This window comes from Enterobacter sp. BNK-22 (genome assembly GCF_048684805.1).
In the GTDB taxonomy this organism is placed as follows: domain Bacteria; phylum Pseudomonadota; class Gammaproteobacteria; order Enterobacterales; family Enterobacteriaceae; genus Enterobacter; species Enterobacter quasiroggenkampii.
Genome location: NZ_JBLQTT010000001.1, coordinates 2,748,157 through 2,805,203, shown reverse-complemented (window position 1 = coordinate 2,805,203; position 57,047 = coordinate 2,748,157). Strand labels below are relative to the sequence as shown.

At 56.4% G+C, this 57,047-nt stretch carries 53 protein-coding genes and 1 riboswitch (2 of these 54 only partly in view); of the genes, 31 read left to right on the top strand and 22 right to left on the bottom strand.

Translation table 11 applies throughout. The annotated features are described in order from the left end of the window. The 4 genes from polB to araB form a co-directional block, all read right to left on the bottom strand. A protein-coding gene (polB, locus tag ACMGGE_RS13260; protein WP_248222939.1) for a DNA polymerase II crosses the window boundary here: on the bottom strand, positions 1-898 show its beginning. It extends 1,460 nt beyond the left edge of the window; 898 of the gene's 2,358 nt are visible here — the first part of the coding sequence; the start codon lies at positions 896-898; the stop codon falls past the left edge of the window. A gap of 156 nt (positions 899-1,054) precedes the next feature. Further along, positions 1,055-1,750, bottom strand: a complete 696-nt coding sequence (gene araD / locus ACMGGE_RS13255; RefSeq protein ID WP_008502011.1) for an L-ribulose-5-phosphate 4-epimerase — start codon at positions 1,748-1,750, stop codon at positions 1,055-1,057. Positions 1,751-1,839: 89 nt separating this feature from the next. Continuing rightward, complete coding sequence (gene araA / locus ACMGGE_RS13250) at positions 1,840-3,342, bottom strand: L-arabinose isomerase (RefSeq protein WP_196347010.1); 1,503 nt, start codon at positions 3,340-3,342, stop codon at positions 1,840-1,842. Between the two features lie 10 nt (positions 3,343-3,352). Further along, positions 3,353-5,062: a ribulokinase gene (gene araB, locus ACMGGE_RS13245; RefSeq protein WP_277718372.1), complete on the bottom strand. Its 1,710-nt coding sequence runs from the start codon at positions 5,060-5,062 to the stop codon at positions 3,353-3,355. 337 nt (positions 5,063-5,399) lie between these two features. Here araB and araC point away from each other — a divergent pair, with 337 nt between their 5' ends. Further along, positions 5,400-6,245 carry an arabinose operon transcriptional regulator AraC gene (araC, locus tag ACMGGE_RS13240; RefSeq protein WP_023293301.1) on the top strand — a complete coding sequence of 282 codons (846 nt, stop codon included), beginning with the start codon at positions 5,400-5,402 and terminating at the stop codon, positions 6,243-6,245. A gap of 128 nt (positions 6,246-6,373) precedes the next feature. Continuing rightward, positions 6,374-7,141, top strand: coding sequence for a DedA family protein (locus ACMGGE_RS13235; protein WP_045907783.1), 768 nt, complete (start codon positions 6,374-6,376; stop codon positions 7,139-7,141). Positions 7,142-7,169: 28 nt separating this feature from the next. On the opposite strand, the gene thiQ is transcribed toward ACMGGE_RS13235, so the two are convergent. The 4 genes from thiQ to sgrR all read right to left on the bottom strand — a co-directional run bounded on the left by thiQ (position 7,170) and on the right by sgrR (position 12,245). Next, complete coding sequence (gene thiQ / locus ACMGGE_RS13230) at positions 7,170-7,868, bottom strand: thiamine ABC transporter ATP-binding protein ThiQ (RefSeq protein ID WP_126534270.1); 699 nt, start codon at positions 7,866-7,868, stop codon at positions 7,170-7,172. Continuing rightward, positions 7,852-9,462: a thiamine/thiamine pyrophosphate ABC transporter permease ThiP gene (thiP, locus tag ACMGGE_RS13225; protein ID WP_420293848.1), complete on the bottom strand. Its 1,611-nt coding sequence runs from the start codon at positions 9,460-9,462 to the stop codon at positions 7,852-7,854. Before thiP ends, thiQ begins: the two co-directional genes overlap by 17 nt. Then, positions 9,438-10,421, bottom strand: a complete 984-nt coding sequence (gene thiB, locus ACMGGE_RS13220) for a thiamine ABC transporter substrate binding subunit (RefSeq protein ID WP_023345430.1) — start codon at positions 10,419-10,421, stop codon at positions 9,438-9,440. The genes thiP and thiB overlap by 25 nt, the downstream gene beginning before the upstream one ends. Positions 10,422-10,452: 31 nt before the next feature. Further along, positions 10,453-10,553, bottom strand: a riboswitch (TPP riboswitch). Positions 10,554-10,589: 36 nt separating this feature from the next. Further along, entirely contained in the window at positions 10,590-12,245 is a 1,656-nt protein-coding gene (gene sgrR, locus ACMGGE_RS13215; RefSeq protein ID WP_420293847.1) for an HTH-type transcriptional regulator SgrR, read from the bottom strand. Positions 12,246-12,333: 88 nt separating this feature from the next. On the opposite strand from sgrR, the gene sgrT reads away from it, so the two are divergent. The 3 genes from sgrT (at position 12,334) to ACMGGE_RS13200 (ending at position 14,155) form a co-directional block, all read left to right on the top strand. Next, the gene (gene sgrT, locus ACMGGE_RS13210) at positions 12,334-12,486 is read left to right on the top strand and encodes a glucose uptake inhibitor SgrT (RefSeq protein WP_045907787.1); all 153 of its coding nucleotides are present in this window, start codon (positions 12,334-12,336) and stop codon (positions 12,484-12,486) included. Positions 12,487-12,607: 121 nt separating this feature from the next. After that, entirely contained in the window at positions 12,608-13,786 is a 1,179-nt protein-coding gene (locus ACMGGE_RS13205) for a sugar efflux transporter (protein WP_420293846.1), read from the top strand. Between the two features lie 216 nt (positions 13,787-14,002). Beyond that, a complete protein-coding gene (locus tag ACMGGE_RS13200) occupies positions 14,003-14,155 on the top strand; it encodes a Hok/Gef family protein (protein WP_045907789.1) in 153 nt (50 codons plus the stop codon). A 91-nt stretch (positions 14,156-14,246) separates the two neighbouring features. Here ACMGGE_RS13200 and leuD read toward each other — a convergent pair whose 3' ends face one another. From leuD to leuL, 5 genes are all read right to left on the bottom strand, one after another. Next, positions 14,247-14,852 (bottom strand): 3-isopropylmalate dehydratase small subunit, encoded by a 606-nt coding sequence (gene leuD / locus ACMGGE_RS13195; RefSeq protein ID WP_023616037.1) that lies wholly within the window; start codon positions 14,850-14,852, stop codon positions 14,247-14,249. 10 nt (positions 14,853-14,862) lie between these two features. Continuing rightward, positions 14,863-16,263: a 3-isopropylmalate dehydratase large subunit gene (gene leuC / locus ACMGGE_RS13190; protein WP_420293845.1), complete on the bottom strand. Its 1,401-nt coding sequence runs from the start codon at positions 16,261-16,263 to the stop codon at positions 14,863-14,865. Between the two features lie 2 nt (positions 16,264-16,265). Then, a complete protein-coding gene (gene leuB / locus ACMGGE_RS13185) occupies positions 16,266-17,357 on the bottom strand; it encodes a 3-isopropylmalate dehydrogenase (RefSeq protein ID WP_420293844.1) in 1,092 nt (363 codons plus the stop codon). Continuing rightward, the gene (leuA, locus tag ACMGGE_RS13180) at positions 17,357-18,928 is read right to left on the bottom strand and encodes a 2-isopropylmalate synthase (RefSeq protein ID WP_008501997.1); all 1,572 of its coding nucleotides are present in this window, start codon (positions 18,926-18,928) and stop codon (positions 17,357-17,359) included. Before leuA ends, leuB begins: the two co-directional genes overlap by 1 nt. Positions 18,929-19,019: 91 nt before the next feature. Further along, positions 19,020-19,106, bottom strand: coding sequence for a leu operon leader peptide (gene leuL, locus ACMGGE_RS13175; protein WP_071530973.1), 87 nt, complete (start codon positions 19,104-19,106; stop codon positions 19,020-19,022). A 587-nt stretch (positions 19,107-19,693) separates the two neighbouring features. Here leuL and leuO point away from each other — a divergent pair. From leuO to mutT, 23 genes are all read left to right on the top strand, one after another. After that, a complete protein-coding gene (gene leuO / locus ACMGGE_RS13170; RefSeq protein WP_275430302.1) occupies positions 19,694-20,656 on the top strand; it encodes a transcriptional regulator LeuO in 963 nt (320 codons plus the stop codon). 380 nt (positions 20,657-21,036) lie between these two features. Beyond that, positions 21,037-22,761 (top strand): acetolactate synthase 3 large subunit, encoded by a 1,725-nt coding sequence (gene ilvI / locus ACMGGE_RS13165; protein WP_420293843.1) that lies wholly within the window; start codon positions 21,037-21,039, stop codon positions 22,759-22,761. Position 22,762: 1 nt separating this feature from the next. Beyond that, positions 22,763-23,254, top strand: coding sequence for an acetolactate synthase small subunit (gene ilvN / locus ACMGGE_RS13160; protein WP_063620771.1), 492 nt, complete (start codon positions 22,763-22,765; stop codon positions 23,252-23,254). Positions 23,255-23,433: 179 nt separating this feature from the next. After that, entirely contained in the window at positions 23,434-24,441 is a 1,008-nt protein-coding gene (cra, locus tag ACMGGE_RS13155; protein ID WP_008501993.1) for a catabolite repressor/activator, read from the top strand. A gap of 600 nt (positions 24,442-25,041) precedes the next feature. Next, positions 25,042-25,500 carry a division/cell wall cluster transcriptional repressor MraZ gene (gene mraZ, locus ACMGGE_RS13150; RefSeq protein ID WP_021240528.1) on the top strand — a complete coding sequence of 153 codons (459 nt, stop codon included), beginning with the start codon at positions 25,042-25,044 and terminating at the stop codon, positions 25,498-25,500. A 2-nt stretch (positions 25,501-25,502) separates the two neighbouring features. Further along, positions 25,503-26,444: a 16S rRNA (cytosine(1402)-N(4))-methyltransferase RsmH gene (gene rsmH, locus ACMGGE_RS13145; protein WP_021240527.1), complete on the top strand. Its 942-nt coding sequence runs from the start codon at positions 25,503-25,505 to the stop codon at positions 26,442-26,444. After that, a complete protein-coding gene (gene ftsL, locus ACMGGE_RS13140) occupies positions 26,441-26,806 on the top strand; it encodes a cell division protein FtsL (protein WP_008501989.1) in 366 nt (121 codons plus the stop codon). Before rsmH ends, ftsL begins: the two co-directional genes overlap by 4 nt. Positions 26,807-26,821: 15 nt before the next feature. After that, positions 26,822-28,588: a peptidoglycan glycosyltransferase FtsI gene (locus ACMGGE_RS13135; protein ID WP_045907793.1), complete on the top strand. Its 1,767-nt coding sequence runs from the start codon at positions 26,822-26,824 to the stop codon at positions 28,586-28,588. Then, the gene (gene murE, locus ACMGGE_RS13130) at positions 28,575-30,062 is read left to right on the top strand and encodes a UDP-N-acetylmuramoyl-L-alanyl-D-glutamate--2,6-diaminopimelate ligase (protein ID WP_039265669.1); all 1,488 of its coding nucleotides are present in this window, start codon (positions 28,575-28,577) and stop codon (positions 30,060-30,062) included. The genes ACMGGE_RS13135 and murE overlap by 14 nt, the downstream gene beginning before the upstream one ends. Next, on the top strand, positions 30,059-31,417 hold the full coding sequence (murF, locus tag ACMGGE_RS13125; protein ID WP_420293842.1) for a UDP-N-acetylmuramoyl-tripeptide--D-alanyl-D-alanine ligase: 1,359 nt from the start codon (positions 30,059-30,061) through the stop codon (positions 31,415-31,417). The genes murE and murF overlap by 4 nt, the downstream gene beginning before the upstream one ends. Continuing rightward, positions 31,411-32,493, top strand: a complete 1,083-nt coding sequence (gene mraY / locus ACMGGE_RS13120; protein ID WP_008501985.1) for a phospho-N-acetylmuramoyl-pentapeptide-transferase — start codon at positions 31,411-31,413, stop codon at positions 32,491-32,493. Before murF ends, mraY begins: the two co-directional genes overlap by 7 nt. 2 nt (positions 32,494-32,495) lie before the next feature. Continuing rightward, positions 32,496-33,812: a UDP-N-acetylmuramoyl-L-alanine--D-glutamate ligase gene (gene murD / locus ACMGGE_RS13115; protein ID WP_045907796.1), complete on the top strand. Its 1,317-nt coding sequence runs from the start codon at positions 32,496-32,498 to the stop codon at positions 33,810-33,812. After that, entirely contained in the window at positions 33,812-35,056 is a 1,245-nt protein-coding gene (gene ftsW, locus ACMGGE_RS13110; protein ID WP_008501983.1) for a cell division protein FtsW, read from the top strand. The genes murD and ftsW overlap by 1 nt, the downstream gene beginning before the upstream one ends. Then, positions 35,053-36,117: an undecaprenyldiphospho-muramoylpentapeptide beta-N-acetylglucosaminyltransferase gene (gene murG / locus ACMGGE_RS13105; protein WP_021240525.1), complete on the top strand. Its 1,065-nt coding sequence runs from the start codon at positions 35,053-35,055 to the stop codon at positions 36,115-36,117. The genes ftsW and murG overlap by 4 nt, the downstream gene beginning before the upstream one ends. Before the next feature lie 56 nt (positions 36,118-36,173). Beyond that, on the top strand, positions 36,174-37,649 hold the full coding sequence (gene murC, locus ACMGGE_RS13100) for a UDP-N-acetylmuramate--L-alanine ligase (protein WP_023293287.1): 1,476 nt from the start codon (positions 36,174-36,176) through the stop codon (positions 37,647-37,649). Then, entirely contained in the window at positions 37,642-38,562 is a 921-nt protein-coding gene (locus ACMGGE_RS13095) for a D-alanine--D-alanine ligase (RefSeq protein ID WP_048028506.1), read from the top strand. The genes murC and ACMGGE_RS13095 overlap by 8 nt, the downstream gene beginning before the upstream one ends. 1 nt (position 38,563) lies before the next feature. Continuing rightward, the gene (gene ftsQ / locus ACMGGE_RS13090; RefSeq protein ID WP_023293285.1) at positions 38,564-39,406 is read left to right on the top strand and encodes a cell division protein FtsQ; all 843 of its coding nucleotides are present in this window, start codon (positions 38,564-38,566) and stop codon (positions 39,404-39,406) included. Then, a complete protein-coding gene (gene ftsA / locus ACMGGE_RS13085; protein ID WP_006173845.1) occupies positions 39,403-40,659 on the top strand; it encodes a cell division protein FtsA in 1,257 nt (418 codons plus the stop codon). The genes ftsQ and ftsA overlap by 4 nt, the downstream gene beginning before the upstream one ends. A 63-nt stretch (positions 40,660-40,722) precedes the next feature. Then, positions 40,723-41,874, top strand: a complete 1,152-nt coding sequence (gene ftsZ / locus ACMGGE_RS13080; RefSeq protein ID WP_008501978.1) for a cell division protein FtsZ — start codon at positions 40,723-40,725, stop codon at positions 41,872-41,874. Between the two features lie 101 nt (positions 41,875-41,975). Further along, entirely contained in the window at positions 41,976-42,893 is a 918-nt protein-coding gene (gene lpxC / locus ACMGGE_RS13075) for a UDP-3-O-acyl-N-acetylglucosamine deacetylase (RefSeq protein WP_010426966.1), read from the top strand. A gap of 279 nt (positions 42,894-43,172) precedes the next feature. Then, positions 43,173-43,676, top strand: coding sequence for a secA translation cis-regulator SecM (secM, locus tag ACMGGE_RS13070; RefSeq protein ID WP_167213990.1), 504 nt, complete (start codon positions 43,173-43,175; stop codon positions 43,674-43,676). A 58-nt stretch (positions 43,677-43,734) separates the two neighbouring features. After that, positions 43,735-46,440, top strand: coding sequence for a preprotein translocase subunit SecA (secA, locus tag ACMGGE_RS13065; RefSeq protein WP_021240521.1), 2,706 nt, complete (start codon positions 43,735-43,737; stop codon positions 46,438-46,440). 56 nt (positions 46,441-46,496) lie between these two features. Then, positions 46,497-46,898 carry an 8-oxo-dGTP diphosphatase MutT gene (gene mutT, locus ACMGGE_RS13060; RefSeq protein ID WP_167213987.1) on the top strand — a complete coding sequence of 134 codons (402 nt, stop codon included), beginning with the start codon at positions 46,497-46,499 and terminating at the stop codon, positions 46,896-46,898. Between the two features lie 25 nt (positions 46,899-46,923). Here the strand turns inward: mutT and yacG are convergent, their stop codons facing one another. From yacG to coaE, 3 genes are read right to left on the bottom strand one after another with little or no spacing between them, the layout of a single operon-like run. Beyond that, positions 46,924-47,118: a DNA gyrase inhibitor YacG gene (yacG, locus tag ACMGGE_RS13055; RefSeq protein ID WP_023615920.1), complete on the bottom strand. Its 195-nt coding sequence runs from the start codon at positions 47,116-47,118 to the stop codon at positions 46,924-46,926. Between the two features lie 9 nt (positions 47,119-47,127). Further along, a complete protein-coding gene (zapD, locus tag ACMGGE_RS13050) occupies positions 47,128-47,871 on the bottom strand; it encodes a cell division protein ZapD (protein WP_008501972.1) in 744 nt (247 codons plus the stop codon). Continuing rightward, positions 47,871-48,491: a dephospho-CoA kinase gene (gene coaE, locus ACMGGE_RS13045; protein WP_420293841.1), complete on the bottom strand. Its 621-nt coding sequence runs from the start codon at positions 48,489-48,491 to the stop codon at positions 47,871-47,873. The genes zapD and coaE overlap by 1 nt, the downstream gene beginning before the upstream one ends. A 228-nt stretch (positions 48,492-48,719) precedes the next feature. Between coaE and ACMGGE_RS13040 the strand changes: the two genes are divergently transcribed. Beyond that, entirely contained in the window at positions 48,720-49,763 is a 1,044-nt protein-coding gene (locus ACMGGE_RS13040; RefSeq protein ID WP_023293282.1) for a GMP reductase, read from the top strand. A 41-nt stretch (positions 49,764-49,804) separates the two neighbouring features. On the opposite strand, the gene hofC is transcribed toward ACMGGE_RS13040, so the two are convergent. The 4 genes from hofC to nadC form a co-directional block, all read right to left on the bottom strand. Continuing rightward, positions 49,805-50,989 carry a protein transport protein HofC gene (gene hofC / locus ACMGGE_RS13035; protein WP_414747219.1) on the bottom strand — a complete coding sequence of 395 codons (1,185 nt, stop codon included), beginning with the start codon at positions 50,987-50,989 and terminating at the stop codon, positions 49,805-49,807. Next, positions 50,979-52,361 carry a type II secretion system protein GspE gene (gspE, locus tag ACMGGE_RS13030; RefSeq protein WP_045907803.1) on the bottom strand — a complete coding sequence of 461 codons (1,383 nt, stop codon included), beginning with the start codon at positions 52,359-52,361 and terminating at the stop codon, positions 50,979-50,981. The genes hofC and gspE overlap by 11 nt, the downstream gene beginning before the upstream one ends. Positions 52,362-52,371: 10 nt before the next feature. Then, on the bottom strand, positions 52,372-52,809 hold the full coding sequence (gene ppdD / locus ACMGGE_RS13025; RefSeq protein ID WP_126534281.1) for a prepilin peptidase-dependent pilin: 438 nt from the start codon (positions 52,807-52,809) through the stop codon (positions 52,372-52,374). A 176-nt stretch (positions 52,810-52,985) separates the two neighbouring features. Then, positions 52,986-53,879, bottom strand: coding sequence for a carboxylating nicotinate-nucleotide diphosphorylase (nadC, locus tag ACMGGE_RS13020; protein WP_021240514.1), 894 nt, complete (start codon positions 53,877-53,879; stop codon positions 52,986-52,988). Between the two features lie 87 nt (positions 53,880-53,966). Here nadC and ampD point away from each other — a divergent pair, with 87 nt between their 5' ends. Together ampD and ampE are read left to right on the top strand one after the other, a co-directional pair. Beyond that, positions 53,967-54,518, top strand: a complete 552-nt coding sequence (ampD, locus tag ACMGGE_RS13015) for a 1,6-anhydro-N-acetylmuramyl-L-alanine amidase AmpD (protein ID WP_223540022.1) — start codon at positions 53,967-53,969, stop codon at positions 54,516-54,518. Positions 54,519-54,527: 9 nt separating this feature from the next. Continuing rightward, on the top strand, positions 54,528-55,382 hold the full coding sequence (gene ampE, locus ACMGGE_RS13010; RefSeq protein WP_045907806.1) for a beta-lactamase regulator AmpE: 855 nt from the start codon (positions 54,528-54,530) through the stop codon (positions 55,380-55,382). An 18-nt stretch (positions 55,383-55,400) separates the two neighbouring features. Here the strand turns inward: ampE and ACMGGE_RS13005 are convergent, their stop codons facing one another. After that, complete coding sequence (locus tag ACMGGE_RS13005) at positions 55,401-56,351, bottom strand: family 43 glycosylhydrolase (protein WP_420293840.1); 951 nt, start codon at positions 56,349-56,351, stop codon at positions 55,401-55,403. Between the two features lie 10 nt (positions 56,352-56,361). Beyond that, on the bottom strand, positions 56,362-57,047 hold the 3' end of the coding sequence (locus ACMGGE_RS13000) for a glycoside-pentoside-hexuronide (GPH):cation symporter (RefSeq protein WP_045907808.1). It continues 712 nt past the right edge of the window; the window shows 686 of its 1,398 coding nt (coding positions 713-1,398); its start codon lies off the right edge, out of view; it ends in the stop codon at positions 56,362-56,364.

Below are 57,047 nucleotides of genomic sequence, written 5' to 3'. Positions count from 1 at the left end.
GCGCCACCGCTTCGAGAGAGAAGGAAGAGAAGTTCCAGAAGGCGGACTTGAGCGCCTCGATGCCGTCGATAATCAGGCGACCGTTCGCCTGGGCGAAGAAAACGCCGTTCTTAAAACCGTGCTCGCGCCATTCCAGCTCGCTGTTGCCGCGCCCGAGCATCAGCGGGATGCGGTAACGCTCGGCGTGTTTTTGCAGCACGCGCAGGTCGAACTGCACCACGTTCCAGCCGATCAGAACGTCGGGATCGTAGTCGGCAAACCACTGGTTAAGCTTCTCCAGCAGCTGCGGGCGGCTGTTGACGTACTCAAGCCGGAAATCCAGCGCAGAGGCATCACCATTTGGCGGCCCGAGCATATAGACAACCCGATCGCCGCAGCCTTCTAGTCCTATGCAGTACAGTTCGCCGTGGCGGGTGGTTTCGATATCCAGGGAGACCCACTTCAGCGGAGGGCGGTAGTGCGGGTTCGGCTTCAGCCGCGCGTTAACGAGACTGCCGTTGTGCGCGGTGCCGTCGACCCAGACGGGCGCGGTAATAAACCGCTCCATCAGAAAGCGCTCCGGTGGGCGGATGTCGGCTTCGTAGAGCGTCACGCCCGCTTCGCGGAGCAGTTTTTCATAGCGCATCAGCTGACGATGGGCGCGACAGTAAAGGCCATAAACCGGTTGACGGTGGAAATCTTTCAGCTCAAGCGGGGTAATGCGCCAGCCGTTTTCACCGCGCAGCAGCTGTTTCACTTTTTCGACGTGCGCTTCTGGAATAAACGCCACGGATTCCTGCGGCGGCAGCGTCACCTGCAGCGGGCCGTTGTCCGTTGCCAGCCAGAATTCAACCTCGGTGCCCTGAGGCGTATCCCGCCAGTGTCGGGTCAGTAAAAAGCCTTCTTGCGCCTGCGCCACGCCGTTATCCCAGAAAACAAAACCAGGCCTGATTATAGCCTGGTTGAGGTAGGTTTGCTGGGGTTTTATACAGTGCCTGTTTCGCCGGATGGCGCTGCGCTTATCCGGCCTGCAGGTTCCGTAGGCCCGATAAGCGCAGCGCCACCGGGCAAGGGGTTACTGCCCGTAGTAGGCCTTCGCACCGTGCTTGCGCAGGTAATGTTTATCCAGCAGGGTTTGCTGCATATCCGGCAGCTGCGGCGCCAGCTGGCGACAGAAGATCCCCATATAGGCGATCTCTTCGAGCACGATGGCATTATGCACCGCGTCCTCCGCGTTTTTCCCCCAGGCAAACGGACCGTGGGAGTGCACCAGCACGCCGGGCATTTGCGCCGCGTCGATTCCCTGTTTTTCAAAGGTCTCGACGATCACGTTACCGGTTTCCCACTCGTACTCGCCGTTGATCTCCGCATCGGTCATCAAACGCGTGCAGGGAATGGTGCCGTAAAAGTAGTCCGCGTGGGTGGTGCCGGTCGCCGGGATGGACTGACCCGCCTGCGCCCAGATGGTGGCATGGCGCGAATGGGTATGCACGATACCGCCGATGGTCGGGAAAGATCGATAGAGCAGGCGGTGAGTGGGCGTATCGGATGACGGCTTTTTGTTGCCTTCCACCACTTCACCTGTTTCGATGCTGACAACGACCATATCGTCCGCCGTCATCACCGCGTAATCGACGCCGGAAGGCTTGATCACGAACACGCCTTTATCGCGGTCAACGGCGCTCACGTTGCCCCAGGTCAGGGTGACCAGATTATGTTTCGGCAGCGCCAGGTTGGCTTCAAGTACCTGCCGTTTGAGCTCTTCTAACATTGTTGTCTCCAGTGCCGGATGGCGCTTCGCTTATCCGGCCTACAGGATCGTAGGCCCTGTAAACGCGGCGCCACCGGGCATTCCGTGCTTTAGCGTTTTGAACCGTAATAGACTTCGTTCCAGCGCAGCGCGTCCTTGAAGGCGGGCAGGCGGGTATCGTTATCGATGACGGTCAGTTCGATATCGTGCAGCTCGGCGAACTGACGCATGTCGTTCAGATCCAGCGCGTGGCTGAAGACGGTATGGTGCGCGCCACCGGCCAGGATCCAGGCTTCTGACGCGGTTGGCAGATCCGGCTGTGCTTTCCACAGGGCGTTGGCGACCGGCAGTTTCGGCAGAGAATGTGGCGTTTCAACCGCATCGACGCAGTTCACCAGCAAGCGGAAACGATCGCCCAGATCGATCAGGCTGGCGTTGATGGCCGGGCCCGTGCGGGTGTTGAAGATCAGACGCGCCGGATCGGCTTTACCGCCGATGCCGAGGTACTGCACGTCGAGGATCGGTTTTTCCTCTACCGCGATGGAAGGACACACTTCCAGCATGTGCGAGCCGAGCACCAGGTCATTGCCGTTCTCGAAGTGGTAGGTGTAGTCCTCCATAAAGGAGGTGCCGCCCTGCAGACCGGTCGACATCACCTTCATGATGCGAAGCAGAGCGGCAGTTTTCCAGTCGCCTTCGCCGGCAAAGCCGTAGCCCTGCTGCATCAGACGTTGTACTGCCAGACCCGGCAGCTGTTTCAGACCGTGGAGATCTTCAAAAGTGGTGGTAAAGGCGTGGAAACCGCCCTGCTGCAGGAAGCGCTTCATGCCCAGTTCGATGCGCGCCGCATCCAGCACGTTCTGACGCTTGTCGCCGTTGATCTGTGCCGCAGGCGTCAGGCGGTAACTGCTTTCGTACTCATCCACCAGCGCGCTTACGTCGCCATCGCTGATGTCATTCACCACCTGCACCAGGTCGCCCACGGCCCAGGTATTCACGGAAAAGCCGAACTTGATCTGCGCGGCCACTTTGTCACCGTCGGTGACCGCCACTTCACGCATGTTGTCGCCGAAACGCACCACTTTCAGGTGGCGGGTATCCTGCTTCGAAACCGCCTGGCGCATCCAGGATCCGATACGCTGTTGCGCCTTACCATCCTGCCAGTGGCCGGTGACCACCGCGTGCTGCTGACGCATACGCGCGCCGATGAAGCCGAACTCGCGGCCGCCGTGTGCGGTCTGGTTCAGGTTCATAAAGTCCATGTCGATGCTGTCCCACGGCAGGGAGGCATTGAACTGGGTATGGAACTGCAGCAGCGGTTTGTTGAGGATAGACAGGCCGTTGATCCACATTTTTGCCGGTGAGAAGGTGTGCAGCCACACCACCAGACCGGCGCATTTATCGTCGTAGTTCGCGTCGCGGCAGATATGGGTAATCTCATCCGGCGTTGTGCCCAGCGGTTTCAGCACCAGCTTGCACGGCAGTTTGGCTTCCGCGTTCAGCGCGTTAACGACGTGTTCCGCGTGTTTCGTTACCTGCTGCAGCGCTTCCGGTCCGTACAGATGCTGGCTGCCAATCACAAACCACACTTCATAGTTATTAAAAATGGTCATCATCGTGTCCTTAATGGGTCAGGGTTGCCGTAGTGTCCGCGGTGCTTTTGGCCGGGGCGGCGACAGGGAGATAGTGAAGTTCGGCGCTTTTTGCCCACTGCTGGTAGCGCTGATAAAGCTGTTCAAAGCGTTGTGCCTGCTGAGCACGCGGCTGAAGGGTGTTTTCGACGGCGCTCGCCATGTGCTGCTGCGCGGTGGGGATATCCGCATGGACACCCGCGGCGACGGCGGCGAAAATCGCCGCGCCCAGCGCGCAGCACTGATCGGACGCCACAATCTGCAGCGGACGGTTCAGCACGTCGCAGCAGGCCTGCATGATCACCGGGTTTTTACGGGCGATGCCGCCCAGTGCCATCACGTTATTCACGTCGATGCCCTGCTCGGTGAAGCACTCCATAATGGCGCGGGCACCGAAGGCCGTTGCGGCAATCAGGCCGCCGAACAGCGCAGGCGCGTCGGTCGCGAGGTTGAGATCGGTAATCACCCCTTTCAGGCGCTGGTTGGCAAACGGTGTGCGACGACCGTTAAACCAGTCCAGCACCACCGGGAGGTGATCGAGAGACGGATTTTTGGCCCAGGCGTCGGTGAGCTGCGGCAGAAGCTGCTTTTTGCTCTCAGCGATCTGGGTTTTCAGTTCAGGATGCGCCGCCGCCAGCCTATCCAACGGCCAGCCCAGCACGCGGCCAAACCAGGCGTAGATATCGCCAAACGCGGACTGACCGGCCTCCAGACCGATGAAGTCCGGCACCACGCTGCCGTCAACCTGGCCGCAGATGCCTTTTACCGCGCGGTCGCCGACGGTGGCTTTATCCGCCGTCAGGATGTCGCAGGTGGAGGTACCGATAACTTTGACCAGCGTGTTTGGCTGTGCGCCCGCGCCCACGGCGCCCATATGGCAGTCAAACGCGCCGCCGGAGATCGCCACGTTTTGCGGCAGGCCGAGGCGCGTCGCCCACTCCTCACAGAGGGTGCCGACGGGAATATCGGCGGTAAAGGTGTCGGTAAACAGCGGGTATGTCAGGCTCTTGTTGATGATCGGGTCGAGTTCATCGAAGAAGGCTGCCGGAGGCAGGCCGCCCCAGCTTTCATGCCACAGGGATTTATGCCCGGCGCTGCAGCGACCGCGGCGGATATCCTGTGGACGCGTGGTGCCGGAGAGCAGAGCAGGCACCCAGTCGCACAACTCAACCCATGACGCTGCAGCCTGCGCAACGGTTGCGTCGGCACGGGTGACGTGCAGGATCTTGGCCCAGAACCATTCGCTGGAGTAAATCCCGCCGATGTAGCGCGAGTAGTCCGTTTTGCCCGGCTGATGGCACAGGCGGGTGATGGCTTCGGCCTCTTCCACGGCGGTATGGTCTTTCCACAGCACGAACATGGCGTTCGGGTTGTCGGCAAACTCAGGACGCAGCGCCAGCACGCGGCCATCGGCATCCACAGGGGCAGGCGTGGAGCCGGTACTGTCGACGCCAATCCCAACAATATCCGCCCGCTGGGCGTCGGTCAGTTCGACCAGAACGGTTTTAATGGCCGCTTCCATCGACTCAATGTAGTCACGCGGGTGATGCCGAAACTGGTTGTTCGGCGCATCGCAGTAGCGCCCCTCTTGCCAGCGCGGGTACCACTCAACGCTGGTTGCTATCTCCTGGCCGGACGTACAGTCCACTGCCAGCGCGCGAACCGAATCGCTGCCAAAATCGAGGCCAATCGCAATTGCCATGGTGTTGCTCCATCGAAAAAAGAGGTATGGAAGAACATTAGAGACTGGGGACAAAAGTCGTCAGGCAGGATCCGCTAATCTTATGGACTAAATTGCTGTTACAACGGAAAGTGTGACGCCGTGCAAATATTCAATGTGGACATTTCTGCCGCACTTATAGACACTTTTGTTACTGCTTATCTGCCTGCTCAGGTGGAGAAATCAGGGGGAAAGGCTGAAACATGGCGGGCGTAAAAGCGGCGTGATGCTTTTTGGATCTTTTCGCGGGCCATTTTTAAGCTGCTTTTAATGATATGGACAATTGGTTTCCTTGAGGACCCTTGGGAGAACTGAATCTATGGCCGAAACGCAAAACGATCCTCTGCTGCCGGGATACTCGTTTAACGCGCACCTTGTGGCGGGACTGACTCCTATCGAGGCTGAAGGATATCTCGACTTTTACGTCGACCGACCGCTTGGGATGAAAGGATATATCCTCAACCTGACCGTGCGAGGGGAAGGGATCATCAAAAACGGCGACCAGCAGTTTGTCTGCCGCCCGGGGGATATCCTGCTGTTCCCGCCGGGGGAGATCCACCACTACGGCCGTCATCCGGATGCCAAAGAGTGGTATCACCAGTGGGTCTATTTCCGTCCGCGGGCCTACTGGCAGGAGTGGCTTTCCTGGCCGGCGATTTTTGCGCACACCGGTTTTTATCGCCCGGATGAGGTGCATCTGGCGCAGTTTCGCGAACTTTTTGCGCAGATTATCGAGGCGGGACAGGCCGGTGGGCGCTACGCTGAACTGCTGGCGATTAACCTGCTTGAGCAACTGCTACTGCGACGGATGGAGGCGATTAACGCGTCGCTTAACCCGCCACTGGATAACCGCGTGCGCGACGCCTGCCAGTACATCAGCGACCACCTGGCCGATAGCCAGTTTGATATCGCCAGCGTTGCCCAGCACGTCTGCCTGTCGCCGTCGCGTCTGTCGCATCTGTTCCGCCAGCAGCTGGGCGTCAGCGTGTTGAGCTGGCGTGAGGATCAGCGGATCAGCCAGGCGAAGCTGCTGCTCAGCACCACCCGGATGCCCATCGCCACCGTGGGGCGCAATGTGGGCTTTGAGGATCAGCTCTATTTCTCCCGCGTATTTAAAAAATGCACCGGTGCCAGCCCCAGTGAATTCCGCGCAGGATGTGAATAAACGGTAAAAAAAGATAAACAAACAGGTGAATGCGGGAAGCAACCTGTAAACTATTCAGACAATTGTTGCCTTGACGCGGTGCGGGGCGCTAAGCAGAATCGCTGATTCGTTTTCTGACCGGAATAGTTATGCAGGCATTGCTGGAACACTTTATTACCCAGTCCGTTATGTACTCGCTCATCGCCGTGGCGCTGGTGGCGTTTCTGGAGTCGCTGGCGCTCGTCGGGTTAATCCTGCCCGGCACCGTGATGATGGCGGGGCTTGGGGCGCTTATCGGCAGCGGTGAGGTCAATTTCTGGCAGGCGTGGCTGGCGGGAATTATCGGCTGCCTGCTCGGCGACTGGATCTCCTTCTGGCTGGGCTGGCGCTTTAAGAAGCCGCTGCACCGCTGGTCGTTCATGAAAAAGAACAAAGCCTTGCTGGATAAGACCGAGCATGCGCTGCACCAGCACAGCATGTTTACCATCCTCGTCGGCCGCTTCGTTGGGCCAACGCGTCCGCTGGTGCCGATGGTGGCCGGGATGCTGGATCTGCCCGTTGCGAAATTCGTGGTGCCAAACATTATCGGCTGCGTCTTCTGGCCGCCGTTCTACTTCCTGCCGGGGATCCTTGCAGGGGCCGCCATCGATATTCCTGACGGTATGCAAAGCGGTGAGTTTAAGTGGCTGCTGCTGGGCACGGCGCTGCTGCTGTGGCTGGCGGCATGGCTCTGCTGGCGACTGTGGCGCAGCGCGAAGGCAAATATCGATCGCCTGACACGCTACCTCCCGCGTACTCGCCTGCTCTGGCTGGCCCCGCTGACGCTGGGTGTGGCGGTGGTGGCGCTGGTGGCGCTGATTCGTCACCCGCTGATGCCGGTGTACGGTGAGATTCTGTTGAAGGTGGTGAGCCGTTAAGCGCCGGGCGGCACTGCGTTTGCCCGGCCTACGGTTTTATACCCAATAATCCAGAAGCGCTTTCTTTTCCGCTCATTAATGCTTCTGTTGCTCCATCCCACAAAATGCGTCCCTCCGCGATCACCACCGATCGCGGGGCAATCCGTGCGGCATCCTCGATGCTGTGCGACACCATCAGCATCGTCAGCTGCTGACGCTGACAGACCTCCTGCACCAGGGCCAGCATCTCCTGACGCAGCGCGGGATCGAGCGCCGAGAACGGCTCATCCAGCAGCAGTATCGGCTGCTCGCGCACCAGACAACGTGCCAGCGCCACGCGCTGACGCTGCCCACCGGAAAGCTCGCCCGGCAGCCTGTCGATAAACCCGGCGATCCCCATCTGCGCGGCAATGACCTCCAGCTTATGGCGCTGATCATCGTTCAGCCTGAGTCCCGGGTGCATTCCCAGCGCGATGTTTTGCCGCACCGTCAGGTGGGTGAACAGGTTGTTTTCCTGAAACAGCATTGAGACAGGACGTTTAGCCGGAGGGGCGTTGGTGAAATCACGATTATCGATGGCTATCGACCCGCTGGCAGGTTGCAGAAAACCGGCGATCAAATTGAGCAAGGTGCTTTTCCCGGCACCGCTTGGGCCAAGCACGGCGATCATCTCTCCCTGGCGCACGGAGAGCGTGAAGCGCATCGGCAGATGCTGATAAAGCCAGGTTACATCAGTCAGTTTTAACATCACGCCCCGGAAGTTTTTCGATAACGGTAAATAAGGCAAAGCACAGCAGCAGCAGTAACAGCGCGGTGACCGCGCCGTCCTGACTGCGGTAAGAGCCGATTTGCTGATAGAGCCAGTATGGCAGCGTGCGGAAATCGTCATTGCCGAACAGCGCCACGACCCCAAAGTCTCCAATAGAGAGCACGCAGGCAAACGCCAGCGCCTGAGCAAGCGGACGTTTTAGCGCGCGCAGTTCAACCACCTTCAGCCGCTGCCAGCCCTGCATGCCCAACGACTGGCACAACAAACTGTAGCGGCTGTTGACGTCGCGCATCGGGTTTTCCAGCACCTTGAGCGCGTAAGGGATGGCCATTAAGGCGTTGGTAAAGATCACAATGCCGTCTGCCCTTTCCGGCAGGCCGAGGGTGCTGTTGAACAGTAAAAAGAAGCCCGTTGCCAGCACGATCCCCGGCATCGCCAGAATCAGCATGCCCGTCAGCTCCAGCATTTGTCCGGCTTTTTGCGCCTGGCGGGCGTAAAGCTCACGGCTGCTCCACAACAGCATCATGGTCAGGATGACGCACAGTAATCCGGCAGCCAGCGCGATACGCAGCGAGGTCCAGGTGGCCTGCCAGAGGAGGGGCTGTTGCAGGACGGACATGAGATTGAGGTTCAGTCCGTCAACGATAACGGCTAGCAGCGGCGGCAACAGCAGCAGAAGCGCCAGCCCGATCAGGATAACATCACTGACGCGGCTGTGCAGGCTGTCCTGCGGATCGCGCCAGCCGGTTATTTGATGACTGCCAGCGGGAATGGCTTTACTCAGCCGCTGGCTCAACAGCACCAGTGCAAGGCAGCACGCCATCTGGACTATCGCCAACAGTGCGGCGCGACCGGGATCGTAGTCGTAACTCAGCGCCTGGTAAATCGCCAGCTCAATGGTGGTGGCCTGCGGCCCGCCGCCAAGTGACAGCACGGTGGCAAAGCTGGCAAAGCAGAGCATGAAGATTAATGCTGCCACGGGCGGGAGCTGGCGGCGCAGCCACGGCCATTCGACAAAGCGGAAGAACGACGCGCCGCGCATGCCGAGCTGGGCGGCAATCTGGCGCTGTTCGCCTGGAATATTCTCCAGCGCCTGCAAAAAGAGGCGCGTTGCCATCGGCATATTGAAAAAGACGTGTGCCAGCAGGATGCCCTGCAGTCCGTAAGGCGAGAATGACCATTCCAGACCAAGCTGGCCGAACAGCGAAGCCAGCCACCCCTGGCGACCGTAAACGCTCAGAATGCCAAATACCGCCACCAGCACGGGCAGGATCAGCGTCATGGCGCACAGGCGCAGCAGAGCCTGCCTGCCGGGGAAACGCCGCCGATACAGCGCGCGTGCAAGAAAAATAGCCGGGAGCACCGACATCAGGGCAGAAAGAGACGCCTGCCAGAAAGAGAACCGAATGACGTGCCAGAGGTAGCTGTCGCGCCAGAGAGCGAGCAGGTCGCTCTCTGGCGCGTTAAACCACAGCGCAAGAAAAGCTCCCAGACTGACTGCCACCATTACGACGGCGGCGAGCAGTCCGGGAAGCAACCAGCCGGGAATTAGCGGCTGACGGCGCGTTGCCATTCACTTACCCATGCGGCACGCTGCGCGGCGACCTGCTGCGGCGTAAACTCCAGCGAGGTTTTCGGTTTGGTCAACTGTTCAAAACCTGCAGGCAGCGCAACGCTGGTGACCGGATACATCCAGTTGCCTGCGGGAATGGCATTCTGGAATGCCGGCGAAACCATAAACTTCAGGAACTTCTCGGCCAGCTCAGGCTGCTTGCTGGCAGCGGTACGCGCGGCCACTTCCACCTGCAGATAGTGCCCTTCCGCAAAATCTGCGGCAGCATAGTTATCTTTCTTCTCGGCGATAATGTGGTAAGCCGGGGAGGTGGTGTAGCTCAGCACCAGGTCGCTTTCGCCTTTCAGGAACAGGCCATAGGCTTCGCTCCAGCCTTTGGTCACGGTCACGGTTTTGGCAGCCAGCTTCTGCCACGCTTCCGGCGCCTTATCGCCGTAGACTTTCTGCATCCACAGCAGCAGACCCAGGCCCGGCGTGCTGGTCCGCGGATCTTCATAAATCACGCGCCACTTCTGGTCGCTTTCCACCAGCTCTTTCAGGCTCTTCGGCGGGTTTTTCAGCTTGTTTTTGTCGTAAACAAAAGCAAAGTATCCGTAGTCGAACGGCACAAAGGTGTCGTTCTTCCAGCCGCCAGGCACGTTAACGGCCTCTGCTGCGACGCCGCTTTTGGCAAACAGTTTGGTCTGCGAGGCGGCTTCCAGCAGGTTGTTATCCAGACCGAGCACTACGTCAGCCTTGCTGTTTTTCCCTTCCATGCGCAGACGGTTGAGCAGTGAAACGCCATCTTCCAGCGCCACGAACTTCAGCTCGCAGTTGCAGTCAGCTTCAAAAGCTTTTTTGACAACCGGGCCAGGGCCCCAGTCGGCAGAGAAAGAGTCGTAGGTGTAGACCGTCAGGACGGGTTTAGCTAAAGCGGGCAGCGCGAACAGCGCCAGCAGGGGGAGAACTTTTTTTAACACTTTGCACCTCAGGGTTGAGTGGCAAAGGATTTTGAGCGACAGCCTCAAATCCCTTCGCCGGCGTTATCCGGATCAGGTTCGACGGGTATTATCTCAGCGCACATCTGTGATGCAGCACCCCGTTGAGAACGGCGCTATTGTAATGATTTGGTGAATATTACGAAAGCGTTATGGCTCCGGGGGCGCAAACCAGGCGGATTTGAAATCAAACCAGCCCAGGGTGTTCATCCGCAGGCCGCGCATGCTGCGCTGGCCCTGAATCATCAGCCAGTGGTGGATTAACGGGACGATGGCCTGCTCGGCCAGCAGCTGCTGGCACCACACGGCTAGATTCATCTCGCCCGCACGCCACAGGGCGGCATCCTGCTGCCAGTCACGGTCGATGCAGTGCTGGATCAGCGGGACTTCATACAAATGCGAGAAAAGGGAAAAATCGAGCGGCAGGGTAAAGTTGGCGCTGTTGAGCCAGATATCGCTGGCGATCTCCCCCTGATGCCATTCGTCATAGTCCACTTCCCTGATGTCCAGCCTGACTCCCTCCGCTGCCAGCAGGCGGGTCATGATCCTCGCGATAAAACGATGCTCAACATGCTCGCGGTAGTAGGTCAGGGTGATGGACTCCAGCCCTGCGGGTTTGTCGCGGTGCGACGGGCGGGCGTGGTGCCAGCGCGGAAGCAGGCCGTACGCCGGGAACCAGTATGTCTGGTACTGCGCTTCCGCATGGTAGATCAGATTGGAAGGGGACAACACGTGGCTAATCCACTTCCGGACGTCCTGGTTTGCCCCGCGGTGGGTGCGGCGGTCAAAGAGGAGATAGTAGCATCCCTCCTCCAGGCGGCTCTCCACGGCCTTTTCTCCCGTGGTGGGGCCTTCCAGCGTCAGCCCGCAGCTCAGGTCTTCATTGAGATCCGGCAATACCCACACGTTCACTTCGTCGATCAGCGCCCGATAGCCAAAGTAGTCATCGAACGCGCGGATTTTCAGCTGATTGCTGTTATTGCGGGACACGGCGTAGGGGCCGGTGCCAATTGGCAGGCTGGCAAAATTGTTCATCGATTCCCACTCGCCGGGCAAAATCATCGACGGTACATAGCCCAGCAGCCAGGGAAGCCACTTGTCCTGCTGCGACAGTTCAATATCCAGCGTCCAGGCCGTGGGGGAGTGGATGCGCGAAATATGCGAGTAGAGCGGCAGCCTGCGGGCGCGTTCCAGAGAGGCGATGACGTCGTGCATCTCCAGCTCGCGACCGTGGTGAAAGTGGATGCCAGGGCGTAAGAAAAAGCGCCAGTGGCGCGGGGAAAGCTGCTGCCAGTGGTGCGCGATATCCGCCTCCAGTTCCCCGTTTTCCTCATTTATTCGCGTCAGGCCGCTGAAGATTTGCCGGGCCATATGGGTTTCTGAGCGCCGTAACGCCGTGCCGGGCAACAGATTTTTCATTGGCCGATAGTAGAGCACCCGCAGAATGTGTCGGCCCTGACGAAAACTGCGTCCGAGATGGGAAACCAGCATCTGGCGCACGGCGGCTTTGTCGCCCACCAACTGGACCAGCTGATCGATGCGGTCCTGCTCGAGCAGGTCTTCTGCACGCTGCTGCTGCAATGCCAGCCCGGTGTAGAGAAAGGTCAGTCGCGAGCGTTTCCCGCGTCCCGCTTCCGCTTCCCAGCTTAACCAGCCCTGCTGCTGCATGGTGTTGAGCAACGTGCGCATATGACGGCGGGAACAGCTAAGCAGGTCAGCCAGCTCGTTGAGCGTCGTTTCCTGCGATTGCCCCTCGCAGCACTGCCAGAGGCGGATAAATTGTTGCTGCAGACGACCGGAAGGCATAAAAGGGGAACTCCTGACAAAAAACCAGCAATTTATTAATCCCTATATTAGGCCAATAATGCTTCCCGATGAAGCGAGGAGGTAAATGATGAAGAGGTCTACCGCACGCCAGTTTTATCAGCAGTACTTTTCAGCGACAAAAGGATCGTCCTGGCTGGCCCGCCAGTGTGCCGAGCAACGGCTGAAAATGTTAGAAGAACTGATGCAGTGGGACGTTACGAAACCGGCCTCTTCTCGCTGACTCGCCTCGATCATGTGTGACTGAGTATTGGTGCTTATCACCCGCCAGCAAAAATGTTTTTGCTGGCTTTTTTCGTTTATTCTTTCACCCAATTTCGATTCGCTTTCACAAGGACTTGCGCATGCTGTGGTTGATGACGATGGGGCGACGCCTGAACGGCGTGTATGCCGCTTTTATGCTGGTGGCCTTTATGATGGGCGTGGCGGGGGCGCTGCAGGCGCCGACGCTGAGCCTGTTTCTCAGCCGCGAGGTGGGGGCGCAGCCGTTTTGGGTGGGGCTGTTTTATACCGTCAACGCGATTGCCGGGATCCTGGTCAGCCTCGCGCTGGCGAAACGATCGGACAGCCAGGGCGATCGCCGCAGGCTGATCCTCTTTTGCTGCGCCATGGCCGTGGGTAACGCGCTGCTCTTTGCTTTTAACCGTCATTACCTGACGCTCATTACCTGCGGCGTGCTGCTCGCCTCTCTTGCGAACACTGCCATGCCGCAACTGTTCGCCCTGGCGCGGGAATATGCGGATAGCTCGGCGAGGGAAGTGGTGATGTTCAGCTCGGTGATGCGTGCCCAGCTCTCGCTGGCGTGGGTCATTGGTCCGCCGCTGGCCTTCATGCTGGCGTTGAACTACGGCTTTACCACCATGTTCACCATCGCGGCCGGGATTTTTGTCATCAGCCTGGCGCTGATAGCCTTTGCGCTGCCGTCCGTGGCGCGCGTCGAACAGACAGCGGATAAACCGCTCACCCAGGTGAGCGGCTGGCAGGACAAAAACGTCCGTATGCTGTTTATTGCCTCCACGCTGATGTGGACCTGCAATACCATGTACATCATCGACATGCCGCTGTGGATCAGCAGCGATCTGGGCTTACCGGACAAGCTTGCGGGGATCTTAATGGGGACCGCTGCCGGGCTGGAAATTCCGGCAATGATTCTGGCGGGATATTACGTAAAGCGTTTCGGTAAACGCAAAATGATGGTGGTTGCGGTTGCTGCCGGGGTGTTGTTTTATCTTGGGCTGATCTTATTCCACTCGCGCGAAGCGCTGCTGGCGCTGCAGCTGTTTAATGCCGTGTTCATTGGGATCGTCGCCGGAATCGGCATGCTCTGGTTTCAGGATCTGATGCCCGGACGCGCGGGATCGGCCACGACGCTCTTTACGAACAGTATTTCAACCGGGGTGATTCTGGCCGGTGTGATCCAGGGCGCGCTGGCGCAAAGCTATGGTCATACGTCGGTTTACTGGATGATTGCGGCGCTATCCGTTGTGACGCTCCTGCTGACCTGCCGGGTAAAAGACGTCTGATTCTGGAAGACGGCTTCACAAAATGGAACGACATTCTGACAGAGATCACGAAGGGGAATAGAGTGCGTGGCGGGTGCTTGAGGCTGTTTGCCTCAGGCTTTCGCAAGAGGCAAACAGTGGAGAGTCCCACATCAAAAGATTGATGGGGAGACCAACTTCACAACCAACATTGCGAGGTTAGTCTCTTCATTGCCGAAAAGCAATAAGGAGGCTGGAATGCCAAAACGTACTCTGCTGTTAGGTTTATTTCTGATCTGTACGACGTTGTTGATCTTCACCTGGATGGTCCGTGATTCGTTGTGTGAATTGCATTTCAGACAGGAGAAAACAGAAATGGCGGCAGTGTTGGCTTACGAAGCAAAACGTTAGCGGTATGGGCGGGGAAGTTTCCCCGCCTCTCCAGAGTGGTTGAGCCTCAACGCACCCTTATCAATGGCCCGCATTTCGCGGGCCATTGCCTTTAGCCCATAAACGCAGGCTGTTTTTTCTCGTACGCTGAGATGGCGTCTTCGTGCTGCAGCGTCAAACCAATGCTGTCCAGACCGTTCAGCATGCAGTGACGGCGGAACGCATCAATGCTGAAGCTGTAGGTCTTATCCCCGGCTTTCACCACTTCCGCTTCCAGATCCACTTCAAACGACATGCCCGGATTGGCCTTAACCAGCGCAAACAATTCATCGACCTGCTCATCGCTCAGCGTCACCGGCAGCAGCTGGTTGTTGAAGCTGTTGCCGTAGAAGATATCCGCGAAGCTGGGAGCAATAACCACCTTAAAGCCGTAGTCGGTCAACGCCCAGGGCGCATGCTCACGCGACGAGCCGCAGCCAAAGTTTTCCCGCGCCAGCAAAATGGAGGCACCTTTGTATTCCGGGAAGTTCAGAACGAACTCCGGATTAGGCACTTCGCCTTTGTCGTCCAGGAAACGCCAGTCGTTGAACAGGTGCGCGCCAAAGCCGGTACGCGTCACCTTCTGCAAAAACTGCTTAGGAATAATGGCGTCAGTATCGACGTTCGCGGCGTCCAGGGGGACAACCCGGCCTGTATGTTGGGTAAATTTCTCTGCCATGATTGTCTCCTTATTTCAGGCTGCGAATGTCGGCGAAATGGCCGGTGACTGCCGCAGCGGCGGCCATTGCCGGGCTGACCAGATGGGTGCGCCCACCGCGGCCCTGACGGCCTTCAAAGTTACGGTTGCTGGTGGAGGCACAGCGCTCACCCGGATTCAGGCGATCGTTGTTCATGGCCAGACACATGGAACAGCCTGGCAGGCGCCACTCGAAGCCTGCTTCGATAAAGATCTTATCCAGACCTTCGGCTTCCGCCTGGGCTTTCACCGGACCAGAACCTGGAACGACCAGCGCCTGCACGCCCGGTGCGACTTTACGGCCTTTGGCGATCTCTGCCGCCGCACGCAAATCTTCGATACGAGAGTTGGTGCAGGAGCCGATAAACACCTTATCAATGGTCACGTCGGTCAACGGCACGCCGGGCTTCAGCCCCATATAGGCCAGCGCTTTTTCCGCACTGGCGCGCTCGACCGGATCGGCGAAGGAAGCCGGATCGGGAATGGCGTCGTTGACGGAAATCACCTGACCCGGGTTGGTACCCCAGGTCACCTGAGGGGCAATCTCTTCTGCCTGCAGCGTGACAACGGTATCAAACATTGCCCCGTCGTCGGTTTTCAGGGTTTTCCAGTACGCTACCGCGTCGTCAAAATCCTGCCCTTTCGGCGCGTGCAGACGGCCCTTCACATAGTTGAAGGTCGTTTCATCTGGCGCGACCAGCCCGGCTTTGGCACCCATCTCAATGGCCATGTTGCACAGGGTCATGCGACCCTCCATGCTCAGCGCCTGAATAGCGTCGCCGCAGAACTCAACGACGTGGCCGGTACCGCCTGCGCTGCCGGTTTTACCGATAATCGCCAGCACGATATCTTTCGCGGTAATGCCTGGTGCCGCTTTGCCCTTCACTTCAATCTTCATCGTTTTGGCGCGACCCTGCTTCAGGGTCTGCGTCGCCAGCACGTGTTCTACCTCGGAAGTGCCAATCCCGAACGCCAGGGCGCCAAACGCGCCGTGGGTTGCGGTATGGGAGTCACCGCAGACGATGGTCATGCCCGGCAGGGTAATCCCCTGCTCAGGGCCCATCACGTGGACGATGCCCTGATACGGATGGTTCAGGTCGTACAGCTCAACGCCAAATTCATTGCAGTTCTTAATCAGCTCCTGCATCTGGATACGCGCCATCTCACCCGAGGCGTTAATGTCTTTAGTCTGGGTGGAAACGTTGTGATCCATCGTCGCGAAGGTTTTACCCGGCTGGCGCACTGGACGCTTGTGCGCGCGCAGGCCGTCGAATGCCTGGGGAGAGGTCACCTCGTGTACCAGATGTCTGTCGATATACAGCAGTGGGGCTTCGTTTGGTGCTTCGTAGACAACGTGCGCATCAAACAATTTTTCATATAACGTCTTAGCCATGATTACACCCCTTCAGCGACATAGCGGGCAATAATGTCGCCCATTTCATCGGTACTGACTGCCGCCGTGCCGCGTGCTAAATCACCGGTACGAACGCCTTCTTCTAACGCCCGGTTAATGGCGTTTTCAATTGCGGTTGCTGCATCGCCTGCATCCAGGCTGTAGCGCAGCAGCAGAGCCAGAGAGAGGATTTGCGCAATCGGGTTAGCGATGTTTTTGCCGGCGATATCCGGTGCGGAGCCGCCCGCAGGCTCGTACAGGCCGAAGCCTTCTTCATTCAGGCTGGCGGATGGCAGCATGCCCATCGAGCCGGTGATCATCGCGCACTCGTCAGAGAGAATATCGCCGAACAGGTTGGAGCACAGCAGCACGTCAAACTGGGACGGATCTTTAATCAGCTGCATGGTCGCGTTGTCGATGTACATGTGCGACAGCGCAACGTCCGGGTACTGTTTAGCGATTTCATTGACGATCTCGCGCCACAGAATGGAAGACTGCAGCACGTTCGCTTTATCAATCGAGGTCACCTTATGGCGGCGTTTGCGCGCCGACTCAAACGCGATATGGGCGATACGTTCAATTTCGAAGCGGTGATACACCTCGGTATCGAACGCTTTTTCATGCTGACCGCTGCCTTCGCGCCCCTTGGGCTGACCGAAATAGATCCCACCGGTCAGTTCACGTACGCACAGAATGTCGAAACCGTTGGCGGCGATATCGGCGCGCAGCGGGCAAAACTCTTCCAGACCCTGGTACAGCTTCGCCGGACGCAGGTTACTGAACAGTTTGAAATGTTTACGCAGCGGCAGCAGCGCGCCGCGCTCTGGCTGCTCTGCTGGCGGCAGATGTTCCCATTTTGGACCACCGACGGAACCAAACAGCACGGCATCGGCATTTTCACAGCCTTCCACGGTCGCTTTTGGCAGTGGCGTACCGTGGTTATCAATCGCAATACCGCCCACATCGTAGTGGCTGGTGGTGATTTTCATCGCAAAACGCGCGCGAACGGCTTCCAGTACTTTCAGCGCCTGTGCCATCACTTCCGGGCCAATACCGTCGCCCGGTAACACAGCAATATGGTAATTCTTCGACATTACACGGTTTCCTTGTTGTTCTCTTTATTCTGAGCTTTGCGTTGCAACTCTTTTTCGACTTCGGCGGCGCGCCAGATGTTATTCAGCACATGCACCATCGCTTTCGCGGAGGATTCAACGATATCGGTCGCCAGACCCACGCCATGGAAGCGGCGGCCATTGTGGGTCACAACAATGTCGACCTGGCCCAGTGCATCTTTGCCGTGGCCCTTGGCCGTCAGGTCATATTTGACCAGCTCAACGTCGTACTCGGTAACGCGGTTGATGGCCTGGTAAATCGCATCGACAGGTCCATTACCGTTAGCTGCCTCTGCTTTAATTTCATCTCCGCAGGCCAGCTTGACCGAGGCGGTGGCGATGTCGCTGGATCCGGACTGCACGTTGAAGTAATCCAGACGGAAGTGCTCTGGTTCTTCCTGCTGTTTGTTAATAAAGGCCAGCGCTTCCAGGTCATAGTCGAACACCTGCCCTTTTTTGTCGGCCAGCTTCAGGAACGCGTCATACAGCTGATCCATGTTGTAATCGCTGTCCTTATAACCCATCTCTTCCATGCGGTGCTTCACTGCCGCGCGACCGGAACGGGAGGTCAGGTTCAACTGGACCTGGTTCAGGCCGATGGATTCCGGGGTCATAATTTCGTAGTTTTCACGGTTCTTCAGCACGCCATCCTGATGAATACCGGAGGAGTGCGCGAAGGCGCCAGTGCCGACAATCGCTTTGTTGGCCGGAATAGGCATGTTGCAAATCTGGCTGACGGTCTGGCTGGTGCGCCAGATCTCGTTGTGATTGATGCGGGTGTGCACGTCCATGATGTCCTTGCGCACTTTGATCGCCATGATCACTTCTTCCAGCGAACAGTTGCCCGCACGTTCACCGATGCCGTTCATCGCGCCTTCTACCTGACGCGCGCCAGCGTGGACGGCGGCGATAGCATTGCCCACGGCCAGACCCAAATCATCGTGGGTGTGGACGGAGATAATCGCTTTATCAATGTTTGGAACGCGGTCATACAGGCCGGTGATGATGTTGGCGAACTCAAACGGCATGGTGTAGCCGACGGTGTCCGGGATGTTGATGGTTTTGGCGCCCGCGTTAATGGCAGCTTCCACGACGCGCGCCAAATCGTCGATTGGCGTACGGCCTGCATCTTCACAGGAGAATTCAACGTCATCGGTGTAGTTGCGTGCGCGTTTCACCATGTACACCGCGCGCTCAATCACCTCATCCAGCGTGCTGCGCAGCTTGGTGGCGATGTGCATGGGCGAGGTGGCGATAAAGGTGTGGATACGGAACGCTTCGGCCACTTTCAGTGACTCGGCTGCAACGTCGATATCTTTTTCTACACAGCGCGCCAGACCACATACGCGGCTGTTTTTAATGGTGCGGGCGATGGTCTGGACGGATTCGAAATCACCCGGAGACGAGACCGGGAAACCCACCTCCATCACGTCGACACCCATACGTTCGAGAGCCAGCGCGATCTGCAGTTTCTCTTTTACACTCAGGCTTGCCTGTAATGCCTGTTCACCGTCACGTAAAGTAGTATCGAAAATAATGACTTGCTGGCTCATGGGTTAGGTCCTTGTCAGTCTTAGGGCGCCTTGCTACGAGCATAAAAAAACCCGCGCAGTGGCGCGGGTTTTTAGTCTTACTGGTGACGATTCAACGCTGAATTTCGCCCGCCAGTCTACCGCGCACAGTGGATGCGTTTAGTAGTAGTAGACCGGTGAAACGAATGGTGCGAATCATGAATCGTGCTCCGTTAAATTCAATATGCTTTTAGTGGTACTGGATACGGCAGTTGATGTCAACCCCTGACGATAAAAACGGACCCGACGGGCGGAACTGGCAGGATTTTACTTTAGCTAATTGTGCTGGTTTTGGCTTTTGCGAACCGACTAATTGTCTAATTTTGGACTGAAGAAAACAGTTGCAGAAATAAATAAATATAATTGTTTAAAATGAGTGACGTGCGTTACAGAGAGTATTCTGTACATAAAGGGGTTTACTATCATTAAGTTATAATTACGGTGAATCTATTACGCGTCGCTAAAAAATGAACAGAGGTAACATGTTATTAACTAACTAATGAGCGGTGGCGATAACAGTTTAATAATACTTAAGTCATCATTAATCTGGCGGTCATTGTGTATTTACTTGGTTTATGGTTTCATTTAAATCCTAAAGTCAAACATATCATTTGCGCTATTTTCTTTTCGTTTGTATAGCGTCTTTATATATTCTGAATTTTAAATAATTCTCTTTCGCTGATCGTATTGGCATGATAAATCATATTTTTCGAGATTATTACCGTACGTGAGCAAAGGGAGTGTAGCGTGACAGTGGAGTCAGAAGTGTCAGAAAATAATATTAAACAACCTCAAGCTACTGATGGGATTAAACCGCAGTTACGCACGGTGGATCTTAATCTTCTGACGGTGTTTGATGCTGTCATGCAGGAACAGAATATCACCCGCGCGGCCCAGGCGTTGGGGATGTCACAACCTGCTGTGAGTAACGCCGTTGCCAGGCTTAAGGTCATGTTTAACGACGAATTGTTTGTTCGTTACGGAAGAGGGATCCAGCCTACTGCGCGCGCATTCCAGCTGTTCGGCTCAATCCGTCAGGCGTTGCAGCTGGTACAAAACGAGCTGCCGGGATCGGGCTTTGAACCTTTAAGCAGCGAGCGCACATTTCATCTGTGTGTCTGCAGTCCATTAGATAATTATTTAACCTCAATTATCTATAATAAAGTCGAAGAGATCGCGCCAAATATCCATCTGGTTTTTAAATCATCCCTGAACCAAAGTACAGAGCATCAGTTACGCTATCAGGAGATTGAATTCGTCCTTGGGTATGAAGAGTTCCGTCGTCCTGAATTTTCCTGCGTACCGCTGTTTAAAGATGAAATGGTTCTGGTGGCCAGTAAAAATCATCCCCGGCTGAAATATCCGCTACGCGAAAATGATGTCTATAACGAGCAGCATGCCGTTGTTGCCCTCGACAGATATGCTTCCTTTAGCCTGCCATGGTATGACTCTGCGGATAAGCAGGCGAGCGTGGCTTATCAGGGGATGGCTATGGTCAGCGTATTAAACGTTGTCTCCCAAACACATCTGGTGGCGATTGCACCGCGCTGGCTGGCAGAAGAGTTTTCTGACCCGTTAAATCTGCAAATTTTGCCTCTGCCGCTTAAGTTAAATAGCCGAACCTGCTATCTCTCCTGGCATGAAGCGGCCGGAAGGGATAAGGGACACCAGTGGATGGAAGAGTTGCTGGTCGGTATCTGCCGCCGGTAAACGCATCAGGATAAATCGCATCGGATTTTGTGATTTATCCTGAATTTTTATAGATAATTACTATTTTGTTCTGTGATGCATTTTTTCGGGCCGCTCTTCGGTACGCAAAAATAGATGATTTCCTGCATTGCCCCGCTTTTCAGCGATGATTTATCACACCGTCCTCTATTCCCAGAGGAATTAACCATATCTTCAGTTAACGGCTGCTTTTTCTGCTTTACGCACCGTTTATCTCCCCGGGTTTGCTAATTGCCTGCCTCATAACGAGCGGTTAAGGTAAAGAACACTCTGCAAAATATAAGATTGGTTCATCCCGATCGTAAGACGGTGCGGAAATGAATTCGGCAGTCCGTCTATAACAAAATGCCTGGAGGCAAAGCATGGAGATGTTGTCTGGCGCGGAAATGGTCGTGCGGTCGCTGATCGATCAGGGCGTAAAGCAAGTGTTCGGCTACCCTGGCGGCGCGGTCCTGGATATTTATGATGCGCTGCATACGGTAGGGGGCATTGACCATGTTCTGGTACGTCACGAGCAGGCGGCTGTACACATGGCCGACGGTCTGGCGCGTGCGACGGGTGAAGTAGGCGTGGTCTTAGTCACGTCCGGCCCCGGCGCGACAAACGCCATTACCGGTATTGCGACGGCGTATATGGACTCTATCCCGCTGGTGATCCTCTCCGGGCAGGTAGCAACCTCGCTGATTGGCTACGATGCTTTTCAGGAGTGTGACATGGTCGGGATTTCCCGTCCCGTTGTGAAGCACAGCTTTCTGGTCAAGCAAACCGAAGACATTCCCGGCGTACTGAAAAAAGCCTTCTGGCTGGCAGCAAGCGGACGCCCGGGACCGGTGGTGGTCGATCTGCCTAAAGACATTCTGAACCCGGCAAACAAGCTGCCGTACGTCTGGCCTGACTCGGTGAGCATGCGTTCTTACAATCCGACAACGCAGGGGCATAAAGGACAGATCAAGCGGGCGTTGCAAACGCTTCTGGCAGCCAAAAAACCGGTCGTCTATGTCGGCGGCGGGGCGATCAACGCTGCCTGTGAAACCCAGCTTCGTGAGCTGGTCGAAAAACTCAACCTTCCTGTGGCGTCGTCGCTGATGGGGCTGGGGGCGTTTCCCGCCACTCACCGCCAGGCGCTGGGCATGCTGGGTATGCACGGTACCTATGAAGCCAACATGACGATGCATCACTCCGATGTGATCTTTGCCGTCGGCGTGCGTTTTGACGATCGCACCACCAACAATCTGGCGAAGTATTGCCCGAACGCCACCGTGCTGCACATTGATATCGATCCGACGTCCATTTCAAAAACGGTGTCGGCTGATGTGCCGATCGTCGGTGATGCTCGTCAGGTTCTGGAACAGATGCTGGATCTGCTGACTCAGGAGAACGCGACCCAGCCGCTGGATGATATCCGCGACTGGTGGCAGCAGATTGAACAGTGGCGAGCGCGTCAGTGCCTGAAATATGACACGCAAAGCGAAAACATTAAGCCGCAGGCGGTCATCGAAGCGGTGTGGCGACTGACGAAAGGTGAGGCGTATGTGACCTCAGACGTGGGCCAACACCAGATGTTTGCCGCCCTGTATTACCCGTTTGATAAACCGCGTCACTGGATCAACTCGGGTGGCTTAGGCACCATGGGCTTCGGTCTGCCTGCCGCGCTGGGCGTGAAGCTGGCCCTGCCGAATGAAACCGTCGTCTGCGTGACCGGAGACGGCAGTATTCAGATGAACATTCAGGAGCTGTCTACCGCACTGCAGTATGAGTTGCCGATTCTTGTGCTGAACCTGAATAACGGCTACCTCGGCATGGTGAAGCAGTGGCAGGATATGATTTACTCTGGCCGTCATTCGCAGTCCTATATGCAATCGCTGCCGGATTTTGTTCGTCTTGCTGAAGCTTATGGCCATGTTGGGATGCGAGTGACCGATCCGGCCGAGCTGGAAACGAAGCTCGCACAAGCGCTTGAGCACGTTAAAAACAACCGCCTTGTCTTTATGGATGTGATTGTTGATGGAACCGAACACGTTTATCCGATGCATATTCGGGGGGGCGGTATGGATGAAATGTGGTTAAGCAAAACGGAGAGAACCTGATATGCGCCGGATATTATCGGTTTTACTGGAAAACGAGTCTGGCGCACTGTCGCGCGTCATTGGTCTTTTTGCGCAGCGCGGTTATAACATTGAAAGCCTGACCGTCGCGCCGACGGAGGATCCCACGCTGTCGCGCATGACGATTCAAACCGTTGGCGACGCCAAAGTGCTTGAACAGATTGAAAAACAGCTGCATAAGCTGGTTGATGTGCTGCGCGTGAGCGAGCTGGGGCAGGGGGCCTACGTTGAACGTGAGGTCATGCTGGTGAAAATCCAGGCCACCGGCTACGGGCGTGAAGAAGTTAAACGCAATGCGGATATTTTCCGCGGACAGATTATCGACGTCACGCCTTCTCTTTATACGGTTCAGCTGGTTGGGACAAGTGACAAGCTGGATGCTTTCCTGACGTCCGTGCGGGATGTGGCAAAAATTGTTGAAGTCGCAAGATCGGGTGTCGTGGGTCTGTCACGCGGCGAGAAAATCATGCGTTAGTTGTCAAAAAGGTTCGCCTCTTTCTGCCCGGTCACCAAAGCCGGGCTTTTTTTTGCGTAATCAGCCGACAACGCAGATAAAAGCGGTTGCCGCGAAGGCTTTTCTGCGTTTAGATGTTAAAAGATTTAACCATAACCTTGACAGGGCCATGGACTCTTTTCTTTTTTTAAGGGGCAATTGTGAAACTGGATGAAATCGCCCGGCTAGCCGGCGTGTCACGAACAACGGCCAGCTATGTGATTAACGGTAAAGCAAAGCAGTACCGTGTCAGCGACAAGACCGTTGAAAAAGTTATGGCGGTGGTTCGTGAACATAACTACCATCCGAATGCTGTCGCAGCCGGTCTGCGCGCCGGGCGCACCCGCTCTATTGGTCTGGTGATCCCGGACCTGGAAAACACCAGCTATACCCGTATCGCCAACTATCTTGAACGTCAGGCGCGCCAGCGTGGCTATCAGCTGCTGATTGCCTGCTCGGAAGATCAGCCTGATAACGAGATGCGCTGCATTGAGCACCTGCTCCAGCGCCAGGTGGATGCCATTATTGTTTCGACCTCCTTACCGCCAGAACATCCGTTCTACCAGCGTTGGGCGAACGACCCGTTCCCAATCGTGGCGCTGGATCGCGCGCTCGATCGTGAACATTTCACCAGCGTAGTGGGTGCGGATCAGGATGATGCCGAAATGCTGGCCGCAGAGCTGCGGACGTTCCCGGCGGAAACGGTGCTGTATCTTGGTGCGTTGCCCGAGCTTTCGGTGAGCTTCCTGCGCGAGCAGGGATTCAGAACCGCCTGGAAAGACGATCCGCGCGAGGTTCACTACCTCTATGCCAACAGCTACGAACGTGAAGCCGCCGCGCAGCTGTTCGAGAAATGGCTGGAAACCCACCCGATGCCTCAGGCGCTGTTCACGACCTCGTTTGCGCTCTTGCAGGGCGTCATGGATGTCACCTTACGCCGTGAAGGTAAACTCCCCTCCGACCTGGCGATTGCCACGTTCGGGGATAACGAGCTGCTCGACTTCCTTCAGTGCCCGGTGCTGGCGGTTGCACAGCGTCACCGCGACGTGGCTGAACGCGTGCTGGAGATTGTGCTGGCGAGTCTGGATGAACCCCGCAAACCAAAGCCGGGCCTGACGCGTATCAAACGTAATCTCTACCATCGCGGAATTTTAAGCCGCCAAAAATGAAATGACTGGGGCGGCGAAATCTGCCCCATTTTGCTACGATAATTCGTGCGGATAATTCCCGGAGAGAAATTAGGATAATTCTTGTGAGATCATAATCGCCTATTTTTCTTAATTCATTTTGGCTTTTAAATTGTTCTTTAAAGAACATCTCAGCGATTTTAAACGGTATTCTTTGTATTATTTTGTTACAAACCCTCTTCGGTCGATGAATATTCAGACGTTTTTTCCTCTTCCTTTGCCAGCTTACGTGCTAACCACTGCGCTTACCGTGTGCCTGGGTGAATCTGGCGCTGTCATCCCCTGAGAATCTGTCATAAAATGCTGCCCGCGTCGCAAACTGACACTTTATATTTATCTGCGATGATATTGAGTGAGCCTTAACGCTAGTGTGCATATTCGGTTTTTTTCTTACAAATATTCATAACGTTAATTTTGCCTCGCCAGTTGTGCAGTTATTAACCAGGACTGTTTAACTCTGTAAATAGAGGGCTTTCGAGTCCTTATACGGAGAGTCCTGGCTTGACAAGCTTTTCCCTCGCTCCGTAAACTCCTTTAGGTGGGAATTTGTGGGTTAAAGTGGTGAGGAGGGGTGAGACTGGCATGTTCCGTGGAGCAACGTTAGTCAATCTCGACAGCAAAGGGCGTTTATCGGTACCAACCCGATACCGCGACCAGCTGATTGAGAACGCTGCGGGTCAAATGGTTTGCACCATTGACATTAACTCCCCCTGCCTGCTGCTTTACCCCTTACCTGAATGGGAAATTATTGAGCAAAAGCTGTCGCGACTGTCGAGCATGAACCCGCAGGAACGCCGCGTGCAGCGGCTGTTATTGGGACATGCCAGTGAATGTCAGATGGATAACGCAGGGCGATTACTGATTGCCCCTGTGTTGCGGCAACATGCCGGTCTGACAAAAGAAGTGATGCTGGTCGGGCAGTTCAACAAGTTTGAACTGTGGGATGAAACGACCTGGTATCAACAGGTCAAGGAAGATATCGACGCTGAGCAGTCTGATTCCGCGACATTATCGGAACGACTGCAGGACTTGTCTCTATAAATATGATGGAAAATTATAAACATAAAACGGTGTTACTGGACGAGGCCGTTAACGGCCTGAATATTCGTCCGGATGGCATCTACATTGATGGCACATTTGGTCGCGGTGGCCACTCGCGTTTGATCCTCTCCCAACTGGGTGAGGAGGGACGTCTGCTGGCAATCGATCGCGATCCGCAGGCAATTGCCGTTGCACAGACCATCAATGACCCACGCTTTTCCATCGTGCATGGACCTTTCTCTGCGCTCGCGGACTATGTGGCTGAGCGCGGCCTGACGGGCAAGATCGACGGGATTCTTCTCGATCTTGGCGTCTCTTCACCCCAACTTGACGACGCTGAACGCGGTTTCTCCTTTATGCGTGATGGTCCGCTGGACATGCGGATGGACCCGACGCGCGGACAATCCGCCGCCGAGTGGCTACAGACCGCTGACGAAGCCGATATTGCATGGGTCATTAAAACGTTTGGCGAAGAGCGTTTTGGCAAACGTATTGCGCGCGCCATTGTTGAGCGCAACCGCATTGAGCCAATGACCCGCACCAAAGAGTTGGCCGAGGTGATCGCGGCAGCGACCCCGGTGAAGGATAAGCACAAACATCCCGCGACCCGTACCTTCCAGGCGGTTCGCATCTGGGTAAACAGTGAACTGGAGGAAATAGAGCTGGCGCTAAAAAGCTCGCTCGACGTGCTTGCCCCGGGTGGGCGGTTATCCATCATCAGCTTCCATTCGCTGGAAGACCGTATTGTGAAACGCTTCATGCGTGAACAAAGCCGCGGTCCACAGGTGCCAGCGGGGCTGCCGATGACGGAAGAACAACTCAGGAAGCTGGGTGGCCGTCAGTTGCGAGCATTAGGCAAGTTGATGCCGGGCGAAGAAGAAGTGGCAGAGAATCCACGCGCCCGTAGTTCAGTGCTGCGTGTTGCAGAGAGGACGAACGCATGATCGGCAGAGTGACAGAGACCCTAAGCAAAGTTAAGGATTCGTTAGGAAGCAACGAGCGCCATGCCTTGCCTGGCGTGATCGGCGACGATCTTTTGCGGTTTGGGAAACTGCCACTCTGTCTGTTCATTTGCATCATTGTCACGGCAGTAACGGTGGTGACGACAGCCCACCATACACGTTTATTGACTGCGCAACGCGAGCAGATGGTACTGGAACGCGATGCGCTGGATATTGAATGGCGAAATCTGATCCTTGAAGAAAATGCGCTCGGCGATCACAGCCGGGTTGAACGGATCGCAACGGAAAAGCTGCAGCTGCAGCATGTTGATCCTTCACAGGAAAATATCGTAGTACAAAAATAAGGGAAAACGCGACGCATGAAAGCAGCGGCAAAAACGCTAAAACCAAAACGTCAGGAAGAACAGGCCAACTTTATCAGTTGGCGTTTTGCGTTGCTTTGCGGCTGCATTTTACTGGCGCTGGGTTTTCTGCTGGGCCGCGTGGCCTGGCTGCAAATCGTCGCGCCTGACATGCTGGTACGCCAGGGCGATATGCGCTCTCTGCGCGTTCAGGAGGTCTCCACGTCCCGCGGGATGATCACCGACCGCTCCGGTCGTCCGCTGGCGGTGAGCGTGCCGGTGAAGGCTATCTGGGCCGATCCGAAAGAGCTGCACGACGCCGGTGGCATTACCCTTGATAACCGCTGGAAAGCGCTGGCTGATGCGCTGAAAATGCCGCTGGATCAGCTGGCCTCCCGCGTTAACGCGAACCCGAAAGGGCGTTTTATCTATCTGGCGCGTCAGGTTAACCCTGACATGGCGGACTACATTCGCAAACTGAAGCTACCGGGCATTCATCTGCGTGAAGAATCCCGTCGTTACTATCCATCCGGCGAAGTAACCGCTCACCTCATTGGCTTCACCAACGTCGACAGCCAGGGGATTGAGGGCGTTGAAAAAAGCTTCGATAAGTGGCTCACCGGTCAGCCGGGCGAGCGAATCGTGCGTAAGGACCGCTACGGGCGCGTCATCGAAGATATCTCCTCTACGGACAGTCAGGCAGCGCATAACCTGGCCCTGAGTATCGACGAGCGCCTGCAGGCGCTGGTCTACCGCGAGCTGAACAACGCCGTGGCGTTCAACAAGGCGGAGTCAGGCAGCGCCGTGCTGGTGGATGTCAGCACCGGTGAAGTGCTGGCGATGGCCAACAGTCCGTCCTACAACCCGAACAACTTTACCGGCACCGCAAAAGATGCCATGCGTAACCGGGCGATTACCGACGTGTTCGAACCTGGATCCACGGTGAAGCCGATGGTGGTGATGACCGCGCTCCAGCGCGGCATCGTCAATGAAAACACGGTTCTGAACACCATCCCATACCGTATTAACGGCCACGAGATAAAAGACGTGGCGCGCTACAGCGAATTGACCCTGACCGGGGTGTTACAGAAGTCGAGTAACGTCGGTGTTTCAAAGCTGGCGTTAGCGATGCCGTCCTCAGCGTTAGTAGAGACTTACTCACGTTTTGGACTGGGAAAGGCGACCAATTTGGGGTTGGTCGGAGAACGCAGTGGCTTATATCCTCAAAAACAACGGTGGTCTGACATAGAGAGGGCCACCTTCTCTTTCGGCTACGGGCTAATGGTAACCCCGTTACAGTTAGCGCGAGTCTACGCAACGATTGGCAGCTATGGCGTTTATCGCCCGCTGTCGATTACCAAAGTTGATCCACCGGTGCCGGGCGAGCGTATCTTCCCGGAATCCATCGTTCGTACCGTAGTGCACATGATGGAAAGCGTGGCGCTGCCGGGCGGCGGCGGCGTGAAGGCGGCGATTAAAGGCTATCGTATCGCCATTAAAACCGGTACAGCGAAAAAAGTGGGGCCAGACGGCCGTTACATCAACAAATACATTGCCTATACCGCAGGCGTTGCGCCTGCAAGCAATCCGCGTTTTGCGCTGGTGGTCGTGATAAACGATCCACAGGCGGGTAAATACTACGGCGGCGCCGTCTCCGCGCCTGTGTTCGGGGCCATCATGGGCGGCGTGTTACGCACCATGAACATTGAACCGGATGCGCTGGCGACGGGCGAAAAAAGTGAATTTGTAATTAATCAAGGCGAGGGTACAGGTGGCAGATCGTAATTTGCGCGACCTTCTCGCTCCGTGGGTGCCAAATGCACCGGAGCGAGCACTGCGAGAGATGGTACTGGACAGCCGCGTGGCTGCGTCTGGCGATCTTTTTGTGGCGGTGGTCGGTCATCAGGCGGACGGGCGTCGTTATATCCCGCAGGCGATTGCGCAAGGTGTGGCTGCCATTATTGCTGAGGCTAAAGATGAGGCAACCGACGGTGAGATCCGTGAAATGCACGGCGTGCCGGTCATCTATCTCAGCCAGTTAAACGAACGTCTTTCCGCACTGGCGGGGCGTTTTTATCACGAACCTTCCGACCAGCTGCGCCTGGTTGGCGTAACGGGTACGAACGGAAAAACCACCACCACGCAGCTGATGGCGCAGTGGGCTCAGCTGCTGGGTGAAACCGGCGCGGTGATGGGGACCGTGGGTAACGGTCTGCTGGGCAAAGTGAGCCCGACGGAAAACACCACCGGCTCCGCGGTTGACGTACAGCACGTGCTTGCCGGACTGGCAGGGCAGGGCGCAACCTTTGCCGCGATGGAGGTCTCTTCGCACGGTCTGGTACAGCACCGTGTCGCGGCGCTGAAATTTGCCGCGTCCGTGTTTACCAACCTGAGCCGCGATCATCTTGATTATCATGGTGATATGGAGCACTACGAAGCCGCGAAATGGCTGCTCTATTCCACTCACCACTGTGGTCAGGCGATCATTAATGCCGACGATGAAGTCGGCCGCCGCTGGCTGGCGAAGCTGCCGGATGCGGTTGCCGTATCGATGGAAGACCATATCAATCCGAACTGCCACGGCCGCTGGCTGAAGGCGGTTGAGGTGAATTATCACGATAGCGGAGCGACCATCCGCTTTGCCTCTTCCTGGGGTGAAGGCGAAATTGAAAGCCGCCTGATGGGGGCGTTTAACGTCAGCAACCTGCTGCTGGCGCTGGCAACGCTGCTGGCGCTGGGTTACCCGATGGCTGAACTGCTGAAAACCGCCGCGCGTCTGCAGCCAGTTTGTGGCCGTATGGAAGTGTTTAGCGCGCCGGGCAAACCGACCGTTGTGGTTGATTATGCCCACACGCCGGATGCGCTGGAAAAAGCGCTGGAAGCGGCGCGCCTGCACTGTACCGGTAAGCTCTGGTGCGTGTTTGGCTGCGGCGGCGATCGTGACAAAGGCAAACGCCCGCTGATGGGTGCTATTGCGGAACAGTTCGCAGATATTCCGGTTGTCACCGATGACAACCCACGTACGGAAGAGCCGCGCGCCATCATTAACGACATTCTGGCGGGCATGCTGGATGCGGGCCGCGCGCGCGTCGTGGAAGGCCGGGCGGAAGCCGTGACGAACGCCATCATGCAGGCCCAGGAGAATGATGTTGTTCTGCTGGCGGGTAAAGGCCATGAAGATTATCAGATCGTGGGCAACCGCCGTCTGGATTACTCGGATCGCGTAACGGCAGCTCGCCTGCTGGGAGTCGTCGCATGATTAGCCTCTCGTTAAGCCAGGCCGCTGCGGTGCTGCACGGCGACCTGCACGGGCAAGACCTGACCATTGATGCCGTGACGACGGACACCCGCAAAGTCACCGCTGGCTGTCTGTTCGTGGCGCTGAAAGGCGAGCGTTTTGACGCGCATGATTTTGCTGAACAGGCCAAAGAGAACGGCGCCGGTGCGCTGCTGGTCAGCCGCAAGCTTGATATCGATCTGCCGCAGGTTGTGGTGAAAGATACGCGTCTCGCGTTCGGCGAGCTGGCGGCCTGGGTTCGTCAGCAGGTGCCGGCTCGCGTCGTCGCCCTGACCGGATCCTCAGGCAAAACGTCAGTGAAAGAGATGACGGCGGCCATCCTCAGCCAGTGCGGCAATACGCTTTATACCGCGGGCAACCTCAATAATGACATCGGCGTGCCGATGACATTGCTTCGCCTGACCAAAGAGCATGACTATGCGGTGATCGAGTTAGGTGCAAACCACCAGGGTGAAATCGCCTGGACCGTGAGCCTGACGCGCCCGGAAGCGGCGCTGGTGAATAACCTCGCGGCTGCGCACCTGGAAGGCTTTGGCTCGCTGGAAGGCGTGGCAAAAGCGAAAGGCGAGATTTACACCGGCCTGCCGGAAAACGGTATCGCCATTCTGAACGCCGATAACAACGACTGGCTGAACTGGCAGAGCATCATTGGTGCGCGTAAAACCTGGCGCTTCTCGCCAAATGCGGCCAACAGTGATTTTACGGCGACCAATATCCATGTGACGTCGCACGGCACCGAGTTCACCCTCACCACCCCAACGGGTGGCGTGGAGGTGCTGCTGCCGCTGCCGGGTCGCCATAACATCGCCAATGCCCTTGCGGCGGCGGCGCTGGCAACGGCGGTAGGCGCTTCACATGAGGCGATCAAAGCCGGGCTGGCGAACCTGAAAGCCGTGCCGGGACGCCTGTTCCCAATCCAACTGGCGGAAAACAAGCTGCTGCTGGATGACTCCTACAACGCGAACGTTGGCTCGATGACGGCGGCGGTGCAGGTGTTATCTGAAATGCCGGGCTACCGCATCATGGTGGTTGGCGACATGGCAGAGCTGGGCGACGAAAGCGAAGCCTGTCATACCCAGGTCGGTGAAGCGGCGAAAGCGGCGGGGCTGGACTGTGTACTGAGCGCAGGAAAACTGAGCCAGGCGATTAGCCAGGCCTGCGGCGTTGGCGAGCATTTTGCCGAAAAAGCCGCGTTGATTGAGCGCCTTAAGGCATTAATGACAGAAAAACAAATTGTGACAGTGTTAGTGAAAGGTTCACGTAGTGCCGCCATGGAAGAGGTTGTGCACGCATTACAGGAGAACGGGACATGTTAGTTTGGCTGGCCGAACATTTGGTCAAATATTACTCAGGCTTTAACGTCTTTTCCTATCTGACGTTTCGCGCCATCGTCAGCCTGCTGACTGCGCTGTTCATCTCGTTGTGGATGGGCCCGCGCATGATTGCCCGTCTGCAAAAGCTTTCTTTCGGCCAGGTTGTGCGTAACGACGGCCCGGAATCGCACTTCAGCAAGCGCGGTACCCCGACCATGGGCGGGATAATGATCCTGACTGCCATCGTCGTTTCCGTACTGCTGTGGGCGTACCCGTCCAACCCGTACGTCTGGTGTGTGCTGACGGTTCTGGTGGGTTACGGGATCATTGGTTTCGTCGATGATTACCGCAAAGTCGTCCGTAAAGACACCAAAGGCCTGATTGCCCGCTGGAAGTACTTCTGGATGTCGGTGATCGCGCTGGGCGTGGCCTTCGCGCTGTATCTGGCAGGGAAAGACACGCCAGCGACCGAGCTGGTCGTGCCGTTCTTTAAAGACGTGATGCCGCAGCTGGGTCTGTTCTACATTCTGCTGGCGTACTTTGTGATTGTCGGCACTGGTAACGCCGTTAACCTGACCGACGGTCTAGATGGCCTGGCAATCATGCCTACCGTCTTCGTGGCGGCCGGTTTTGCGCTGGTGGCCTGGGCGACCGGTAACATGAATTTCGCGAACTACCTGCACATCCCTTATCTGCGCCACGCGGGTGAACTGGTGATCGTCTGTACGGCGATTGTCGGCGCGGGGCTGGGCTTCCTGTGGTTCAACACCTATCCGGCTCAGGTCTTTATGGGTGACGTCGGTTCACTGGCGTTAGGCGGCGCGCTGGGCATTATTGCCGTGCTGCTGCGTCAGGAATTCCTGCTGGTGATCATGGGCGGCGTGTTTGTGGTTGAGACGCTGTCGGTAATTTTGCAGGTCGGCTCCTTCAAGCTGCGCGGCCAGCGCATCTTCCGTATGGCGCCGATTCACCACCACTATGAACTAAAAGGCTGGCCGGAGCCGCGCGTCATTGTGCGCTTCTGGATTATTTCGCTGATGCTGGTGCTGATTGGCCTGGCAACGCTGAAGGTACGTTAATCATGGCAGATTACCAGGGTAAAAAAGTCGTTATCATCGGGTTAGGCCTCACGGGCCTTTCCTGCGTGGACTTTTTCCTCGCACGTGGCGTGACGCCGCGCGTGATGGATACGCGTGTCTCTCCGCCGGGTCTGGATAAACTGCCGGAACAGGTTGAACGCCACCTTGGTGGTCTGAATGATGACTGGCTGCTGGCAGCCGATCTGATTGTCGCCAGCCCGGGTATGGCGCTGGCGCATCCTTCCCTGAGCGCTGCCGCAGATGCAGGCGTTGAGATTGTCGGCGATATCGAGCTGTTCTGCCGCGAAGCGCAGGCGCCCGTTATCGCGATTACCGGTTCTAACGGTAAAAGCACCGTCACCACCCTGGTGGGGGAAATGGCAAAAGCGGCGGGCATGAACGTCGGCGTTGGCGGTAACATTGGTTTGCCTGCTCTGATGCTGCTGGACAAAGGCTGTGAACTGTATGTTCTCGAGCTTTCCAGCTTCCAGCTGGAAACGACCTCCAGCCTGCATGCTGCCGCTGCGACGATCCTCAACGTGACTGAAGATCACATGGACCGATATCCATTTGGTCTGCAGCAGTACCGTGCTGCCAAGCTGCGCGTTTATGAGAATGCCAAAGTCTGCGTAGTGAACGCCGATGATGCGCTGACCATGCCGGTGCGTGGCGCAGACGACCGCTGCATTAGTTTTGGCATCACCATGGGTGATTATCATCTGAACCGCCAGCTGGGTGAAACCTGGCTGCGCGTGAAAGGTGAGAAAGTGCTGAACGTGAAAGAGATGAAGCTCTCTGGTCAGCACAACTATACCAATGCGCTGGCGGCGCTGGCGCTGGCGGACGCAGTGGGGCTGCCGCGCTCCTCAAGCCTGAAAGCATTAACCACGTTTTCCGGCCTGGCACACCGTTTCCAGCTGGCGCTGGAGCACAACGGCGTGCGCTGGATCAACGACTCCAAAGCCACCAACGTGGGCAGCACGGAGGCCGCGCTGAACGGCCTGCACGTTGACGGTACCCTGCATCTGCTGCTGGGCGGCGACGGTAAATCAGCGGATTTCTCGTCCCTGAAGCCATATCTCTCCGGTGATAACGTCCGTCTATACTGCTTCGGCCGTGACGGCAGCGAGCTGGCTGCACTGCGCCCTGAGGTCGCCGAGCAAACCGAAACCATGGAACAGGCGATGCGGCTGATTGCCCCTCGCGTGAAGCCGGGTGATATGGTGCTGCTCTCTCCGGCCTGTGCCAGCCTCGATCAATTCAAGAATTTCGAACAGCGTGGTGATGTCTTTACCCGCCTGGCGAAGGAGTTAGGCTGATGCGTTTATCTCTCCCTCGCCTGAAAATGCCGCGCCTGCCAGGATTTGGGATCCTGGTGTGGTTGTTTGCGGCACTCAAAGGCTGGGTGATGGGCTCTCGTCAAAAAGATAACGACAGCCTGATCATGTACGACCGCACGCTGTTCTGGCTCACGATGGGGCTCGCGGCGGTCGGCTTTATTATGGTGACGTCAGCGTCAATGCCCGTCGGGCAGCGTCTGGCGAACGATCCTTTCCTGTTTGCCAAGCGTGATGGTCTGTACATTATCCTGGCATTCTGCCTGGCGCTGGTGACCTTGCGTCTGCCGATGGAGTTCTGGCAGCGGCACAGTACGGCGATGTTGATCGCGTCGATCATTATGCTGCTGATCGTTCTGGTGGTGGGGAGTTCCGTAAACGGGGCATCACGCTGGATCGCCTTTGGCCCGCTGCGTATTCAGCCTGCGGAATTTACCAAGCTCTCCCTGTTCTGCTACCTGGCGAACTACCTGGTGCGTAAGGTAGATGAAGTGCGTAATAACCTGCGCGGCTTCTTAAAACCGATGGGCGTGATTCTGGTGCTGGCGGTATTACTGCTGGCGCAGCCTGACCTCGGTACCGTGGTGGTACTGTTTGTCACCACGCTGGCCATGCTATTCCTGGCGGGCGCAAAGCTGTGGCAGTTCATCGCCATTATCGGGATGGGGATTTCAGCGGTTGTGCTGCTGATCCTCGCCGAGCCTTACCGTATTCGCCGCGTGACCTCGTTCTGGAACCCGTGGGAAGACCCGTTCGGCAGCGGCTATCAGCTGACGCAGTCACTCATGGCCTTTGGGCGCGGTGAGCTCTGGGGGCAGGGGCTGGGTAACTCGGTACAGAAACTGGAGTATTTACCGGAAGCGCATACTGACTTCATCTTCTCCATTATTGCGGAAGAACTGGGTTATATCGGTGTGGTATTAGCGCTATTAATGGTATTCTTCGTCGCTTTCCGCGCCATGTCCATCGGCCGGAAAGCGCTGGAGATCGATCACCGTTTCTCAGGCTTCCTGGCCTGCTCAATTGGTATCTGGTTTAGCTTCCAGGCATTGGTTAACGTCGGGGCCGCAGCAGGTATGCTGCCGACCAAAGGTCTGACGTTGCCGTTGATCAGTTATGGTGGTTCCAGTCTGTTGATTATGTCGACGGCCATCATGCTGTTGTTACGCATAGATTATGAGACGCGTCTGGAAAAAGCCCAGGCGTTTACACGAGGTTCACGATGAATCAACCGAAGCGGTTAATGGTGATGGCAGGCGGTACCGGCGGACATGTGTTCCCGGGACTGGCGGTTGCGCACCATTTAATGGATCAGGGCTGGCAGGTACGCTGGCTGGGAACCGCAGACCGCATGGAGGCCGACCTGGTACCGAAACACGGTATTGAGATCGACTTTATTCGTATTTCCGGCCTTCGGGGCAAAGGCCTCAAGGCAATGCTGCTGGCACCGGTGCGCATTTTTAACGCCTGGCGTCAGGCGCGCACCATCATGAAGCGCTTTAAGCCCGATGTGGTGCTGGGCATGGGCGGCTATGTCTCGGGTCCAGGTGGGTTAGCCGCGTGGTCGTTAGGTATTCCCGTTGTGCTGCATGAGCAGAACGGTATTGCGGGTCTGACCAACAAATGGCTGGCGAAAATCGCCACCAAAGTCATGCAGGCATTTCCCGGCGCGTTCCCGAAAGCGGATGTGGTGGGAAACCCGGTGCGCGTAGACGTACTGGCACTGCCGCTGCCGGATGCTCGCCTGGCGGGTCGTGAAGGGCCGGTGCGTGTGCTGGTCGTCGGCGGCTCTCAGGGCGCACGTATTTTAAACCAGACGATGCCGCAGGTTGCCGCAAAGCTGGGTGATGCCGTCACCATCTGGCACCAGAGTGGAAAAGGCGCTCAGCAGACCGTTGAGCAGGCTTATGCCGAGGCGGGGCAGCCGCAGCATAACGTGACGGAATTTATCGACGACATGGCGGCAGCCTATGCCTGGGCCGATGTCGTGGTCTGTCGTTCTGGTGCCTTAACGGTAAGCGAAATCGCTGCCGCGGGGCTGCCGGCTCTGTTTGTGCCTTTCCAGCACAAAGACAGACAGCAGTACTGGAATGCCCTGCCGCTTGAGAAAGCCGGTGCGGCGAAAATTTTTGAGCAGCCACAATTTACCGCCGACGCGGTCGCCACCACCCTGGCGGGCTGGAACAGAGACGTATTGCTTGAGATGGCTGAACGCGCGCGCGCGGCGGCTATCCCTGATGCGACGGAACGGGTGGCAAAAGAAGTGAGCCTGGCAGCTCAGGCTTAACCCTCGCAGCGCGTGAAGCGCGGCACGAATTTTAAGTAGTCGATGGCGTTTAGAGAATGAATACACAACAACTGGCAAAACTGCGTTCAATCGTGCCCGAGATGCGTCGCGTCCGGCACATTCACTTTGTTGGCATCGGTGGTGCTGGCATGGGCGGTATTGCCGAAGTGTTAGCTAACGAAGGCTATCAGATCAGCGGGTCTGACCTGGCGCCAAACCCTGTAACGCAGCAGCTGGCGTCGCTTGGGGCGACTATCTATTTCAATCATCGCCCGGAAAACGTGCGCGATGCGAGCGTGGTAGTGGTATCGAGCGCTATCTCCTCTGACAACCCGGAAATCGTTGCCGCGCATGACGCGCGCATTCCGGTGATCCGCCGTGCAGAAATGCTGGCGGAACTGATGCGTTTTCGCCACGGCATAGCGATTGCCGGGACCCACGGTAAAACCACCACCACGGCGATGGTCTCCAGTATTTATGCAGAAGCGGGTCTCGACCCGACGTTTGTCAACGGCGGCCTGGTCAAAGCCGCGGGCGTGCATGCGCGTCTGGGACACAGTCGTTATCTGATTGCTGAAGCGGATGAGAGCGACGCGTCGTTCCTGCACCTGCAGCCGATGGTGGCGATTGTCACCAACATCGAAGCGGACCATATGGATACCTACCAGGGTGACTTCGAGAATTTAAAGCAGACTTTTATCAACTTCCTGCACAACCTGCCGTTCTACGGGCGCGCGGTGATGTGCGTAGACGATCCGGTGATCCGCGAGCTGCTGCCACGCGTGGGTCGTCAAATCACCACCTACGGTTTCAGTGAAGACGCTGACGTCCGCGTGGAAGAGTACAAACAGATTGGCGCGCAGGGGCACTTCACGCTGGCGCGTCAGGACAAAGAGCTGCTGCACGTGACGCTGAATGCGCCAGGGCGCCATAACGCGCTCAATGCCGCAGCAGCAGTGGCCGTCGCGACGGAAGAAGGCATTGATGATGATGCGATCCTGCGCGCGCTGGAAAGCTTCCAGGGCACCGGTCGTCGTTTCGACTTCCTCGGTGAATTCCCGCTGGATCCGGTAAACGGTAAAGCCGGTACGGCGATGCTGGTGGACGACTATGGTCACCATCCAACCGAAGTGGACGCCACCATTAAAGCCGCACGTGCGGGCTGGCCGGACAAGAATCTGGTGATGGTGTTCCAGCCGCACCGTTTCACGCGTACGCGCGATCTGTATGATGATTTCGCCAGCGTCCTGTCGCAGGTTGATACCCTGTTAATGCTGGATGTGTACGCCGCAGGCGAGACGCCGATTCCGGGCGCAGACAGCCGTTCTCTGTGTCGCACCATTCGTGGACGCGGTAAGGTTGACCCTATTCTGGTTTCTGACCCTGCCCAGGTGGCGGAAATTCTGGCACCGGTCCTGACAGGTAACGACTTGATTCTGATTCAGGGTGCGGGAAATATCGGCAAAATCGCCCGTACCTTAGCTGAAATCAAACTGAAGCCGCAAAACCAGGAGGATGAGCATCATGGCTGATAAGATTGCTGTCCTGTCTGGCGGCACCTCCGCCGAGCGCGAGGTTTCCCTGAATTCCGGCGCGGCTGTACTGGCGGGCCTGCGTGAAGGTGGCGTCAATGCGCACCTGGTTGACCCAAAAGAGGTCGACGTGACGCAGTTAAAAGCCATGGGCTTCGATAAAGTTTTTATCGCTTTACACGGTCGTGGCGGCGAAGACGGTACCCTGCAGGGGCTTCTGGATCTGCTCGGCCTGCCGTACACCGGGAGCGGCGTGATGGCTTCCGCTATCTCTATGGATAAACTGCGCAGCAAGCTGCTGTGGCAGGGCGCAGGGTTACCTGTCGCACCATGGGTAGCGCTGACGCGACGCGAATTTGAATTGGGCCTGTCGGATAGCGTTAATGCACGCATTGCTGAACTGGGCTTACCGGTTATTGTAAAGCCCAGCCGGGAAGGCTCCAGCGTGGGAATGTCCAAAGTCGACAAAGCTGACGATTTAGCGTCCGCTTTAGCGCTGGCATTTCAACATGATGATGAAGTTCTGGTAGAAAAATGGCTTAGCGGGCCGGAATTTACCGTCGCGATGCTTGGCGAAGAAATTTTACCGTCAATCCGTATCCAACCCGCTGGAGTCTTCTATGATTATGAGGCGAAGTATCTCTCTGATGAGACGCAATATTTCTGCCCAAGTGGTCTTGAAGCTGAGCGTGAAGCCGATTTACAGTCCCTGGTGCTTAAAGCCTGGCATGTTCTGGGTTGCCAGGGCTGGGGGCGCATCGACGTGATGCAGGACCGGGATGGACAATTTTATCTGCTGGAAGCCAATACCTCTCCGGGAATGACCAGCCACAGCCTTGTGCCGATGGCCGCGCGTCAGGCGGGGATGAGCTTCTCGCAGTTAGTCGTACGCATTCTGGACCAGGCGGGCTGATATGTCTCAGGCTGCATTGAACACGCGCAACCGCGATGACGAGGAAGAATACACCTCTTCACGCCGCAGTAATGGAACGCGTCTTGCAGGCATCATTTTCCTGCTCGGGGTGCTGTGCACCGTGTTTATCAGCGGCTGGATGGTCCTGGGCTGGATGGAAGATGCGCAGCGGTTGCCACTTTCTAAGCTGGTGGTCACCGGTGAGCGTCACTACACGCGTAACGACGATATTCGCCAGTCAATACTGGCACTGGGCTCGCCTGGCACCTTTATGACTCAGGACGTCAATATTATCCAGAGCCAGATTGAACGTCTGCCATGGATAAAACAGGCGAGCGTAAGAAAGCAATGGCCTGATGAATTGAAGATTCATCTGGTTGAATATGTGCCCATTGCGCGTTGGAATGATCAGCACATGGTTGACGTCGACGGAAATTCCTTCAGCGTCCCGGCCGATCGTGTCAACAAGCAAAATTTACCGATGTTGTATGGCCCTGAAGGCAGCGAAAACGAAGTGTTACAGGGTTTTCGTGAAATGGGTCAGGTGCTGGCGAAGGACAGGTTTACGTTAAAAGATGCTGCCATGACGGCGCGCCGTTCCTGGCAGCTTACGTTAACGAACGGCATTAAGCTCAACCTGGGGCGCGGGGACACCATGAAGCGTCTGGCGCGTTTTGTCGAACTTTACCCGGTTTTACAGCAGCAGGCACAGACTGACGGCAAACGGATAAGCTACGTTGATTTGCGCTATGACTCAGGCGCAGCAGTCGGTTGGGTACCGGCTCCGGTCGAGGAACCTAATCAGCAACAGAATCAGGCACAGGTACAGGCAGAACAACAATGATCAAGGCGACGGACAGAAAACTGGTAGTTGGACTGGAGATTGGCACCGCGAAGGTTGCCGCTTTAGTAGGGGAAGTTCTGCCCGACGGTATGGTCAATATCATTGGCGTGGGCAGTTGCCCGTCCCGTGGTATGGATAAAGGTGGGGTAAACGATCTTGAATCGGTGGTGAAGTGCGTCCAGCGCGCCATCGATCAGGCTGAATTGATGGCAGATTGCCAGATTTCTTCTGTCTATCTTGCCCTTTCTGGTAAGCACATTAGCTGCCAGAACGAAATCGGTATGGTGCCGATTTCCGAAGAGGAAGTGACGCAGGAAGACGTTGAAAACGTTGTGCATACGGCGAAATCCGTGCGTGTCCGCGATGAGCATCGCGTGTTGCATGTGATCCCGCAGGAATATGCGATTGACTACCAGGAAGGGATCAAGAACCCGGTTGGTCTGTCAGGCGTTCGTATGCAGGCAAAAGTGCACCTGATCACATGTCACAACGATATGGCGAAGAACATTGTAAAAGCCGTTGAACGTTGTGGCCTGAAAGTTGACCAACTTATTTTCGCCGGTCTGGCGGCAAGTTATTCCGTGCTGACCGAAGATGAACGTGAACTGGGTGTCTGTGTGGTCGATATTGGTGGTGGTACAATGGACATGGCCGTGTATACCGGCGGTGCGTTGCGCCACACCAAAGTGATCCCGTACGCAGGGAACGTCGTGACCAGCGATATTGCTTACGCTTTTGGTACGCCACCGAGCGATGCAGAAGCGATTAAAGTGCGCCACGGCTGTGCGCTGGGCTCTATTGTTGGCAAAGATGAGAGCGTTGAAGTGCCAAGCGTCGGTGGTCGTCCACCGCGCAGCCTGCAGCGCCAGACGTTGGCAGAGGTGATCGAGCCGCGCTATACCGAGCTGCTCAACCTGGTCAACGAAGAAATTTTACAGTTACAGGAACAGCTTCGTCAGCAGGGCGTCAAGCATCATCTTGCGGCGGGGATTGTATTAACCGGCGGTGCAGCGCAAATTGAAGGTCTTGCGGCCTGTGCACAGCGCGTGTTCCATACGCAGGTGCGTATTGGTGCGCCGCTGAATATCACCGGTTTAACGGATTATGCTCAGGAGCCGTATTATTCAACGGCTGTGGGCCTGCTCCACTACGGGAAGGAATCTCATCTCAGTGGTGAAGCGGAAGTGGAAAAACGCGTCTCAGTGGGGTCGTGGGTCAAACGACTGAACAACTGGTTGCGAAAAGAGTTTTAATTTTTTTAAGAGACCGGAGAGAATTAGCGGTCTCGGGCGACAGGCACAACGGAGAGAGAAATTATGTTTGAACCTATGGAACTGACCAACGACGCGGTGATTAAAGTCATCGGCGTCGGTGGCGGCGGCGGTAACGCCGTAGAGCATATGGTGCGTGAACGCATTGAAGGTGTTGAATTCTTTGCAGTTAACACCGATGCACAGGCACTGCGTAAGACGGCTGTAGGCCAGACTATCCAGATCGGCGGTGGTATCACCAAAGGGCTGGGAGCAGGGGCTAACCCGGAAGTGGGCCGCAATGCGGCTGAAGAAGATCGTGAAGCCCTGCGCGCTGCACTGGAAGGTGCGGACATGGTCTTCATTGCAGCAGGTATGGGTGGCGGTACCGGTACCGGCGCAGCACCTGTTGTAGCTGAAGTGGCTAAAGATTTAGGTATCCTGACCGTTGCTGTCGTGACCAAGCCTTTCAATTTTGAAGGCAAGAAGCGTATGGCCTTTGCGGAGCAGGGTATCACCGAGCTGTCCAAGCACGTGGACTCGCTGATCACCATCCCGAACGACAAGCTGTTGAAGGTTCTGGGTCGCGGTATCTCCCTGCTGGACGCCTTCGGCGCAGCAAACGACGTGCTGAAAGGCGCGGTTCAGGGTATCGCTGAACTGATTACCCGTCCTGGCCTGATGAACGTTGACTTTGCAGACGTTCGCACCGTGATGTCCGAAATGGGCTACGCGATGATGGGCTCTGGCGTGGCTAGCGGCGAAGACCGTGCAGAAGAAGCGGCTGAAATGGCCATCTCTTCTCCACTGCTGGAAGATATCGATCTGTCTGGTGCACGTGGCGTGCTGGTCAACATTACCGCTGGCTTTGACCTGCGTCTGGATGAGTTCGAAACCGTGGGTAACACTATCCGTGCGTTCGCCTCTGACAACGCTACCGTGGTAATCGGTACTTCGCTTGACCCTGAAATGAACGACGAGCTGCGTGTTACCGTTGTTGCGACCGGTATCGGTATGGACAAGCGTCCTGAGATCACCTTAGTGACTAACAAGCAGACTCAGCAACCGGTAATGGATCGTTACCAGCAGCACGGTATGTCTCCGCTGACTCAGGAGCAGAAACCGGCCGCGAAAGTGGTGAACGACCCAACGCCGCAAACGGCGAAAGAGCCAGATTATCTGGATATCCCGGCGTTCCTGCGTAAGCAAGCTGATTAAGAATTGGCTGGAATTAGGGGATTTGCGCTCTTTGTGCTAAACTGGCCCACCGTTAGTGATATACACTCTCGGTTGGATAGTTAATTTGGCGAGATTATACGATGATCAAACAAAGGACACTTAAACGTATCGTTCAGGCGACGGGTGTCGGTTTACATACCGGCAAGAAAGTCACGCTGACGTTACGCCCTGCGCCGGCCAATACCGGGGTCATCTATCGTCGCACCGACTTGAATCCACCGGTAGATTTTCCGGCCGATGCCAAATCTGTGCGTGATACTATGCTCTGTACTTGTCTGGTGAACGAGCATGACGTGCGGATTTCTACCGTAGAGCACCTGAACGCCGCCCTGGCGGGTCTGGGTATCGACAACATTATTGTTGAAGTTGATGCGCCAGAAATCCCGATTATGGATGGCAGTGCTGCACCGTTCGTCTATCTGTTGCTGGATGCCGGCATCGAAGAACTGAACTGCGCGAAGAAATTTGTTCGCATCAAAGAGACCGTTCGCGTCGAAGATGGCGACAAGTGGGCTGAATTTAAACCGTACAATGGTTTCTCGTTGGACTTTACCATCGACTTTAACCATCCGGCGATTGATTCCAGCACCCAGCGCTACGCGATGAACTTCTCTGCTGATGCGTTTATGCGCCAGATCAGCCGAGCCCGTACGTTTGGCTTCATGCGTGATATCGAATATCTGCAGTCCCGCGGCCTGTGCCTGGGCGGCAGCTTCGATTGTGCCATCGTTGTTGACGATTATCGCGTACTGAACGAAGACGGCCTGCGTTTCGAAGATGAATTCGTTCGTCACAAAATGCTGGACGCTATCGGCGACCTGTTTATGTGTGGTCACAATATCATTGGTGCATTTACCGCGTTCAAATCCGGTCATGCGCTGAACAACAAACTGTTGCAGGCCGTCCTGGCAAAACAGGAAGCCTGGGAATATGTGACCTTCGAAGACGAAGCAGAACTGCCGCTGGCTTTCAAAGCGCCAAACATGGTTCTGGCGTAACGGTTCACGCCGTTTCGTAAAAAATCGACTGGTTAACCTGGTACTCTCTCCGACCAGGAAGACCAGTCGTTTTTATTTTTGCCCTTCTTCGTTTGCCCCAGCGTTATCTCTTGTTTGTCTTGCGCAGAAAATGCGTGCGTTAGCTGCATTCTTGACCGTTTTTCCCCGCGGCGGCACCTCATTCCTGCTGATGTGCATTGGCTTTAGTGGTAATATCTGGGCGCTTAAAAAAATAACTTAAAAGTAGCCTGTTACAGGCTGGCTTATGTGGTGGAGCAAGTGAGCGGAATACTGACGCGCTGGCGACAATTTGGCAGACGTTACTTCTGGCCGCATCTCTTATTAGGGATGGTCGCGGCGAGTCTCGGCTTGCCTGCGCTCAGCAACAGTGCCGAAGCGGCGACGCCAGCGAAGACCTCTACCACCAAACACGATCTCAACACGCGGGTTAACTTTACAAACCTCGCGTGGCTTGAAGCCAGCCGCCGCCCGAATTTCTCCGTTGATTACTGGCACCAGCACGCTATCCGCACGGTTATCCGCCATCTCTCCTTCGCGATGGCGCCCCAGGCAATGCCTGTGGCGGAAGAGACGCTGCCGGTGCAGGCCCAGCATCTTGCCCTGCTGGACACGCTTAATGCACTGCTTACGCAGGACAGCCAGCCGCCGGTAATGGTGCGCGAGACGGCGCAACGCGCGCTCGTTCCTCCTGTTTCATTCTCTGTCTCAACCTGGATTAGCCAGGTTCACGGCATTCGCGCCGGGCCTCAACGCCTCAGCTAAATTAACTTTTTCAATACCTTAATTTATCTGCCCATGATGGGGCGTTTGAGAATTTATTATGCTAATCAAATTATTAACTAAAGTTTTTGGTAGTCGTAACGATCGTACTCTGCGCCGTATGCGCAAAGCTGTTGCCGTCATCAACGGTATGGAACCGGCGATGGAGAAGCTCTCTGATGATGAGCTGAAAGCGAAAACGGCGGAATTCCGTGCGCGTCTGGAAAAAGGTGAAACCTTAGAAAGCCTGATCCCGGAAGCGTTTGCTGTCGTGCGTGAAGCAAGTAAGCGCGTGTTCGGCATGCGTCACTTCGACGTTCAGCTGCTGGGCGGTATGGTGCTTAACGAGCGCTGCATCGCGGAAATGCGTACCGGTGAAGGTAAAACCCTGACCGCAACGCTGCCGGCTTACCTGAACGCGCTGACCGGTAAAGGTGTTCACGTCGTTACCGTCAACGACTATCTGGCGCAGCGTGATGCCGAAAACAACCGTCCACTGTTCGAATTCCTCGGCATGACCGTCGGCATCAACATGTCCGGCCTGCCTGCGCCAGCCAAGCGTGAAGCGTATAACGCGGACATTACCTACGGTACCAACAACGAATACGGCTTCGACTACCTGCGTGACAACATGGCATTCAGCCCTGAAGAGCGTGTCCAGCGTAAGCTGCACTATGCGCTAGTGGATGAGGTGGACTCCATCCTGATCGATGAAGCGCGTACCCCGCTTATCATCTCCGGCCCGGCTGAAGACAGCTCCGAGATGTACCGTAAAGTCGACAAAATCATTCCACACCTGCTGCGTCAGGAGAAAGAAGACTCGGATACCTTCCAGGGTGAAGGCCACTTCTCCGTTGATGAAAAAGCGCGCCAGGTGAACCTGACCGAACGTGGTCTGGTGAAAATTGAAGAGCTGCTGGTTGCTGAAGGCATTATGGAAGAGGGAGAGTCTCTGTACTCCCCGAGCAACATCATGCTGATGCACCACGTGACCGCCGCGCTGCGTGCCCACGCGCTGTTCACCCGCGACGTCGACTACATCGTCAAAGACGGCGAAGTGATCATTGTCGATGAGCACACCGGCCGTACCATGCAGGGGCGTCGCTGGTCTGACGGTCTGCACCAGGCTGTAGAAGCCAAAGAAGGCGTGGATATTCAAAACGAAAACCAGACGCTGGCGTCTATCACCTTCCAGAACTACTTCCGTCTGTACGAGAAGCTGGCGGGCATGACCGGTACTGCCGATACCGAAGCGTTTGAATTCAGCTCTATCTACAAGCTGGATACCGTGGTTGTTCCAACCAACCGTCCGATGATCCGTAAGGATATGCCGGACCTGGTGTACATGACCGAAGCGGAAAAAATTCAGGCGATCATCGAAGACATTCGCGAGCGTACTGCTAAAGGCCAGCCGGTTCTGGTGGGGACCATCTCCATTGAAAAATCCGAAGTGGTTTCTCACGAGCTGACCAAAGCGGGCATCAAGCACAACGTACTGAACGCCAAATTCCACGCCAAAGAAGCGGATATTGTTGCGCAGGCAGGTTATCCGGCTGCGGTAACCATCGCCACCAACATGGCGGGTCGTGGTACCGATATTATGCTGGGCGGTAGCTGGCAGGCCGAAGTGGCTGAGCTGGAAAACCCAACACCTGAACAGATTGCGCAGATCAAGGCCGACTGGCAGGTGCGTCACGACGCGGTGCTGGCATCCGGCGGTCTGCATATCATTGGTACCGAGCGTCATGAATCGCGTCGTATCGATAACCAGCTGCGTGGTCGTGCGGGTCGTCAGGGGGATGCCGGTTCTTCCCGCTTCTATCTGTCGATGGAAGATGCGCTGATGCGTATTTTCGCCTCCGACCGCGTGTCCGGCATGATGCGCAAGCTGGGCATGAAGCCAGGCGAAGCCATTGAGCACCCGTGGGTCACCAAAGCGATCGCGAACGCCCAGCGTAAAGTGGAAAGCCGCAACTTCGATATTCGTAAGCAACTGCTGGAATACGATGACGTGGCTAACGATCAGCGTCGTGCGATCTACACCCAGCGTAACGAACTGCTGGACGTGTCCGACGTGAGCGAAACCATCAACAGCATTCGTGAAGATGTGTTTAAAGCCACGATTGATGCGCATATTCCACCGCAGTCTCTGGAAGAGATGTGGGACATCGAAGGCCTGCAGGAACGTCTGAAAAACGACTTTGACCTCGATCTGCCTATCAAAGAGTGGCTGGATAAAGAGCCTGAGCTGCACGAAGAGACCCTGCGCGAGCGTATCTACGAAACCGCGCTGGATGTTTACAAGCGTAAGGAAGAGGTTGTTGGCGCTGAGATGATGCGTCACTTCGAAAAAGGCGTGATGCTGCAGACGCTGGATTCCCTGTGGAAAGAGCACCTGGCGGCGATGGACTACCTGCGTCAGGGTATCCACCTGCGTGGCTATGCGCAGAAAGATCCGAAGCAGGAATACAAGCGTGAGTCCTTCTCCATGTTTGCCTCTATGCTTGAGTCGCTGAAGTATGAAGTGATCAGCACCCTGAGCAAGGTTCAGGTGCGTATGCCGGAAGAGGTAGAAGCGATGGAGCAGCAGCGTCGTGAAGAAGCCGAGCGTCTGGCACAAATGCAACAGCTGAGCCACCAGACCGACGACAGCGAAGCTGCAGCGGCGATCGCCGCGCAGACTGGCGATCGTAAAGTGGGTCGTAACGATCCGTGCCCGTGTGGCTCCGGTAAAAAATACAAGGCGTGCCACGGGCGTCTGAGCTAAATTCATAAAAAATAAAAAGGCGCAGACATCTGTGCCTTTTTTATGGAATTAACAATATGAAAATACTGCAAATCGCCGTCGGGATTATTCGCAACCCGCAAAACCAAATCTTTATCACCCAGCGTGCTGCCGACGCCCATATGGCGAACAAATGGGAGTTTCCTGGCGGAAAAATTGAGGCCGGTGAAACGCCGGAAGCGGCGCTGGTTCGCGAGCTTCAGGAAGAAGTCGGGATCACCCCGCTTGGCGCAACGCTGTTTGATAAGCTCGAATACCAGTTCCCGGACAGGCACATTACGCTGTGGTTCTGGCTGGTGGAAAACTGGGAAGGTGAACCCTGGGGAAAAGAGGGGCAGCCGGGTAACTGGGTGGCGCTTCAGGCAAGTGATGCCGAAAAATTCCCGCCAGCCAACGAGCCTGTGATCATGCGGCTCGTTGCACAACCGAAGGCCTGCTAAGCGACGCGCCAGCAGGCTTTACAGATTACTGCTGATTTTCACTCCAGTCGTCGCTGTCCGAGAGATCGCCTTTACTCGGAATACGTTTCTCTTCCGCCGCCCATTCGCCCAGGTCAATAAGCTGGCAGCGTTTGCAGCAGAATGGGCGGAATGGACTCACTTCGCCCCAGACAACGGTTTTGCCACAGGTAGGGCAGTTTACGGTGGTGACATCAGACATCGGCACTCCTTAACAACAGGCCAGTTCAAAATCGAGGCGTTCCGGCACGGTGCCATTTTCACTGTCCAGCGGCATAAAGCGAATCGCAAAGCGGCTCTTATGCCCGGAAATTTGCGGATAAAGCTGTTCGCCAAGCGATAAATTCAGGCGCAGAAGATCGGCATCATCACCGTTGTCCTGGTAGAAACCATTCAGGCTGGTTTGCTTGCGGAACGGCGCTGAGTTACGGATCAGATCGAGGATCAGCGACAGCGTCTGGTGCATCGGCTCCAGGCTTGCAAGCCAGCTGTTCACCTGCGCGTCACGCTGGGCTTGTGGCATATGGAGCCACATATGCAGCGTCGGCAAGTCGAAGCTGCAGCAACCGCCAGGGATGCTCAGGCGCTGGCGCACCAGGCCAATCAGGCGGTCCTCACGCAAAAACTGCCCGACGCGCGGTGCAGCCATCAGGATGCTGCTGCTGGTTTTAAGCTGCTGGCGAAGGGAATCGATACGGCTTACATCCACCCCCGGAACCTCAGCCCATGCCTGTAACTTACGCTGCTGGCGCTCCAGCTCTTTAAGCAATTCTGTGCGGACATCGCCGCGTTCAATCACATCCAGCAGATCGCCTACATTGCGGAAGAAATGCAACGCCGTAGCGTGATCGTTAACCGGCAGATGTTGTGAAAGCTGCTGAATGAGGAATTCGATGCGCAGCCAGGTACGCATTTTTTCATTGAGCGGATGCTCAAAAAGGATGTGTGTCGACATTATGGTTTTTCCTGTGCAACGGCCTGCGCGGCAAACGTCAGATACTGCGCGTGCAGACGGGCAACATCCGATGCAATGGCATCTGGTGCGCCGTTATTATCAATGACATCATCCGCCACGGCAAGGCGCTGAGCGCGCGCGGCCTGAGCGGCAAGAATGTGTTCAGCATGCTCGCGCGAGACGTGGTCGCGCGTCATGGTTCTCTGGATTTGCGTTTCGGGGGTGACATCAATCACCAGCACCCGGTCGGCTTTCTTCTGCAGCTGATTTTCAACCAGCAGCGGAACCACCCACAAGACATAGGGCGAGCGGGCCGCGGCGATCTGACGCTGCGTTTCCTGGTGGATGATGGGGTGGAGAAGGCTATTAAGCCAGGCTTTTTCCGCGGAATCGGAAAAAATGCATTCGCGAAGCTGGCGGCGATTCAGGGTGCCATCGGCATTGATGATGGCCTGACCAAAGTGTTCTGCGATGGCCTTTAGCGCGGGTGTATCGGGCTCTACCACCTGGCGGGCAATAATATCGGCATCGATAATCGTGATACCCAAACGAGAAAACGCGTCCGCAACGGTACTTTTGCCACTACCGATGCCGCCGGTTAATGCAACGATATACCCCATTAAATAAAATCCTGGGAATTATTCATTATAAAAATCAGTTGATTAAAAATCACAGATGCGCCAGTCACTGTTTAGCCTTGTTTACCGGCTTTTTACCAGGTAAATTTATAGGATTGTAGCGTAAAAAAAGAGAATTTCGCAGTCTTGCGGAGCAGGTATTAGTGCGTATGATAGCGTCACTGGAGTTGTGCTTTTAACATATTTGCCTCTAACCCCAGGAATCCGCACATGCGTATCGAAGAAGATCTGAAGTTAGGTTTCAAAGACGTTCTTATCCGCCCTAAACGCTCTACACTGAAAAGTCGCTCAGACGTTGAACTCGAACGTCAATTCACCTTTAAGCATTCCGGTCAGACCTGGTCTGGCGTGCCGATCATCGCTGCCAATATGGATACTGTGGGAACCTTTGAGATGGCAACCGCGCTGGCACAGTTCGATATTCTCACCGCGGTTCACAAACATTACAGCCCTGAAGAGTGGGATGCGTTTGTTGCGTCCGCCTCTGCTGATGTGGTGAAGCACGTGATGGTCTCCACCGGCACCTCCGATGCGGATTTCGAGAAGACCAAACAGATCCTGAAGGCTAACCCGGCGCTGAACTTCGTTTGTATTGATGTGGCGAACGGTTACTCCGAGCACTTCGTGCAGTTCGTCAGCAAGGCGCGTGAGGCCTGGCCGACGAAAACCATCATCGCGGGCAACGTGGTGACCGGTGAAATGTGTGAAGAGCTGATCCTCTCCGGTGCCGATATCGTGAAAGTAGGGATTGGTCCGGGCTCCGTATGCACCACACGCGTCAAAACCGGCGTCGGTTATCCGCAGCTCTCTGCCGTCATTGAATGTGCCGACGCGGCGCACGGACTGGGCGGCCAGATCATCAGCGACGGCGGTTGCACGATGCCGGGTGATGTCGCAAAGGCCTTCGGCGGCGGCGCGGATTTCGTGATGCTTGGCGGTATGCTGGCAGGCCATGAAGAGAGCGGTGGTACCGTCGTTGAAGAGAACGGCGAGAAATTTATGCTGTTCTACGGCATGAGCTCTGAGTCTGCGATGACCCGTCACGTCGGTGGCGTGGCAAAATACCGCGCGGCAGAAGGCAAAACCGTGAAGCTGCCCCTGCGCGGCCCGGTTGAAAACACCGCACGCGATATCCTCGGCGGCCTGCGCTCTGCCTGCACCTACGTGGGCGCATCCCGCCTGAAAGAGCTGACAAAGCGTACGACGTTTATTCGCGTTCAGGAACAGGAAAACCGCGTATTCAATAGCCTGTAATGGCTTTCGCTGGCGCATGCCCGTGCGCCAGCCCTGTTGTACTATCCCGCGCTCATCGCATCTCCCAGGTGGAATATCGGCAGGTACATGGCCACCACCAGCGTACCGATAATGACCCCCGTCACAATCAGTAGCAGCGGCTCCAGAAGCGCCGCCAGGTTATCTGCTCGTTGAAAGGTCTGTTCCGTGTGATGACGGGCAAGGTTTGCCAGCATGATGTCCAGCGCACCTGACATCTCACCGGTTCGTAAAAGCTGAATACAGAGCGGGGTAAACAATGCCGCCTTCTGAAAGGATGACCAGACGGGTAGACCCTTTTCAATGTCCTCCCGCACGTTGCGAAGTATCCCTTGCCAGTACCGGCTCTCAACGGTTTCTTCTGCACTCTCCAGACCCTGTAAAAAGGGGATGCCTGCCTGTTGCGTGAGTGACAGCACGGTAAAGATGTGTCCCAGCTTTTGGCCTTTTGCCAGTGCGCCCATCACGGGCGTCTGCATCAGGATTTGCTGCCAGCGAGGGTTCTGCCGCAGAGCCCAGGCGACGGCAAAGGGGGTTAGTAGCAGGGCGAACAACGCGAGGGCATATGACTGCATAAAGGCGGCCATTCCCATGACCATCTGTGTCAGCACGGGAAGCGGGGTATTAAACGTTTTGTAGATCGCAGCAAACTCGGGCAGGACCAGGGTGACCATCGCCAGCACAACCACTACAGCCAGCGTCAGGACGATCGCCGGGTAACGCAGCGCTTTTTTCACTTTTGCACTGAGCTGCTGCTGCGCTTTTTGTTGCTGCGCGAGCTGACGACAGCACGCCTCCAGCTTCCCTGTCAGCTCCCCGGTCTTCACCATCGAGACATGCAGCGGGCTAAAAACGGCTGGCCACTTTTTTAGCGACGCCGAAAACGGGCATCCTTCACTGAGCTCATCGGCAATGCTTTGCAGCAGCGCCTGCCACGGTTTTAACGGATGCTGCTCTGCCAGCATTTGCAGACTGTGGGATAATGTCAGTCCAGCCTGCAGAAGCGTGGCGAGCTGATGAAACATCTCGTCGCAGTGGTGTTGCCGCCAGCGGTGCCGCTGCGCGCATCGGGTTAGCGTCAGAGGATGGAGGTCGTTACGCATTAGCCGGGTGAAGGCCGCATTGCGGTCCGTGGCCCACAGTGTCCCGCTTCGGGGTTCTCCATCTTTGGTGAGCGCACGCCAGCGCCAGAGATGATTAGCCGCCATTGGGCATTCCCAGGACGCGCAGCAACTCTTCAATCGTGGTTAGCCCCTGTTCGACGGCCATGCAGCCGTGTTCAAAAAGAGAAATCATCCCTGCCTGGCGGGCGCTCGCCTCGATGACGTCTGTTCCCGCCCCGCTGGCAATGGCCTGCCGCAGGGCATTGTCGATCCCAAGTACTTCAAAAATGGCCACGCGGCCATAAAAACCGTGGTAACAGCGCTCGCAGCCGGTAGGCTGCCAGCGTGGAAGCGGTCTGGGCCATACTGATCGAGGTAAGTCCGTATGCTCCCCGCTTTTCTGTCGGCAGTACGGGCACAGACGTCGAACCAGTCGCTGGGCAATCACCATCGTCAGCGCGGAGGAAATCATCCAACGTGCGACGCCCATCTGCTCCAGGCGAACCAGCGTTTCCGTCGTCGAGTTGGTATGCAGGGTCGACAGCACCAGGTGCCCGGTCTGGGCAGCATTAATGGCAATCCCGGCCGTTTCACCGTCACGGATTTCGCCGACCATAATAATGTCGGGATCCTGACGCAGCAGCGCCCGCAGCACGCTCTGGAAGGTTAAACCCGCCCGGGGATTAATCTGCGTCTGGTTTAATCCGGCAAGGGGGATCTCAATAGGATCTTCGACGCTGCAGATGTTGACGTCAGGGGTGTTACGCGACTGCAGCGCGCTGTACAGCGTCACGGTTTTGCCGCTGCCGGTAGGCCCGGTGACCAGAATCAGCCCCTGCGGCTGGTGGAGAACCGCATTAAAACAGGCCAACTGCTCAGCATTCATGCCAAGCGCTTTCGGCTCAAGGGCCTGCGGAACCTGCTGCAGGAGACGCAGCACAATTTTCTCGCCGCCGCTGCAGGGAAGCGTCGCGATCCGAAACGAAACCGGCTCGTTGGCCAGTTCAATCGTAAACTGGCCGTCCTGGGGTAAACGGCGCTCAGCAATATCCAGGTTACCCAGCACTTTTAAACGCGCGCTGAGCAGGTTAGCCAGTTCCGCCGCAAGCGGAGGCTGCGGGCAAAGTACGCCGTCGATACGTAAACGAATCTGGCACGCGTGCTCCATCGGTTCGATATGAATATCAGAGGCGCGCTGGTTAATTGCCTGCTGCAGCGTGTGGTTGAGGATATCTACCGTTGAATGCGTTTGCGAAACACCGGGCAGATGCGATTGTGACGTGAGCTGCCGGTGTTTTTCCATGCGCTCAGCGCTCCAGCACTCAATATCAATCCGTTTCTGAGTCGCGAAACGCAGCGCCTCCATGAGTTCGGCCGCGGGGTTACCCACGACGGCAATGCTGACCATTTCACTGTCGCTGGTAAGCAGCAGTGCGTGATGGCGAAGACAAAGCGCCACGAGTTGATCGGTCTTCATTTTTCGCTCCTCAGTTATTGTCGAAGCGGAAAACGTCTTCGCAGGCCTGCTTCAGGGCGCTATCAGCGCTGATGTTGCAGAGACGCGTCCAGCCCGTCATACCGTTAGCGTCGTTCCACTGCGGCGTCATGACCACTTCCAGCCCGTTAAGACTTTCCTGTCCTGTTAAGGTCACGACCCCTTTCGCTACGCTCATTCCCGACACGTAGCGTGTCGTGGTGGGGGAAGGGATGCCGTTGCTGCCGGCATCGCAACTCTCCACGCCCCCGTGATCCAGCGCGCAAAGCTCAATGGCGGTGCGGTAGGGGACGAAGGTTTGCAGCATATCGGTCAACGCCGCTTTGCGCAGGTAGTTCTGATAGGCAGGTACGCCGATGGCGCTCAGAATCGCAATAATGCCGATGACCACCATCAGCTCAATGAGAGTGAATCCGTGTTGTCTGTTCATATCTGCTCCTTACGTTAAGTGGCGCTACTCTGTCAGCGCGAAAGGGCAGAAACGAGGGGCAAAAAAAGGAACGGGAGAGCGCATTCAGAGAATTTATGCCGCGTTGCAGGGAGGAACAGCGGATTTGCGAGCGGGACTGAAATTCCCCTCTCCGGGCGGAGAGGGGAGAGGAATGACTATTTAAAACGCATCGAGAGGTCGAGAGCGCGAACGTGCTTGGTCAGCGCGCCGACGGAGATGTAATCCACGCCGGTTTCGGCAAATTCACGGATTGTTTCGAAGGTGACGTTTCCGGACACTTCGAGCTGGGCCCGGCCGTTGGTCAGTTTTACCGCCTCGCGCATTTGCTCGGTTTCGAAGTTATCGAGCATGATGATATCGGCCCCGGCCTTAATCGCCTGCTCCAGCTCGTCCAGGTTTTCCACTTCCACTTCAACCGGCACGTCCGGGTGCAGCCAGAAGGCCTTCTCCACCGCCTGGCGCACGGAGCCCGAGGCAATAATGTGGTTCTCTTTAATCAGAAAAGCGTCGGACAGGCCCAGACGATGGTTTGCGCCGCCGCCGCAGAGCACCGCGTACTTCAGCGCCGTGCGCAGGCCCGGCAGCGTTTTGCGGGTATCCAGCAGCTGGGTTCGGGTGCCGGCCAGCAGGTCAACGTAGCGGCGCACTTCACTGGCAACGCCAGAGAGCGTTTGTACAAAATTGAGCGCGGTACGTTCGCCGGTCAGCAAGACGCGGGAGGGGCCGTCCAGCTCGAACAGCGGCTGATTTGGCGTGACGCTATCGCCATCTTCCACGTGCCATGTTACCTGCACATCATCGCCCGCCAGTTGGGTAAAGACCTCTTCAACCCAGCGCTTGCCGCAAAAAACACCCTCTTCGCGGGTGATAATGACCGCGTGGGAGCGTGTCTCTTTTGGCAACAATTGTGCGGTAATATCTTTATCGGCATTGACGTCACCGCCCAGGTCTTCTTTCAAAGCATGGGCAACGCTTGCCGGAATATCCATATTAATACGTTCCAGAAGCGCTTCACGTCGGTGGTCGGGGTTGTAGCGGCGAGGCGGCATGATAAAACTCCAAATTGGTAACGAATCATAATATTGAAACATGCTACTCTGAACCGAGTAACAGCACCATACATAAGGAGTTCCAGCATGTTGTTAGAAAACGGATGGCTGGTGGATGCGCGGCATGTGCCTTCGCCGCACCACGACTGCCGCCCGGAGGATGAAAAGCCCACACTGCTGGTGGTTCATAATATTAGTCTCCCGCCGGGGGAATTTGGCGGCCCGTGGATCGATGCGTTATTCACGGGAACGATTGATCCCGATGCCCATCCTTTCTTTGCTGAGATTGCGCATCTGCGCGTGTCGGCTCATTGCCTGATTCGTCGCGATGGTGAAGTGGTTCAGTATGTTCCCTTTGATAAGCGCGCCTGGCATGCCGGGGTGTCGATGTATCACGGGCGCGAACGGTGCAACGATTTTTCTATCGGGATCGAACTGGAGGGCACGGATACCACGCCCTACACCGATTCACAGTATCAACAGTTAGCGGCTGTGACCCGCACGCTTATCGGACTCTATCCGGCCATCGCCGACAATATTACGGGACACAGTGATATTGCCCCGGCGAGAAAAACCGATCCCGGCCCGGCATTCGACTGGACGCGGTTCCGCGCCATGCTCACCGCGTCGTCAGAATAAGGAGATACCATGACGTTGTTTACCATGCTGCTGGTCATCATCGCTGAACGCCTGTTCAAGCTCGGCGAGCACTGGCATCTGGATCACCGGCTGGAGGTGCTTTTCCGCCGGATTAAGCACTTTTCTCTGCTGCGTACGCTGCTGATGATGGCTGGGGTGATGGTCATTACGTTCCTGCTGCTGCGCGCGCTGCATGGACTGTTTTTCAACGTGCCGCTGCTGGTGGTGTGGATCCTGCTCGGCGTGCTGTGCATTGGTGCGGGCAAGGTGCGTTTGCACTATCACGCCTACCTGAAAGCCGCCTCCCGTGACGATGCCCATGCGCGCGGTGCCATGGCGAGCGAGCTGACGATGATCCACGGCGTGCCGCCGGACTGCGACGAGCGCGAGTTTCTGCGCGAACTGCAGAACGCGCTGCTGTGGATTAACTTCCGTTACTACCTGGCGCCGCTGTTCTGGTTTGTGGTAGGCGGCCCGTGGGGACCGGTCTTGCTGATGGGGTATGCGTTCCTGCGCGCCTGGCAGACTTGGCTTGCCCGCTATCTGACGCCGCATGAACGTTTGCTGTCCGGCATCGATGCCATCCTGCACGTGCTCGACTGGCTCCCGGTGCGTCTGGTGGGCGTGGTGTACGCGTTAATTGGACACGGTGAGAAAGCGCTGCCCGCATGGTTTGCTTCGCTGGCTGACCGCCATACGTCGCAGTATCAGGTGTTAACGCGTCTGGCGCAGTTCTCGCTGGCGCGTGAGCCGCATACTGACAAGATTGAAACACCGAAAGCCGCTGTCTCCATGGCGAAGAAAACGTCGTTTGTGGTGGTGGTTATCGTGGCGCTGCTGACGATCTACGGCACGCTGGTGTAAGCCAGCGCGCCGCAAAGACTAAAGCGTATCCGCAGGCGGGATGCCGAAATCAGGCATCCCGTTTTCATTCCAGCGGACGTGCTTCAGGCGGGTATGACGGTTCGGATCGTATAGCGGATCGCCCTCAATTTCGGTGTAGTTTCGCGCGTGATACACCAGCACATCTTCCCCTTCCGGCGTTTGTGTAAAGCTGTTGTGGCCCGGGCCGAACTGGCGGTTTTCGTAGCTGGTGGCGAATACGGGGCGCGGGGATTTGTGCCAGTTTGCAGGGTTTTGCGGATCGGCATTCAGGTCTATCCACAGCAGCCCCATGCAGTAGTTCTCATCGGTGGCGCTGGCGGAATAGCTGATAAACAGTTTGTTGCCATGGAAAAGCACCGCCGGGCCTTCGTTAACCCAAAATCCGCGACACTCCCAGTCATACTCCGGTTTGCTGAGCATCACCGGCTCGCCTTTTAGCGTCCACGGGTTCGCCATTTCGCACAGATAAAGGTTGGAGTTCCCGGTGATATCCGGTGCCTTTTGCGCCCACAGATACCAGCGTTTCCCCTGATGCACAAAGGTGGTAGCGTCCAGAGCAAAGGTATCGAACGGGGTTTTGATTTGCCCTTTTTCCACCCACGTGCCGGTAAGTGGATCGCTGTCGGTACATTCAATGGCAAACATGCGGTGCTGGAACATCCCGAGTGCATCGAGCGCCTGCGTGTGCGTCGCGGCAAAATAGATGTACCACTTTCCGTCGATATGATGCAGTTCCGGCGCCCATATCAGCTGGCTCATGGGGCCAGCGTCGGGTTTACGCCAGACCACCACTTCTTCGGCATGACGTAAGCCTTCAAGCGACGCTGCGCGGCGGATCGCCAGCCTGTCGTACTGCGGCACGGAGGCGATAAAATAGTACTGCCCCTCATGGCGTAAAATGTACGGATCGGCGCGTTGTTCGATAAACGGGTTTGGCCACTGATGCATTTGGCTCTCCTTATTTTGTCTCTGCGGCTTTCAGTTCCTGATAGTCGTTCAGTTCACGGTAGTTGGTGCGGCGTTTCTCCAGATCGGCCTGGATCTGCTTCATGGTTTCACGATCCACCTTCAGCAGACGCACCACGCCCGCGGTAATTAAGTATCCAATGCCGGGAATGACGGTAAAGAGCAGCACGATCCCGTTAAGGGCGTCCGCGCTTTGCGCTTTCGCGCCCGCGTCGTAGCCGTACCAGGAGAGCAGGAACCCGACCATCGCCCCGGCAATCGCCAGCCCCAGCTTCAGGAAGAAGATGTTGCCCGAGAAGCTGATGCCGGTGATGCGCTTCCCGGTTTTCCACTCGCCGTAGTCGTCCACGTCGGCCATCAGCGACCAGTGCAGCGGAGACGGGATCTGGTGCAGGATGTTCAGCAGGACGTAGAGCACCACGATGGTGACGGTGGCTTTCGGGTCGAAGAAATAAAAGGCGCAGGAGAAAATCGCCAGCACGATATTGGTCCAGAAGAAGACCTTCAGCTTACACCAGCGGTCGGTCAGCACTTTTGCCAGCACGCTGCCGAGCATCATGCCAACAACGCCCAGGCTGATAAACAGCGTGGCGAAGTGGGTGCTCTGGCCCATCACCCAGGTAACGTAATACATGGTGGCCGCCATGCGGATAAAGCCGGGGCAGACGTTGCAGAGCG

What these genes read in the sequence shown, in the direction of transcription:
- ACMGGE_RS13040 (WP_023293282.1), top strand. Translation starts at nt 48,720, where the DNA reads ATGCGTATCGAAGAAGATCTGAAGTTAGGTTTCAAAGACGTTCTTATC.
- mraZ (WP_021240528.1), top strand. Translation starts at nt 25,042, where the DNA reads ATGTTCCGTGGAGCAACGTTAGTCAATCTCGACAGCAAAGGGCGTTTA.
- ACMGGE_RS13200 (WP_045907789.1), top strand. Translation starts at nt 14,003, where the DNA reads ATGCCAAAACGTACTCTGCTGTTAGGTTTATTTCTGATCTGTACGACG.
- secA (WP_021240521.1), top strand. Translation starts at nt 43,735, where the DNA reads ATGCTAATCAAATTATTAACTAAAGTTTTTGGTAGTCGTAACGATCGT.
- ftsL (WP_008501989.1), top strand. Translation starts at nt 26,441, where the DNA reads ATGATCGGCAGAGTGACAGAGACCCTAAGCAAAGTTAAGGATTCGTTA.
- thiQ (WP_126534270.1), bottom strand. Translation starts at nt 7,868, where the DNA reads ATGTTAAAACTGACTGATGTAACCTGGCTTTATCAGCATCTGCCGATG.
- sgrT (WP_045907787.1), top strand. Translation starts at nt 12,334, where the DNA reads ATGAAGAGGTCTACCGCACGCCAGTTTTATCAGCAGTACTTTTCAGCG.
- ACMGGE_RS13205 (WP_420293846.1), top strand. Translation starts at nt 12,608, where the DNA reads ATGCTGTGGTTGATGACGATGGGGCGACGCCTGAACGGCGTGTATGCC.
- ACMGGE_RS13135 (WP_045907793.1), top strand. Translation starts at nt 26,822, where the DNA reads ATGAAAGCAGCGGCAAAAACGCTAAAACCAAAACGTCAGGAAGAACAG.
- araA (WP_196347010.1), bottom strand. Translation starts at nt 3,342, where the DNA reads ATGACCATTTTTAATAACTATGAAGTGTGGTTTGTGATTGGCAGCCAG.
- lpxC (WP_010426966.1), top strand. Translation starts at nt 41,976, where the DNA reads ATGATCAAACAAAGGACACTTAAACGTATCGTTCAGGCGACGGGTGTC.
- murC (WP_023293287.1), top strand. Translation starts at nt 36,174, where the DNA reads ATGAATACACAACAACTGGCAAAACTGCGTTCAATCGTGCCCGAGATG.
- ftsW (WP_008501983.1), top strand. Translation starts at nt 33,812, where the DNA reads ATGCGTTTATCTCTCCCTCGCCTGAAAATGCCGCGCCTGCCAGGATTT.
- gspE (WP_045907803.1), bottom strand. Translation starts at nt 52,361, where the DNA reads ATGAAGACCGATCAACTCGTGGCGCTTTGTCTTCGCCATCACGCACTG.
- ftsQ (WP_023293285.1), top strand. Translation starts at nt 38,564, where the DNA reads ATGTCTCAGGCTGCATTGAACACGCGCAACCGCGATGACGAGGAAGAA.
- murD (WP_045907796.1), top strand. Translation starts at nt 32,496, where the DNA reads ATGGCAGATTACCAGGGTAAAAAAGTCGTTATCATCGGGTTAGGCCTC.
- murF (WP_420293842.1), top strand. Translation starts at nt 30,059, where the DNA reads ATGATTAGCCTCTCGTTAAGCCAGGCCGCTGCGGTGCTGCACGGCGAC.
- leuC (WP_420293845.1), bottom strand. Translation starts at nt 16,263, where the DNA reads ATGGCTAAGACGTTATATGAAAAATTGTTTGATGCGCACGTTGTCTAC.
- yacG (WP_023615920.1), bottom strand. Translation starts at nt 47,118, where the DNA reads ATGTCTGATGTCACCACCGTAAACTGCCCTACCTGTGGCAAAACCGTT.
- araC (WP_023293301.1), top strand. Translation starts at nt 5,400, where the DNA reads ATGGCCGAAACGCAAAACGATCCTCTGCTGCCGGGATACTCGTTTAAC.
- ampD (WP_223540022.1), top strand. Translation starts at nt 53,967, where the DNA reads ATGTTGTTAGAAAACGGATGGCTGGTGGATGCGCGGCATGTGCCTTCG.
- ampE (WP_045907806.1), top strand. Translation starts at nt 54,528, where the DNA reads ATGACGTTGTTTACCATGCTGCTGGTCATCATCGCTGAACGCCTGTTC.
- nadC (WP_021240514.1), bottom strand. Translation starts at nt 53,879, where the DNA reads ATGCCGCCTCGCCGCTACAACCCCGACCACCGACGTGAAGCGCTTCTG.
- ACMGGE_RS13005 (WP_420293840.1), bottom strand. Translation starts at nt 56,351, where the DNA reads ATGCATCAGTGGCCAAACCCGTTTATCGAACAACGCGCCGATCCGTAC.
- hofC (WP_414747219.1), bottom strand. Translation starts at nt 50,989, where the DNA reads ATGGCGGCTAATCATCTCTGGCGCTGGCGTGCGCTCACCAAAGATGGA.
- leuB (WP_420293844.1), bottom strand. Translation starts at nt 17,357, where the DNA reads ATGTCGAAGAATTACCATATTGCTGTGTTACCGGGCGACGGTATTGGC.
- ftsA (WP_006173845.1), top strand. Translation starts at nt 39,403, where the DNA reads ATGATCAAGGCGACGGACAGAAAACTGGTAGTTGGACTGGAGATTGGC.
- leuL (WP_071530973.1), bottom strand. Translation starts at nt 19,106, where the DNA reads ATGATTCGCACCATTCGTTTCACCGGTCTACTACTACTAAACGCATCC.
- mutT (WP_167213987.1), top strand. Translation starts at nt 46,497, where the DNA reads ATGAAAATACTGCAAATCGCCGTCGGGATTATTCGCAACCCGCAAAAC.
- ppdD (WP_126534281.1), bottom strand. Translation starts at nt 52,809, where the DNA reads ATGAACAGACAACACGGATTCACTCTCATTGAGCTGATGGTGGTCATC.
- mraY (WP_008501985.1), top strand. Translation starts at nt 31,411, where the DNA reads ATGTTAGTTTGGCTGGCCGAACATTTGGTCAAATATTACTCAGGCTTT.
- ilvN (WP_063620771.1), top strand. Translation starts at nt 22,763, where the DNA reads ATGCGCCGGATATTATCGGTTTTACTGGAAAACGAGTCTGGCGCACTG.
- araD (WP_008502011.1), bottom strand. Translation starts at nt 1,750, where the DNA reads ATGTTAGAAGAGCTCAAACGGCAGGTACTTGAAGCCAACCTGGCGCTG.
- thiP (WP_420293848.1), bottom strand. Translation starts at nt 9,462, where the DNA reads ATGGCAACGCGCCGTCAGCCGCTAATTCCCGGCTGGTTGCTTCCCGGA.
- ACMGGE_RS13095 (WP_048028506.1), top strand. Translation starts at nt 37,642, where the DNA reads ATGGCTGATAAGATTGCTGTCCTGTCTGGCGGCACCTCCGCCGAGCGC.
- leuA (WP_008501997.1), bottom strand. Translation starts at nt 18,928, where the DNA reads ATGAGCCAGCAAGTCATTATTTTCGATACTACTTTACGTGACGGTGAA.
- zapD (WP_008501972.1), bottom strand. Translation starts at nt 47,871, where the DNA reads ATGTCGACACACATCCTTTTTGAGCATCCGCTCAATGAAAAAATGCGT.
- leuD (WP_023616037.1), bottom strand. Translation starts at nt 14,852, where the DNA reads ATGGCAGAGAAATTTACCCAACATACAGGCCGGGTTGTCCCCCTGGAC.
- ilvI (WP_420293843.1), top strand. Translation starts at nt 21,037, where the DNA reads ATGGAGATGTTGTCTGGCGCGGAAATGGTCGTGCGGTCGCTGATCGAT.
- coaE (WP_420293841.1), bottom strand. Translation starts at nt 48,491, where the DNA reads ATGGGGTATATCGTTGCATTAACCGGCGGCATCGGTAGTGGCAAAAGT.
- sgrR (WP_420293847.1), bottom strand. Translation starts at nt 12,245, where the DNA reads ATGCCTTCCGGTCGTCTGCAGCAACAATTTATCCGCCTCTGGCAGTGC.
- rsmH (WP_021240527.1), top strand. Translation starts at nt 25,503, where the DNA reads ATGATGGAAAATTATAAACATAAAACGGTGTTACTGGACGAGGCCGTT.
- ftsZ (WP_008501978.1), top strand. Translation starts at nt 40,723, where the DNA reads ATGTTTGAACCTATGGAACTGACCAACGACGCGGTGATTAAAGTCATC.
- araB (WP_277718372.1), bottom strand. Translation starts at nt 5,062, where the DNA reads ATGGCAATTGCGATTGGCCTCGATTTTGGCAGCGATTCGGTTCGCGCG.
- murG (WP_021240525.1), top strand. Translation starts at nt 35,053, where the DNA reads ATGAATCAACCGAAGCGGTTAATGGTGATGGCAGGCGGTACCGGCGGA.
- ACMGGE_RS13235 (WP_045907783.1), top strand. Translation starts at nt 6,374, where the DNA reads ATGCAGGCATTGCTGGAACACTTTATTACCCAGTCCGTTATGTACTCG.